The sequence below is a fragment of the Mucilaginibacter dorajii genome, from assembly GCF_024808255.1.
Lineage (GTDB): Bacteria > Bacteroidota > Bacteroidia > Sphingobacteriales > Sphingobacteriaceae > Mucilaginibacter > Mucilaginibacter dorajii.
The window spans coordinates 1-57,671 of the sequence record NZ_JANTYS010000030.1; the positions used below are offsets into that span (position 1 = coordinate 1).

Annotated in this window: 50 protein-coding genes, 3 tRNA genes and 1 riboswitch (1 of these 54 running past the window's edge); of the genes, 24 read left to right on the top strand and 29 right to left on the bottom strand. The window is 43.0% G+C overall.

Translation table 11 applies throughout. From position 1 onward, the window contains the following. Nucleotides 1–823 precede the first annotated feature (823 nt). A complete protein-coding gene (locus FHS10_RS26045) occupies nt 824–1,729 on the bottom strand; it encodes a DNA-3-methyladenine glycosylase family protein (RefSeq protein ID WP_259096825.1) in 906 nt (301 codons plus the stop codon). Nucleotides 1,730–1,950: 221 nt separating this feature from the next. Between FHS10_RS26045 and FHS10_RS26050 the strand changes: the two genes are divergently transcribed. Both FHS10_RS26050 and FHS10_RS26055 read left to right on the top strand, forming a co-directional pair. Then, on the top strand, nt 1,951–2,112 hold the full coding sequence (locus tag FHS10_RS26050) for a hypothetical protein (protein WP_259096827.1): 162 nt from the start codon (nt 1,951–1,953) through the stop codon (nt 2,110–2,112). A gap of 29 nt (nt 2,113–2,141) precedes the next feature. Further along, nucleotides 2,142–3,014, top strand: a complete 873-nt coding sequence (locus FHS10_RS26055; protein ID WP_259096829.1) for a glycosyltransferase family 2 protein — start codon at nt 2,142–2,144, stop codon at nt 3,012–3,014. Here the strand turns inward: FHS10_RS26055 and FHS10_RS26060 are convergent. Together FHS10_RS26060 and FHS10_RS26065 are read right to left on the bottom strand one after the other, a co-directional pair. Further along, entirely contained in the window at nt 3,009–3,761 is a 753-nt protein-coding gene (locus tag FHS10_RS26060; protein WP_259096831.1) for a polysaccharide deacetylase family protein, read from the bottom strand. The genes FHS10_RS26055 and FHS10_RS26060 overlap by 6 nt on opposite strands. Before the next feature lie 131 nt (nt 3,762–3,892). Continuing rightward, nucleotides 3,893–3,964 (bottom strand) — tRNA-Glu (locus tag FHS10_RS26065). 197 nt (nt 3,965–4,161) lie between these two features. Between FHS10_RS26065 and FHS10_RS26070 the strand changes: the two genes are divergently transcribed. The 6 genes from FHS10_RS26070 to FHS10_RS26095 are packed head-to-tail and all read left to right on the top strand — an operon-like array spanning nt 4,162 to nt 10,531. Further along, entirely contained in the window at nt 4,162–4,443 is a 282-nt protein-coding gene (locus FHS10_RS26070; protein WP_259096833.1) for a DUF427 domain-containing protein, read from the top strand. A 2-nt stretch (nt 4,444–4,445) separates the two neighbouring features. After that, complete coding sequence (locus tag FHS10_RS26075; protein ID WP_259096835.1) at nt 4,446–5,831, top strand: mercuric reductase; 1,386 nt, start codon at nt 4,446–4,448, stop codon at nt 5,829–5,831. Nucleotides 5,832–5,840: 9 nt separating this feature from the next. Then, nucleotides 5,841–6,800, top strand: coding sequence for an ABC transporter ATP-binding protein (locus FHS10_RS26080; protein WP_259096837.1), 960 nt, complete (start codon nt 5,841–5,843; stop codon nt 6,798–6,800). Continuing rightward, nucleotides 6,793–8,364 (top strand): ABC transporter permease/substrate-binding protein, encoded by a 1,572-nt coding sequence (locus FHS10_RS26085; RefSeq protein WP_259096839.1) that lies wholly within the window; start codon nt 6,793–6,795, stop codon nt 8,362–8,364. Before FHS10_RS26080 ends, FHS10_RS26085 begins: the two co-directional genes overlap by 8 nt. A 4-nt stretch (nt 8,365–8,368) precedes the next feature. Beyond that, entirely contained in the window at nt 8,369–9,517 is a 1,149-nt protein-coding gene (gene egtB / locus FHS10_RS26090) for an ergothioneine biosynthesis protein EgtB (RefSeq protein ID WP_259096840.1), read from the top strand. Nucleotides 9,518–9,538: 21 nt separating this feature from the next. Beyond that, nucleotides 9,539–10,531, top strand: a complete 993-nt coding sequence (locus FHS10_RS26095) for an L-histidine N(alpha)-methyltransferase (RefSeq protein ID WP_259096842.1) — start codon at nt 9,539–9,541, stop codon at nt 10,529–10,531. A gap of 161 nt (nt 10,532–10,692) precedes the next feature. On the opposite strand, the gene FHS10_RS26100 is transcribed toward FHS10_RS26095, so the two are convergent. After that, nucleotides 10,693–11,514: a phytanoyl-CoA dioxygenase family protein gene (locus tag FHS10_RS26100; protein ID WP_259096844.1), complete on the bottom strand. Its 822-nt coding sequence runs from the start codon at nt 11,512–11,514 to the stop codon at nt 10,693–10,695. A 124-nt stretch (nt 11,515–11,638) separates the two neighbouring features. Between FHS10_RS26100 and FHS10_RS26105 the strand changes: the two genes are divergently transcribed. Continuing rightward, the gene (locus tag FHS10_RS26105; protein WP_259096846.1) at nt 11,639–12,535 is read left to right on the top strand and encodes an AraC family transcriptional regulator; all 897 of its coding nucleotides are present in this window, start codon (nt 11,639–11,641) and stop codon (nt 12,533–12,535) included. 8 nt (nt 12,536–12,543) lie between these two features. Here the strand turns inward: FHS10_RS26105 and FHS10_RS26110 are convergent, their stop codons facing one another. The 4 genes from FHS10_RS26110 to FHS10_RS26125 are packed head-to-tail and all read right to left on the bottom strand — an operon-like array spanning nt 12,544 to nt 15,139. Continuing rightward, nucleotides 12,544–13,200, bottom strand: a complete 657-nt coding sequence (locus FHS10_RS26110; protein WP_259096847.1) for a response regulator transcription factor — start codon at nt 13,198–13,200, stop codon at nt 12,544–12,546. 45 nt (nt 13,201–13,245) lie between these two features. After that, the gene (locus FHS10_RS26115) at nt 13,246–14,028 is read right to left on the bottom strand and encodes a sensor histidine kinase (RefSeq protein WP_259096849.1); all 783 of its coding nucleotides are present in this window, start codon (nt 14,026–14,028) and stop codon (nt 13,246–13,248) included. Next, on the bottom strand, nt 14,004–14,636 hold the full coding sequence (locus FHS10_RS26120) for a hypothetical protein (protein ID WP_259096851.1): 633 nt from the start codon (nt 14,634–14,636) through the stop codon (nt 14,004–14,006). Before FHS10_RS26120 ends, FHS10_RS26115 begins: the two co-directional genes overlap by 25 nt. A 17-nt stretch (nt 14,637–14,653) precedes the next feature. After that, the gene (locus tag FHS10_RS26125; RefSeq protein WP_259096853.1) at nt 14,654–15,139 is read right to left on the bottom strand and encodes a hypothetical protein; all 486 of its coding nucleotides are present in this window, start codon (nt 15,137–15,139) and stop codon (nt 14,654–14,656) included. A 388-nt stretch (nt 15,140–15,527) separates the two neighbouring features. Between FHS10_RS26125 and FHS10_RS26130 the strand changes: the two genes are divergently transcribed. Beyond that, a complete protein-coding gene (locus FHS10_RS26130; protein WP_259096855.1) occupies nt 15,528–17,393 on the top strand; it encodes a transthyretin-like family protein in 1,866 nt (621 codons plus the stop codon). A gap of 57 nt (nt 17,394–17,450) precedes the next feature. On the opposite strand, the gene FHS10_RS26135 is transcribed toward FHS10_RS26130, so the two are convergent. The 8 genes from FHS10_RS26135 to tsaE all read right to left on the bottom strand — a co-directional run bounded on the left by FHS10_RS26135 (nt 17,451) and on the right by tsaE (nt 27,843). Further along, nucleotides 17,451–18,008, bottom strand: coding sequence for a hypothetical protein (locus FHS10_RS26135; RefSeq protein WP_259096857.1), 558 nt, complete (start codon nt 18,006–18,008; stop codon nt 17,451–17,453). A gap of 300 nt (nt 18,009–18,308) precedes the next feature. After that, entirely contained in the window at nt 18,309–19,265 is a 957-nt protein-coding gene (gene metF / locus FHS10_RS26140) for a methylenetetrahydrofolate reductase [NAD(P)H] (protein WP_259096859.1), read from the bottom strand. Nucleotides 19,266–19,398: 133 nt separating this feature from the next. Beyond that, the gene (metH, locus tag FHS10_RS26145; RefSeq protein WP_259096861.1) at nt 19,399–23,088 is read right to left on the bottom strand and encodes a methionine synthase; all 3,690 of its coding nucleotides are present in this window, start codon (nt 23,086–23,088) and stop codon (nt 19,399–19,401) included. A gap of 156 nt (nt 23,089–23,244) precedes the next feature. Beyond that, nucleotides 23,245–23,355: riboswitch (SAM riboswitch) on the bottom strand. A 134-nt stretch (nt 23,356–23,489) separates the two neighbouring features. Continuing rightward, nucleotides 23,490–24,221 carry a Bax inhibitor-1/YccA family protein gene (locus tag FHS10_RS26150; protein ID WP_259096863.1) on the bottom strand — a complete coding sequence of 244 codons (732 nt, stop codon included), beginning with the start codon at nt 24,219–24,221 and terminating at the stop codon, nt 23,490–23,492. Between the two features lie 164 nt (nt 24,222–24,385). Next, entirely contained in the window at nt 24,386–25,378 is a 993-nt protein-coding gene (locus tag FHS10_RS26155) for a YihY/virulence factor BrkB family protein (protein ID WP_259096865.1), read from the bottom strand. Between the two features lie 78 nt (nt 25,379–25,456). After that, the gene (locus FHS10_RS26160; protein ID WP_259096867.1) at nt 25,457–26,140 is read right to left on the bottom strand and encodes a M15 family metallopeptidase; all 684 of its coding nucleotides are present in this window, start codon (nt 26,138–26,140) and stop codon (nt 25,457–25,459) included. Nucleotides 26,141–26,146: 6 nt separating this feature from the next. Continuing rightward, nucleotides 26,147–27,373 carry an alanine dehydrogenase gene (locus tag FHS10_RS26165; protein WP_259096869.1) on the bottom strand — a complete coding sequence of 409 codons (1,227 nt, stop codon included), beginning with the start codon at nt 27,371–27,373 and terminating at the stop codon, nt 26,147–26,149. 53 nt (nt 27,374–27,426) lie between these two features. After that, nucleotides 27,427–27,843 carry a tRNA (adenosine(37)-N6)-threonylcarbamoyltransferase complex ATPase subunit type 1 TsaE gene (gene tsaE / locus FHS10_RS26170; RefSeq protein ID WP_259096871.1) on the bottom strand — a complete coding sequence of 139 codons (417 nt, stop codon included), beginning with the start codon at nt 27,841–27,843 and terminating at the stop codon, nt 27,427–27,429. Between the two features lie 534 nt (nt 27,844–28,377). On the opposite strand from tsaE, the gene FHS10_RS26175 reads away from it, so the two are divergent. Genes FHS10_RS26175 through FHS10_RS26185 form a run of 3 tightly spaced genes read left to right on the top strand, consistent with a single transcriptional unit; the run spans nt 28,378 to nt 31,247 of the window. Beyond that, entirely contained in the window at nt 28,378–29,535 is a 1,158-nt protein-coding gene (locus tag FHS10_RS26175; protein WP_259096873.1) for a M12 family metallopeptidase, read from the top strand. A gap of 37 nt (nt 29,536–29,572) precedes the next feature. Continuing rightward, nucleotides 29,573–30,394, top strand: a complete 822-nt coding sequence (locus FHS10_RS26180) for a hypothetical protein (RefSeq protein WP_259096875.1) — start codon at nt 29,573–29,575, stop codon at nt 30,392–30,394. Further along, nucleotides 30,342–31,247: an ATP-grasp domain-containing protein gene (locus FHS10_RS26185; RefSeq protein ID WP_259096877.1), complete on the top strand. Its 906-nt coding sequence runs from the start codon at nt 30,342–30,344 to the stop codon at nt 31,245–31,247. The genes FHS10_RS26180 and FHS10_RS26185 overlap by 53 nt, the downstream gene beginning before the upstream one ends. 32 nt (nt 31,248–31,279) lie before the next feature. Here the strand turns inward: FHS10_RS26185 and FHS10_RS26190 are convergent, their stop codons facing one another. The 4 genes from FHS10_RS26190 to FHS10_RS26205 are packed head-to-tail and all read right to left on the bottom strand — an operon-like array spanning nt 31,280 to nt 34,312. Beyond that, on the bottom strand, nt 31,280–31,924 hold the full coding sequence (locus FHS10_RS26190) for a response regulator transcription factor (protein WP_259096879.1): 645 nt from the start codon (nt 31,922–31,924) through the stop codon (nt 31,280–31,282). Beyond that, on the bottom strand, nt 31,921–32,709 hold the full coding sequence (locus tag FHS10_RS26195) for a sensor histidine kinase (protein ID WP_259096881.1): 789 nt from the start codon (nt 32,707–32,709) through the stop codon (nt 31,921–31,923). Before FHS10_RS26195 ends, FHS10_RS26190 begins: the two co-directional genes overlap by 4 nt. After that, the gene (locus tag FHS10_RS26200) at nt 32,673–33,362 is read right to left on the bottom strand and encodes a hypothetical protein (RefSeq protein ID WP_259096883.1); all 690 of its coding nucleotides are present in this window, start codon (nt 33,360–33,362) and stop codon (nt 32,673–32,675) included. The genes FHS10_RS26195 and FHS10_RS26200 overlap by 37 nt, the downstream gene beginning before the upstream one ends. 20 nt (nt 33,363–33,382) lie before the next feature. Further along, entirely contained in the window at nt 33,383–34,312 is a 930-nt protein-coding gene (locus tag FHS10_RS26205; protein WP_259096885.1) for a hypothetical protein, read from the bottom strand. A gap of 213 nt (nt 34,313–34,525) precedes the next feature. On the opposite strand from FHS10_RS26205, the gene FHS10_RS26210 reads away from it, so the two are divergent. Further along, nucleotides 34,526–34,759: a hypothetical protein gene (locus FHS10_RS26210; RefSeq protein ID WP_259096887.1), complete on the top strand. Its 234-nt coding sequence runs from the start codon at nt 34,526–34,528 to the stop codon at nt 34,757–34,759. Between the two features lie 327 nt (nt 34,760–35,086). Beyond that, nucleotides 35,087–35,533: a DUF1569 domain-containing protein gene (locus FHS10_RS26215; protein WP_259096889.1), complete on the top strand. Its 447-nt coding sequence runs from the start codon at nt 35,087–35,089 to the stop codon at nt 35,531–35,533. A gap of 69 nt (nt 35,534–35,602) precedes the next feature. Here the strand turns inward: FHS10_RS26215 and FHS10_RS26220 are convergent, their stop codons facing one another. The 5 genes from FHS10_RS26220 to FHS10_RS26240 all read right to left on the bottom strand — a co-directional run bounded on the left by FHS10_RS26220 (nt 35,603) and on the right by FHS10_RS26240 (nt 40,056). Then, complete coding sequence (locus FHS10_RS26220) at nt 35,603–36,064, bottom strand: hypothetical protein (RefSeq protein WP_259096890.1); 462 nt, start codon at nt 36,062–36,064, stop codon at nt 35,603–35,605. A 156-nt stretch (nt 36,065–36,220) separates the two neighbouring features. After that, nucleotides 36,221–36,418 (bottom strand): hypothetical protein, encoded by a 198-nt coding sequence (locus FHS10_RS26225; protein WP_259096892.1) that lies wholly within the window; start codon nt 36,416–36,418, stop codon nt 36,221–36,223. Nucleotides 36,419–36,469: 51 nt separating this feature from the next. Beyond that, the gene (locus tag FHS10_RS26230; protein ID WP_259096894.1) at nt 36,470–39,070 is read right to left on the bottom strand and encodes an Ig-like domain-containing protein; all 2,601 of its coding nucleotides are present in this window, start codon (nt 39,068–39,070) and stop codon (nt 36,470–36,472) included. Between the two features lie 696 nt (nt 39,071–39,766). Next, nucleotides 39,767–39,839 (bottom strand) — tRNA-Met (locus FHS10_RS26235). Between the two features lie 140 nt (nt 39,840–39,979). Continuing rightward, nucleotides 39,980–40,056: transfer RNA gene (locus FHS10_RS26240), tRNA-Met, on the bottom strand. A 146-nt stretch (nt 40,057–40,202) separates the two neighbouring features. Between FHS10_RS26240 and era the strand changes: the two genes are divergently transcribed. After that, complete coding sequence (era, locus tag FHS10_RS26245; RefSeq protein WP_259096896.1) at nt 40,203–41,078, top strand: GTPase Era; 876 nt, start codon at nt 40,203–40,205, stop codon at nt 41,076–41,078. Nucleotides 41,079–41,225: 147 nt separating this feature from the next. Further along, nucleotides 41,226–42,527 (top strand): ribosome biogenesis GTPase Der, encoded by a 1,302-nt coding sequence (gene der, locus FHS10_RS26250; protein ID WP_259096898.1) that lies wholly within the window; start codon nt 41,226–41,228, stop codon nt 42,525–42,527. Between the two features lie 225 nt (nt 42,528–42,752). On the opposite strand, the gene FHS10_RS26255 is transcribed toward der, so the two are convergent. Then, a complete protein-coding gene (locus FHS10_RS26255) occupies nt 42,753–44,336 on the bottom strand; it encodes a S41 family peptidase (RefSeq protein ID WP_259096899.1) in 1,584 nt (527 codons plus the stop codon). A gap of 102 nt (nt 44,337–44,438) precedes the next feature. On the opposite strand from FHS10_RS26255, the gene murQ reads away from it, so the two are divergent. Together murQ and FHS10_RS26265 are read left to right on the top strand one after the other, a co-directional pair. Then, the gene (gene murQ, locus FHS10_RS26260) at nt 44,439–45,245 is read left to right on the top strand and encodes an N-acetylmuramic acid 6-phosphate etherase (RefSeq protein ID WP_259096900.1); all 807 of its coding nucleotides are present in this window, start codon (nt 44,439–44,441) and stop codon (nt 45,243–45,245) included. A gap of 88 nt (nt 45,246–45,333) precedes the next feature. Next, nucleotides 45,334–45,900: a hypothetical protein gene (locus FHS10_RS26265; protein WP_259096902.1), complete on the top strand. Its 567-nt coding sequence runs from the start codon at nt 45,334–45,336 to the stop codon at nt 45,898–45,900. A gap of 180 nt (nt 45,901–46,080) precedes the next feature. Here FHS10_RS26265 and FHS10_RS26270 read toward each other — a convergent pair whose 3' ends face one another. Further along, the gene (locus tag FHS10_RS26270) at nt 46,081–47,406 is read right to left on the bottom strand and encodes a D-alanyl-D-alanine carboxypeptidase/D-alanyl-D-alanine-endopeptidase (RefSeq protein WP_259096903.1); all 1,326 of its coding nucleotides are present in this window, start codon (nt 47,404–47,406) and stop codon (nt 46,081–46,083) included. 215 nt (nt 47,407–47,621) lie between these two features. On the opposite strand from FHS10_RS26270, the gene FHS10_RS26275 reads away from it, so the two are divergent. Together FHS10_RS26275 and FHS10_RS26280 are read left to right on the top strand one after the other, a co-directional pair. Then, entirely contained in the window at nt 47,622–48,713 is a 1,092-nt protein-coding gene (locus FHS10_RS26275; RefSeq protein WP_259096905.1) for an aspartyl protease family protein, read from the top strand. A gap of 85 nt (nt 48,714–48,798) precedes the next feature. Further along, nucleotides 48,799–51,444, top strand: coding sequence for a zinc-dependent metalloprotease (locus FHS10_RS26280; RefSeq protein WP_259096907.1), 2,646 nt, complete (start codon nt 48,799–48,801; stop codon nt 51,442–51,444). Nucleotides 51,445–51,579: 135 nt separating this feature from the next. Here FHS10_RS26280 and FHS10_RS26285 read toward each other — a convergent pair whose 3' ends face one another. Further along, on the bottom strand, nt 51,580–51,852 hold the full coding sequence (locus tag FHS10_RS26285) for a hypothetical protein (RefSeq protein ID WP_259096909.1): 273 nt from the start codon (nt 51,850–51,852) through the stop codon (nt 51,580–51,582). A gap of 203 nt (nt 51,853–52,055) precedes the next feature. Here FHS10_RS26285 and FHS10_RS29255 point away from each other — a divergent pair, with 203 nt between their 5' ends. Together FHS10_RS29255 and FHS10_RS26295 are read left to right on the top strand one after the other, a co-directional pair. Further along, nucleotides 52,056–52,874, top strand: a complete 819-nt coding sequence (locus tag FHS10_RS29255) for a collagen-like domain-containing protein (RefSeq protein WP_310504204.1) — start codon at nt 52,056–52,058, stop codon at nt 52,872–52,874. Nucleotides 52,875–53,085: 211 nt separating this feature from the next. Beyond that, nucleotides 53,086–55,995, top strand: a complete 2,910-nt coding sequence (locus FHS10_RS26295; RefSeq protein WP_259096911.1) for an outer membrane beta-barrel protein — start codon at nt 53,086–53,088, stop codon at nt 55,993–55,995. A 108-nt stretch (nt 55,996–56,103) separates the two neighbouring features. Here the strand turns inward: FHS10_RS26295 and FHS10_RS26300 are convergent, their stop codons facing one another. Next, a complete protein-coding gene (locus FHS10_RS26300; RefSeq protein WP_259096913.1) occupies nt 56,104–56,478 on the bottom strand; it encodes a response regulator in 375 nt (124 codons plus the stop codon). Between the two features lie 274 nt (nt 56,479–56,752). Here FHS10_RS26300 and FHS10_RS26305 point away from each other — a divergent pair, with 274 nt between their 5' ends. Further along, nucleotides 56,753–57,671 carry the 5' portion of a glycoside hydrolase family 30 protein gene (locus tag FHS10_RS26305; protein ID WP_259096915.1) on the top strand. It continues 521 nt past the right edge of the window, so the window shows 919 of its 1,440 coding nt (coding positions 1–919); the start codon lies at nt 56,753–56,755; its stop codon lies beyond the right edge, outside the window.

Consider the following 57,671-nt stretch of genomic DNA (forward strand, 5'->3'; position numbering starts at 1 on the left):
ATGGCTTACTATAATGCATTAAGCAAAGGAATTGCTTACGTTGAACAGGGGATAAAACAATATGAGGAACAAATTAAACGTAAGGAACTGGCTTCATTAAAAAGGTTAGCTAAAAAACACAATATGCAATTAGTTTAAAATCAATACATTAAGATATGTGTCATTGGCAGGAACGAAAGATCTATTCGCAAACTTTACAGGGCGAATAGATATGGCGTAGAATAGATCCTTCGTTCCTCAGGATGACAGGTGGTTTTTAACATGTCATGGGTAGGCACGAAGGATCTCATAAACCTATATCCAAAAATTTCGGCTTCGCAGGGGCCTCCTATCTGCGTGTATAAACATTATAAGCCCACCACTATTTTTCATCGTTTCCTGCAACTATAAAAGTCCCCTAAAACAAAAAAAGAGAGAGCCTACGGCTTCCTCTTTTTTTTTAAGTTGACTGACCTCATTATTTACCATAAAGAACTAATTGGTTAGATCGATAATAACAATTGCTCAAAGATAAGCACTATAGATTTAGTAGACTAATTTTTTGGCAAAAAAAGCACGCTTTTTGTGAAAAAACACCACTTTTTCATCAAAAAGGGGTCTTTTTTGAAAAAAACGTATCGTTTTGCCATTTTTTAGCCCTAAAAAAGTACAAATGATACCTCTTTTAACCTGATTTTGGCAGTATCCTCCCCTGCCAAGCCGGCCTCTATATGGTGTTTTAGTACTAATTCGCTTATTCTGCCGCGGATGTATATATCCTTGTCTCATTCATTACCACTGCGGTAAGGATTATGATCGGTGTTTGAAACCCGCTTTTCCTTCGTTAGTTTCCTGGTTTAACAGCTAAACTTCGCCATAAATAAAAAGTGAGGTATGACTCCCAGCCGGGAAATTCGCTGTAAAAAGCATCTATGGCTTTCACATCCTTTTTATCGCTAATAATGCTGTGCGCTATTAAAGCGTTTATAATACCCACATCGCCATAAGGGATGCTGGAGTTTTCTTTTAAACTTTTCATTAACACGTAGTTTGCCGTCCACACACCTATGCCCCTGATATCAGTGAGCAATTTTTGGCGGGATAAAAAATCGGGCAAAGCAAAGAGAATGGGTTTACTGATGGCATTATCGGCAAATAATTTGGCTATAGTTATTAAGTACTCGGCTTTTTTTTGTGAAAACTGTAAATCGCGAAGCACCGCTGGTTCAAGTGAAGCTAAGTTTGCCGGCGAGGGGAAGATCCAATATTGCTCATTATCATATCGCAAGCTTGTACCATAAGTTTCTACAAGGCGCCGTTTAAGTTTGTAGGCAAAACTTAAATTAATTTGCTGCCCGATAATGCCCCAGGCCAGGGATTCAAAAAGATCGGGCATGCCAATAAACCGCAAGCCCTTAAAATTATCGGCCATGTAGGCTAATGATTTATTAGCCTGCAGATGTGTGTAAAACGACGTAAGGTCACGCTCAAGGTCAAACCAATCGGCAACAAATTGATGTACATGGTTTATTGTTGAGGTGGATTGCAATCCCGCAAGCCATTGTAACTTAAGGGAGCCATCTGCGTATGAAATATCAACCAGCATTTGCTGCCCTTCAAGCTCAAACGCCCGCCGCACACTCCCGGCGCGTACCTGGTAAATACAGTCGTCAAATCCTCTGTTTAAATACCACAAACACTCCTGCCAGTTAAAATGCTGTGTTTGTGAAATAGGGATGCTGGTGGTCATTAGGCAAAGCTAATGCCGCGCAAGGAATAAACATACCCGATTGTTGCGGATTTGGGGACTATTTAGCAATTTAAAGAAAATTGCTTTTGACGAAAGCAGCCGATACACTGCTTACAAATTTGCCGGCCAGCAATAGCTATCTGTTAAAAGTATTTATTTAGTAATATTACAATGTTAAATGGGTTTATATTATAACATATATTTGTGATTTATTTAAAAGGATGTTTGCAGATAGTGATTCAGAAAGCCGTAAAACAAAGATAATGATCATTATTGTTGTTTTAGTAATACTTACTTTGTTGATAATCTGTAGCTTATCTTATGAATTTGAAAAGATCATCAGCCCGTCTTCAACCGGCGACAGAAACTGGGACGGGAATTGATCATTATAACATCTACCGATGGTTAGTTTATGATAAGAGAAACATTTGCAGAGTATTCTCAAAAAAAAAGTAATTGGCTTGAGCTTAAACTCATTGGTCAGTACAAAAAACTGCAGGTTTTAAAGCGGGCAATCAGGTGGCGGTTTTACTTAATATTTAACACCGTAACTATTAATAGGGATAAATTAATAAAAAACTCTGTTCCTGTTTTAATTAACAACTATGATAGGCTGGCGTCATTGCAGGCACAAATCAATTGGCTTTTATCGTTAAATGAAAACATCTCCATTATTGTAGTGGATAATAAATCAAACTACCCGCCCCTCTTGGAATATTATCAAAGCCTGGCGCCAGTTAAAAACTGCCAGGTAGTTTATCTGAACCATAATTCCTGGCTTAAAGGAGTAAACTATTTGGCTAAACAGCTAAAAGAATTTTCAAAGCTGATTATAACAGATGCGGATTTGCTGCCTTATGAGGATACCCCTGATGACGTTATTGAACATTTATCAAACCTGCTTGATAGATATCCGGACTATAATCATATCGGGCTTTCATTAGAGATCAACGATATTCCGGATCACTATCCGTTAAAAGCCAACGTAGTTAAACACGAATCGCAATTTTGGCCGCCGGCAGCCCGTCAACTTAATAATGAGGTGATAGTGGCAGCTGTACATTCAACTTTTGCCATGTATCGTAACCGCTCTGTTTTTAATTCAAAAGATCCGGCGCTACGAACAACAAGACCGTATACTTTGAAACATATAGATTGGTATACAGACCCGGAAAGTATTTCAGAAGAATATCAGCATTATATGAGGTATTGCCAACCCGTGGCCTCGTGGTCGCAGGAATTGATGGCCACCGGGAAAATCAAACCCATAAAAGCCGGGTTATAGCGATTCGAATTTAATATTTAAACTAACAAGGTTATCTATTATGGTTTTAAAATTGGCCCCCGTTTCGGCATGGTCATGTAGTAATATGATTTCATTTGAATCCGGGTTACCAAGCCATCTTTTTTCTTTTGCGTAAATTCTTCTATAATCTTTGGGGGTTTGACTTTTTACTCTTTTTAAAACCGCTTCAATTGTTTCAAGCCCCCGCATGTTTTGCTTAATTAAAGCCCACTCCATAATATCAAATGTCCATAACATGTCAATATCATTTTTAAGCCTTTTAGTATTTAAATAAGCATAATTGACATTTTTAAACTGGGGTTTAACATATCCCAGTCTTTTTAAGTAATCCTGTATATATTTCGCTTTTTTTAAATCTGGAGGAGAAAGGATCCCGAAGTTTTTTCCAAACCTGCCATCTCCCTTATCCCCATACGGAAATCTAAACCATTTTTCGTTGTAATTTAATCCCGCGCTTTGATATAATGAGGTTATAATTTCATCGGCCTTAGCTATTTCATAACAGGCTTCTTTTAAAGAGAGCGAAGAAAAATGAGGGTGACTGTACGAGTGGTTTTGAATTTTAAAGCCCATTTTTAAAGCCTGAATAGCGGCGTCACATTCCTTTTCTAAATTTTTGCCTATACAAAAAAACACAGCCGGAATCTGGCAGTCTTTTAAATAGTTGCAATGCCTCAAAAACTCAGGCGATGGCGAGTCGTCAATGGTAAGATAAGATATTTTCAAAAAAGGCAGATGATTTAAATAAAACTAAAGGTAATCATATTTATTTGCTCGTGCCGCTGGGGCCACAGGCTACACACGCGAGTTTTGCCATTCCAACAAAAAAGCCGCTTTACTTTCGTAAAGCGGCTTAGTAGCCCGTAGGGGAATCGAACCCCTGTTTCTAGAATGAAAATCTAACGTCCTAACCCCTAGACGAACGGGCCTTTTTTTAAAGGCGCTTCCCTTATTTTGGGAGTGCAAATATATCGCTTATTTGCTAAAACAAAAATAAATTTTAACATTTTTTTATTTATGTCTGATTATGAATGTGTTTTTTTTATCTGGTAAACAAAATAGCGCTTTTCTCATTGTATTTCTGTGCGCGTTAAAGCTATCTTTATCGTAAAATCATTTATTCCTTATGAAAGCAATCTGGAACAACCAGGTTATTGCCGAAAGCAATGACACCGTTGTAGTTGAAAACAATCACTATTTCCCTAAAGAAAGTGTAAAAGCCGAATACCTGGAGGAGACTGACACCCATACTACCTGCCCATGGAAAGGCCTGGCATCTTACTATACCCTTAATGTTGATGGCAAAATCAATCCCGACGCAGCATGGTATTACCCGCAGCCCAAAGATGCGGCGGTAAACATTACCAATTATGTTGCCTTTTGGAAAGGTGTTAAAATAACCGATTAAGCATGAAAAAATACGATGCCATCATTATTGGCTCCGGGCAGGCAGGCGCGCCGCTGGCCAAAAAACTGGCTTTAGCCGGTTTAAAAACGTTGATCATCGAAAAACGTTTTTATGGAGGCACCTGCGTAAATGATGGCTGCACCCCAACCAAAACCTGGGTGGCATCGGCCAAAGCGGCTTATATGGCGGGCAACGGTGCTGATCTGGGCGTACCGGTTAAGCGCTTTAGCATCAACATGCCCAAAATAAAAAAACGGAAGGATGATATCGTGATGCAATCGCGCATTGGCGGCCAGCATGCTGCCGAAAAAACCAAAGGATTAGACGTTGTTTTTGGTGAGGCTACTTTTGTGGACGATAAAACGGTTTCGGTAAAACTTAAAAACGGCAAAAAATCCAATGTGCAAGCCGACCTCATCTTTTTAAACACGGGTGCAAAACCATTTATCCCCGAAATTGAAGGGTTAAACGAAATCAAATACCTCGACTCGACCAGCATTTTAGAGCTGGACTACGTGCCGGAGCATTTGTTGGTGATCGGTGGGAATTATATTGGGTTGGAATTTGGGCAGATGTTCCGCAGGTTTGGCAGCAAGGTAACCATAGTCGAAAAATCGGCCCATATTGTATCCAAAGAAGATGAGGATGTTTCTGTGGAGATGCAAAACATTTTAGAAGCCGAGCAGATTAAAATACTCACCAACGCGCAGGCTATTAAATTTAAGCAAAAAGCGGGTGGTAAAATAACGGCTACTGTATCGGTTGATGGCGAAGAGCAGAAAATAAAATGCACGCATGTGTTGGTGGCCGTTGGTCGCACCCCGCAAACAAAGGATCTGGGGCTTGAAAAAGCCGGCGTTGCAACCAATGATAAGGGGTATATTGTAGTTAACGATAAATTAGAAACCAACGTAAAGGGCATTTATGCCCTGGGTGATGTAAAAGGCGGACCGGCATTTACACACATCTCCTATAACGATTACACCATTGTTTATCGTAACCTTATCGAAAAACAAAACCTGGGTATTAAAAACCGCCCTGTTCCGTATTGTATGTTTACCGATCCGCAATTGGGCCGGGTAGGCATTGATGAAAATGAGGCAAAGAAGCTTGGGATTGAATACAAAGTAGCTAAATTGCCCATGGCCCATGTGGCACGCGCCATTGAAACCGGCGATACCCGCGGCTTTATGAAAGCTATTGTTGACCCTAAATCAAAAAAGCTATTGGGTGCTACTGTACTTGGCCCCGAAGGCGGCGAGATCATGACGGTATTGCAAATGGCTATGGAGGGTGGTATTACTTATGAGCAGATCCGATATTTTATTTTCGCGCACCCGCTATATGCAGAATCATTAAATAATCTTTTCCTGGCCCTGGAAGACTAATTTTACCGCATGATAAAGGTTGATGGTATAAGCAAACAGTTTGGCAAGGTTAAAGCCGTCGACGCTATCTCATTTGAGGTGCAGGAACAGGAAAACATGATCTTGCTGGGCACCAGCGGTTGCGGTAAAACCACTACGCTAAAAATGATCAACCGCCTTATTGAGCCATCGGGAGGAAAGATCTTTATCAATAAAAAAAACATACTGGATCAACCGCCGGAAATTTTGAGACGCGGCATTGGCTACGTATTGCAAAACAACGGGTTGTTCCCGCATTATACCGTGGCCGAAAACATTGCCCTTGTGCCGCAATTATTGAAATGGGATAAAAAGAAAACCGAAGGCCGCACTGCCGAGCTGATGGAAAAACTGCACCTTGATAAAAGCTATCTACATGTTTACCCCAATGAACTAAGTGGTGGCCAACAGCAGCGGATAGGGCTGGCCAGGGCGTTGGTATCCGATCCGCCGGTTTTGCTTATGGATGAGCCCTTTGGTGCGTTGGATAATGTAACACGGTCAAATATCCACAAAGAGTTTAAAGCGCTGGATGAATTAAAGCGAAAAACCATCATTATGGTTACCCACGATGTGCAGGAGGCTTTTGAACTGGGCGACAGGATCTGCCTGATGGATAAGGGCAGGATCATTCAATCGGGTACACCTGCCGAACTGCTGTTCAGTCCGGCAAATAAGTTTGTGGAAGATTTTTTAAAGGATCAGCGCCTGCAACTGGAATTCAAGGCCGTTAAACTGGTGGATGTTTGGGAGTTGTTACCCAACCCGCCTAAAAAAGCTAAAACACCGGCCCTTCCTGCCGGCACCGATCTGTGGACGGCGCTGGAGAGTTTCAAATTCGGCAAAGCCGAAACCGTCAATATTCAAAAAGATGACGAGGTAAAAGCTGCAACCTTTGAGGAATTGATGGCTGCATTTTATCAATATAAAAACAAACAGGGCCATGAATGAGCATCAGCAAACGCTATTTGAGTTTATGGGCCAGCAAGCCGATAAACTGGCTGTGCAAACCCTGCAGCACATCGGACTTACTTTTATATCGCTTTTTATTGCCGCGCTTATCGGACTGCCTTTGGGGATTTTTATTACCCGTAAGGTAAAACTATCGGGCCCGGTATTGGGAGTTGCAGGCATATTGCAAACCATTCCCAGCATCGCGTTATTGGGTTTCATGATCCCTGTACTTGGCATAGGTGCCAAACCGGCTATTGTGGCTTTATTGCTTTACGCTTTGCTCCCAATAATACGTAATACTTATACCGGCATCACCGGGGTTGATGCAGCCGTAAAAGAAGCCGCCGTTGCCATGGGGATGAACAAGTGGCAGGTATTATTCAAGGTTGAGCTACCACTGGCTATGCCTGTTATTTTGGCCGGTATCCGCACCGCTACAGTGATAAATGTTGGCGTGGCAACATTGGCGTCCTATATTGCCGCAGGTGGCTTGGGCGAGTTTATATTCGGTGGCATCTCTTTAAATAATACCAACATGATCCTGGCGGGGGCAATCCCGGCTGCACTGCTGGCTATTATCTTTGATTTCCTGCTGTCGAGGGTGCAAAAGCTCAATTTTAAAAAGATCAAAAAAACAACTTATGCCATGCCGGTTTTACTGGTGCTGCTATCATCGTTCTACTTTATCCCATCGGCCTACGGAGGCAGGCTTACAGCGGGTTTTACGCCCGAGTTTATGGGCCGGCAGGATGGCAACCTGGGCCTGGAAAGTAAATATGGCTTAAAGATCCATACCATTGTGATCAGCGACGCCGTGATGTACAAGGCCGCGTTTGAAAAACAGCTGGATGTAATCAGCGGCTACTCAACCGATGGGCGCTTAAAGGCGTACGACCTGGTGGTTTTAGATGATGATAAACGGATCTTCCCTCCTTATTATGCCGCACCCATCATCCGGGAAGAATCACTCAAAAAATACCCTGGGCTTGAAAAAACGCTAAACCTGTTATCGGGCAAAATAAATGATTCGGTGATGACAGATTTAAATTACCGGACTGACTACCTTCACCAAACACCAGAACGTGTAGCGAAGGATTTCCTGGTGGCAAATAAATTATTTAAACCATCCCGCGAGGGGAGCACCGGCATCATCCGCATTGGCTCAAAAATATTTGGCGAGCAATACATCCTGGCTAACATGTACAGTATGCTCATTAAAGGGAATACAAACTATGATGTATCAACAAAAACAGGCCTTGGCGGTACAAAAATTTGCTTTGATGCCTTAACTAATGATCAGATAGATTTTTACCCCGAATACACGGGTACAGGCTTGCTGGCCATATTACAGGCATCGCCAAAAACGGTAAATGAAGTAACCAAAAGCAAGGATAGCACTTATAACTACGTGCAGCAGGAGTTTGAAAAGCGCTACCAGGTAAAATGGCTAAAACCCATTGGCTTTAATAACGCCTACGCGCTGATGATGAGAAAAGAACAGGCTAAACGTTTAAATATTAAAACAATTTCTAACCTCAAACGATATTTGAATAGTAAATAATTCAATGGATTTAGTCGATTGTTATAAAAAAGTTCGCCGGCGAACGGAGCAGATCTGCAGCCCACTGCAAACTGAAGATTACGTGGTACAACCTGTGGTTGATGTTAGTCCGCCCAAATGGCATATAGGGCACGTTACGTGGTTTTTTGAAACTTTTATTTTAAAGCCCTATTTTATGGGTTACCAGGAGTTTAACCCCAATTACAATTACGTTTTTAACAGCTATTATGAAACGGTGGGCAACCGGGTTATCCGTACCGACAGGGGCAATTTGAGCCGCCCAACTGTTGCCGATATTTATCAATACCGGGCCTATGTTGATGAGGCTATGGCCAAATTCCTGTGCGAAGAACCATCTTCCGATGTTAAAGAATTACTGATCCTTGGTTTTAACCACGAAGAACAGCACCAGGAGCTTTTATTAACCGATATCAAATACATATTAGGCCATAATCCTTTGTTTCCGGCTTATTCTGCAGATTACGTTTCGCCCAAAGTAAAGGAGACTGATACCGCTTTTATTAAGATGGGTGAAGGTATTTATGAGATAGGTTTTGAAGGAGAAGGCTTTTGCTTTGACAACGAGCTTAACCAGCATAAAGTATATTTAAATGCCTACGGGATAAGCCCCAACCTGGTAACCAATGCCGAATACCTGGAGTTTATTAACAGTGGTGGCTATCATGATTTTCGCCATTGGCACGCCGAGGGATGGGACTGGGTAAACACCAACAAAGTTGAAGCTCCGCTTTACTGGCATTTGATAGATGGTGCATGGCATAATTATACTTACCATGGCTTACAGCAGGTTAATTTAAATGAGCCGGTTTGCCATATCAGCTATTTTGAGGCCTACGCCTACGCCTCATGGAAAGGGCTTAGGTTGCCTACCGAATTTGAGTGGGAGGCAGCCGCAACAAAGTTTGACTGGGGCAAAAACTGGGAGTGGACCGAAAGCGCTTACCTCCCCTACCCTGGTTTTGCAAAAGCGCCCGGCGCTATAGGTGAGTATAACGGTAAATTTATGGTGAACCAAAAAGTATTACGGGGCGCATCGGAAGTTACATCGCCAGGGCATAGCCGGGTTACTTACCGCAACTTTTTTCAAACACATTTACGCTGGCAATTTACGGGCATAAGATTGGCCCGTTAACCATGCAAAACAGGAAGACAGATGGACTCAACCTTAGCACAAACAAATTTGAACACAGCATCAACAACTAAAACCGAAGCGTTTTTGAGTGATGTTATCACGGGTTTACGGGGCAATCCTAAAAGATTAAATTCAAAATACTTTTATGATGCCAATGGCGATAAGCTTTTCCAGGATTTAATGAATTGCGAAGAGTATTACCCAACCAATTGCGAGCTGGAAATATTTTCTGAGCGTACCGACGAGATCACCGACGCCCTGATTGCCGGTGGAGACGCGTTCGACCTGATAGAATTGGGAGCTGGCGATGCCACTAAATCTGCCTATCTGCTAAAAGACCTGTTAGATAAAAAGGCCGATTTTACCTATCTGCCGATAGATATATCCGAAAATGTAATATCATACCTCAATATCACACTGCCGGTTACGCTACCGGGCTTAAAGATCACCGGCTTAAATGGCGAGTATTTTGATATGCTAAAAAAAGCGGCTTCAATTTCATCCAGGCGTAAAGTGGTTTTATTTTTGGGGTCGAATATTGGCAATATGCCGGTACCGGAAGCCATTGAATTTTGTCGCGAATTACGCAATCACCTTTCCGAAGGCGATATGTTGTTGATTGGTATGGATTTAAAAAAAGACCCAAAGGTTGTTCTTGCTGCCTACAATGATAAAGAGGGAATAACCAAAAAATTCAACCTTAACCTGCTCGAAAGGATAAACAGGGAGCTCGGGGCCGATTTTGACCTCGCAAAATTTGATCATTATCCCACTTACGACCCGGAAAGCGGAGCCTGCAAAAGCTACCTCATCAGTCTTGAGGATCAGATGGTAAAAATTGGAGGTAAGGAGAACATCCATTTCCAGAAAGATGAATACATCTACATGGAAATTTCTCAAAAATTTACCCTGATGCAAACCGACCAGATAGCCATTAATACCGGTTTTGCACCATTAACCCAATTTTTTGACGGAAAGAAGTGGTTTGTGGATGCCATTTGGGTAGCAGCATAACACGATTTGTAAGATTTACAGGATTTTTGATTCCTTTCGCCCTATAAGGAAACTCGTTGGTTAATCAAATTACCAACGAGTTTTTTTATTCATCTGCATATTTGAAATCTGAAATTTGCACATCAAAAATCCTGTAAATCCTACAAAATCCCGCAATTGTGTTACAGCAATCTCGGGTTCAGCTCAGAGTCTATCAACCCTCCAATTGGCTTGTTCATCAGCCATTTATGATGATCGTTTTTTTGCCACTCGTTTTTATAGGGAGTAATCCGCGCGCCATCAGCAATGTAAATAACAGTCATTACCTCGCGCATCTTATCGGAGTTATTTGCTGGTGCATTGTGAATAGTAAAGCCACGGTGAAAGGTTGCGTCGCCGGCATTCATCGTTTGGGCCCTGCTTATCACAAAACCTTTTTCTTTCACATAATCATCAAACAACGATTCTGATTCATCAGAGATCTCGTGGTTAAATACGGCTCCTTTGTTGTATGATTTTGAGGCAAACGTTAACATCCCCATATCAACATCAATATCAACCAAAGGCATCCACATGGTTACGGTGTTGTAGGTATCAATAGGCCAGTAATATTGATCCTGGTGCCAGGGTGTGGGGCCGCCGCCGGCCTCTTTAAACAAAGCCTGGTCATGATACAACCTTACGTTTTCAACACCCATCAGGTCGGCGGCAATTTTTGCCATGCGTTTGGCAAACACAAACTTTTTTACGTCGGCATCAACCTGCCAAAGGTTCATGATCTGTAAAAAAGCCTTCCCGTAAGTATCCCTGTCCTCCAGTTTACGCTTCTCTGTATTATACCTGTCTGCAGCGCCAACAATTATTGGCCGGTAAGCTTCAATCTCGTCTTTTGAAAGTATATTTTTAACTAAAGCGTGTCCTTTTTCACTAAATTCATGAATGGTTTGGGGGGATAACGTTACAAGATCATCAAGCGGTAGCAGCTCAGAAATCTTAGTATTCATAATTTTTTTAGTTTATATTCAAAGTAAGTTTAACTTTATCTGATAAAAAATGAAATGAATGGTATATTTATGGGTTATTTTATCCGTAATTTGACATAAAATAATATTTACGCTAAAATATGCAATGATAAAGGCCTCGTACGAAATTCTTCAACCGTCAAACAGTCAATCATTCCTTGTCAGGAAATTTGATAAACTGGCATTTGATGCCCCTTATCATTTTCATGAAGAGTATGAGTTGACATGTATTATAAAAGGCACCGGCAAACGCTATGTTGGCAGCCATATGGAGGATTTTGCTTGTGGCGATGTGGTATTACTTGGTCCCAACCTGCCGCATTGCTGGAAATTGGAGCCCGGCAATATACCCGCCGAAAAGGCAAGTGCTATTGTAATTCAGTTCAATGATGCTTTTTTAGGCAGCGATTTTTTCAATAGATCTGAACTGCTGCATATCAAGGACCTTTTTCAAAAAAGCGGCTGCGGCGTATCCTTTCACTCAGATACCCAGGCCGAAGTAAAGCAGCTTTTGCTTAACCTGGTTGAGGAGAAAAATAATTTCAGGATACTGATAGGTTTGTTGGAGATATTACAGCGAATGGCTTCGTCTGATGAGTACATGCTGCTTGATCAGCACCGTGTAGTTGCCGAACGGACACTGGCCGAAAACGAACGAATTAACCCGGTATTTGCCTACCTGGTAGAGAACTTCAGGAAACAGGTATCGTTAGATACGGCGGCAGGTATCGCCAACATGACCACCAATGCTTTTTGCAAATACTTTAAAAAGGTAACCCGCAAAACATTCATGGAAACCATTATTGAGTACCGGCTTAATTACGCCATACAACAATTAGTGCAAACCGATAAACCAATTTCTGAAATATCATATGAAAGCGGTTTTGGTGATGTATCGCATTTTTACAAAATGTTTAAGGCAAAAATGCAATTAAGCCCGCTTAATTACCGCAAACGGTTTATGCGCAACATTACAAGTACCCCCAAAAAGTTATCGGCTTAAAAGGGAGATCAGGTTACGTTGATAATGCCGCGTTTAATGGCGTAAATAACCAGGCCCACCAGGTTTTTTGACCCCGTTTTTTCAAACAGGCGGGCGCGGTATCCCTCAACTGTGCGTACACTTAAAAAAATTTTATCGGCAATTTCCTGGTTTGAGCATTCCTGGCAAACTAATTTTAGCACCTCGATTTCGCGTTCATTTAAATCGGCCTTGTTGGATGTTATGGTTTCAGAATGGTCATTACCTACCAGTTGTTTGATAAGGGTAATAGAAAGGTGCTCATTAAAATAAAACCCCTTGCAGTGTACCGTTGAAACGGCCTCGATGATCTCTTCGGGCTCGGCGTTTTTAAGCAGGTAGCCAGATGCGCCGGCCTTCATCATATCAACAATATACTTATCCTCGTTAAACATGGATAGCGCCAGGATCTTGATCTTTTTATAATTCTGATGTACAAAGGTAGCGGTTTGTATGCCATCCATTTCGGGCATTTTTATGTCCATCAGCAAAACATCGGGGGTTTTGGTAGTTAGCAACCCCATCAATTCTTTGCCGTTTGAGGCCTCCAATATCAGGTCGAAGTCCTCGCAATCTTCAAGGGTTGCTTTTAAGCCATTCCTGAAAATTTTATGATCATCTACGATGCCTAATGTAATTTTACCCATTGACTAACAAATAGTTGAATAAAGATAGTTTTTAATGCTACAAAACTATACTATTTTTAATTTTATCGTTGTAAGCGTACCATTTGACGGTTTGCTGTAAATATCAATTTGCCCGTTAATGAGTTGTACCCGGCTTTCCAGGTTTTTAATGCCAAAACCCCGTTTTACATCGCCAAGGTTAAAGCCAATACCGTTATCTTTAAATTCAAGTACCATAAAATCACCTTCTTTTTTTATGGCAAAATGTATTACGGTGGCGTCGGCGTGTTTAATGGCATTGCCGAAAAGCTCCTGGGCTATGCGGTAAAGGGTTACTTCAACGTCGGGCGCGAAGCGCTGATCGGGCATATTTTTGCTGCATTTAACCTTGATATGGGTAGATTGCTCTACCTTATTACATAAGGCTTCAATAGCCACCAGTAAACCATAATCGGTTAATACCGGTGGCAATACATTGTGAATAATGTTACGGATTTCCTGTATACACTCATCCGTAAGTTTGCGGGTATCGGCCAGTAAGGGCTGATTGGTATCGGCCCCAAAGTTTTTATCCAACCGGTGCAGGTTAAGTTTTATGGCCGATAACACCTGGCCTACGCTATCATGTAAGTCTTCGGCCAGGCGTTTACGTTCGCTTTCCTGGGTTTCAAAAACGGCGGCCATCAGGTCGCTTTGCCGGGCATCATGTAAAGCCCGCAGTTCAACCTGGTTCCTGATCATTTTACGCTGATAAATGATCACAAAGAAAAACAGGCAGGTGATTAATACCACTACCACCAAGGTACCTATAATAAGTACGGGGATCAGGTTGTTTTCTGGGGCTTGCAAAGTAATCCTACTGAAAATAATGTATTGGCAATAATATTCGTTATGCTGTTAATAATATAGTAATTGGGCCTGTCATTGACCGGTATCTGTGTTAACAGCATAACCAGGAATATATTAACTGACGTATAAAGCAAAACTCCGGCATTTATCCAAAAGGGCCCTTGCTTCTCAATATCGACATATTTAAGCGGATTTAAAAGCTCATAGAAATAAATAAGGGACAATATAATCATTGATATACTTAGTGCCGTGTTTGAAACAGTAGGATAGTCATATATATCCGTATTAAAGAACAACATCAGCCCCAAAGTCACAGCCGCAATTGTCACCGTGACTTTTTTCAATACGGGTCTACTAAAAAGATTGTAATATATAAGCGTATAAAATACTAAGGATACCAGCACATTTAAATGAAATAATGGCATATTATTTTTGCTCCCACTTTTCGCCAGCAACCAGGCAATAGGATCAAACGTGCAAGATATCAGAAAGTAGAGTGCAGATATCTTTAAAACCTTATCAAGCCGTTTATAGTTATACAATGCAGCTGCTACCGGTAAAAAACCCGAAGACGTTGATAAAATGTCTAATGTTACGCTTAATGACATTGGATTAAAGAAGGCTTTTAGCTTGATAAAACATTTTGAGGGCAGCCTTCTGAACCAGGACAGGGGTGCGACATATTACCTACTATATTATCTGTAGTAGGTGCCACCAAAGCAAAGGTCTTTATTTCTGTAGAAACCGCTGCTACTTCTTTTTTTGCCTCACCAGGTAGTTGGTCATGCCCGCTGGCCACCACACCTGTAATTACAAAGCGCTTTTCGCCATCGGAATTGGCTACTACCCGGATAAAGAAGTTGCCTACAGATACCCAGAATTTTTGCCAGCCGCTAAGATGTTGCTTATTAGCATAGTAAATACGGATACCCAGGCAGCCATCCTGGGCCAATATGGTTTTTAAAATTTTTTGTCCGAAGAACTGCGATACTACGCCATCCGGATGGCGGTGACGGTGGTTTTTTGTCCAGGCTGCGGCAAGTTCAAGATCGATGGCGGCACCTTCATCGCCGGTAATCGGATCGGTGCCTCTTGTTGGTTTAGTTTCCATGATTGAGTTTAATGTAGAGGGTTAGGAATTAGTTTGGCTAAAACTAAGACTAATAAGTTATTATTTCAACAGGGCGAAAAGTTTTACAAAAAATGCAAGCGGTGTTATTAATTCGTAACAGGTTCATTTACAGTTAATAGTGATTAGTCTCGTTTTTTCACCGGGTGCATTTTACGTATTTCTACGCAAACGAATCTGTAGTTGTACGTTTTCGATAGCGTACAACTACAAGCTATAAAACAGTAGTAGCCACGTTGCTTTCACCTTTTTTTAAGCAAACCTTTGACATGACAAAACGCTGCAAAAATAGCTGTGCAACAAAATGTTATGGAGGATGCCCAAAATCCATTTTCAAAGAGTAGGCACCAAAAATCTAAAGCAAAAACCTATGAGCTACATTATTAAAGGAAACCTGCGTGGTTTACTATGTTCTGATTGTGAGATCCCTGTTTCGGGAACCTCTGTAAAAGTTTACAAAACGTTTGACAGGGTTAACGAAACCCGCCTGGCCGTTGCCGATGCCAAACAAACCTTTCACCAGGTAAGCGACGTTGAATTGAGGGAGAAAGAAAAATCGCTGCTTGCCGAGGCCCAGCTACAGGATAACGGCGACTTTGTAATCAGCATTGGCGAAAAATCCGGCTATGAAGGCGGTGCTGTGGATGTGGATTGGTATTGCGGTAACAACCCCATCAAAATTGGCCCGGGGCCAAAGAAAGACCTTTCGCTGCAATTTCATATCACCACCCTGCAGCCTATGTACAAACAAAACGAAAACGGCGAACATCTTGCCTTTTTTGAGTATAGAATAGATCCTAAATGGTTTTGCCGGATCCTTACACTTTTGGATATATGGGTAGTTTGTGGCATCGTGGCCGATTGTGAAACTAAAAAGCCAATAGCCGGCGTAAAAGTTTTCGCTTACGATGTGGATCTGATCCAGGACGATTCGCTTGGTAATGCCTATACCGATAGCAACGGCAAATTCACCATTGTTTACCCTGGTGCCAACTTCAGGCAAACATTGCTTTCGCCGTTTTTAAATGTAGAATGGCCGGCCGGTCCCGATTATTATTTCAGGGTTGAATCCTCATCGGGCACTGTCCTGTTACAGGAAGACCGTACCCGCGGTCGCCAAACCGACCGCCACAATGCCCATAACTGCCTTTGTGTAAAGCTTTGTATTAAAGATGGCGGCATTTATACCCATGATGTACCCTGGTTTACTTCGGTGGGTAATTTTAGTATTACATCTGATATTGATGCCGGTGGCAAAACACTGGGTACTAAATTTGGCGCCGGTGGTACAGGCTTCGGCTTTTTCAGTTCGGTAAAATTGGGCGGCTATGCAACCAAAAAAGTACCGACCGCGCCTGCAAGCGCTTTGTATTACCGCTTTTTGTATTCATTGGATAATGTAACCTTTAACCCGGTTACGGCAACCCAGATGGAGGGCACCGCCCTTAAGGTTGCTACCCGGCAAATCACCTGGAATGGTACAACGGCTTTCCAGGATGTAGTGATAGATATTAACCAGCCGGCATCAATAGCCGATAGCGTACCTGCAGATAATTTTCCTAATCCCATCCCCGACCACGTGCTACACCCTGATGCCAATGGCTGGGTAAGGGTTGATCAGCCTGCTTTGGATAATGGCTTTTATGGCTCCTTGTTTTATTTAAATACCAATACCATTATTGGTGGCGGCGACGCAAGTACCGGTTTAACCGCTGGCGTTGAAGTATCAGTACCCGAACAAAAAAATGGCAGGATGCTGTTTATACAGTTTCAAACAACAGACGATCCGGCAAACCCTGCATCAATCCACTTAAACACACAATCGCTTATCGGCAAAATATATGTAAACAACTGGAACGAGGTTAACCTGCTTAAGCTGGAAGAGTTGTTTGCTAATGGCGGTACAGGCTGTTCGCCGGTACAATCACAGGCCCATGTAGACTTTACAGTAGATCATGAACTGATTAATGCCTGGAATGTGGGCATCTGGTCAAATTCAATAGGCAGTGTATCCGGCTTGCCTTCAAATACCAACAGTGTTCCGCCAATAAGCTCGGCGAGGGGTGCAAGCCATATTCTTAATCTTGCATCGCCGGCACCATATACGTTAACACCGCCTTATAGCACGCCATGGCCATCATGCGCTTATAGCTTAACGCTAAACACACAGCGTAAATTAACCACCGGCGAGTATAATGATCAGGTTAAAACCAACCAGGTTATTTTTTGTAAGTAAGCTCAATTTTTGAATATCAAGGAAAGCATCGTTTTAACCGGCGATGCTTTTTTGTGTTTAAAATAACCGTAAAATATAGGAGAACTCGTAAACCAAAAACACCAGCACCAATATGGAATGAAACACTTTATTATTTACCCGCATAGCTACCAGGCATAATATAAAGTGGCTGATGTTGCGGATAGGGTACTCTATGGAATAATGACTGTAATAAGCCTGCCCTTTTATAAATGTATCAATCAGATCCATCAGATAGCTGAAACCCAATATACCGAAGATCCATTTTTTACGCGAATAAAAATAGTCTTCATAATCTTTATAGTCTTTTAAGTCTTCAGGGTAAATAAGTGCACAAACGCTGTAGTAGATCACGATGTAAAGGATCACAAAAAAGTATTCTACAAACAGCCACTGCTTAATATCGTGCAGGTTAAACTCCCACCACCAAAAATGCAACAACAGCAGGAACATGTAAAAAGCCCAAAGATTATGAACCCAATACGGTTTGTTGCGACCCGGATGCTGAATTTGCTTGGCTGCCCCTTTGAGCAAATGCGTAATGCTAAGGCCGAGTATTATGCCGATGACAGATTTGATATGACTAAAAAAATCCATAAGTATATCAGTGTGATGCTAATAACTAAATGTAGAGTTTTCCAGCAATAATAAAAATGGACGATTATTTCCCTCGCAAAGGCGCTAAGTTGTAAAGAGTTAAGGCTTTTCTTTGCGACTTAGCGCCTTTGCGAGTTTTAAAATCTGCTGACTTTGAAGGGGAAATGACAAAATAAAGCTATGTCATTGCGAGGTACGAAGCAATCGCGAACTGTGCAGATCCAACCTGTTTAGCGTGCGATTGCTTCGTGCCTCGCAATGACATGGTGGGCTTGTCATGGGTAGAAATCAATTACCTGTCTAAAAAATCGCCTCAGCTATCCTCTTAGTTGGCCCGGCGTTACTCATGGTATAAAAATGTAGTACGGGTACGCCAAATTTGATTAGTTCGCGGCATTGGTTTATCATCCATTCAATACCAATTTCGCGCACGTCTTTTTCAGATTTGCAGGCATTTACGGCATCGCACATATCCTCGGGCATATCAATGTGGAATGTTTTAGCCAGGCCAATCAGTTGTTTTGAATTGGTAATGGGTTTCAAGCCCGGAATGATAGGTACATTGATGCCATTAGCACGACAGTTGTTTACAAAATCGAAATATTTCTGATTGTCAAAAAACATCTGGGTCACAATAAAATTGGCACCCATATCAACCTTTTGTTTCAGGTATTTAAAGTCGGTTTTAAGGTTTGGGGCCTCAAAGTGTTTTTCGGGATAGCCGGCAATACCTATGCAGAAATCGGTCTTCAGGCTATCGTCGTTGTGCTCATGCAGGTATACGCCGTTATTCATGTTCACTACCTGCTGCAACAGATCGGTAGCATAATTATGTCCATTAGGCGTAGGTACAAAGGAAGCATCACCACGGCGGGCATCGCCACGCAATACTAACACATTCTCGATCCCTAAAAACTGCAGATCGACCAGGCCATTCTCCGTCTCATCCTTGGTAAAACCACCACACAACAAATGCGGCACAGTATCTACCTTATATTTATTCATAATAGCCGCACAGATAGCAATAGTACCTGGGCGTTTGCGGTAGCTCAGCTTTTCGAGCAAGCCGTTATCATGTTGTTTATAAATAAAATCCTCGCGCAGGGAGGTAACATCAATAAACGGCGGCTTAAACTCCATTAAAGGGTCAATGGCATCATAGATGCCTTTGATACTTTGACCTTTTAAAGGCGGTATTAATTCGAAGGAGAAAAGTGTTTTTCCGTTAGCGTTTGCTATATGTTCGGTGATCTTCATTTTGGGTTCGGGTTGCGAGGGTATCTCCTCCCGTCATTGCGAGGCACGAAGCAATCCCCGATTTGCAAGTCCGCCCTGTATAGTTGGGGATTGCTTCGTGCCTCGCAATGACGCGGTTTTATGTTGTTTTCATTTAGTAATTTATATTCGGACTTAACCAACGCTCAACCTCTTCTAATGAGAGGGTTTTCCTAACCGCATAATCCTCTACCTGATCCTTGCTAATTTTCCCCAGACCAAAATACCGGGCCTGCGGATGAGCGAAATAAAAGCCACTTACAGATGCCGCCGGGGTCATCGCTAAGCTTTCGGTTAAGTGCATCCGGGCGTTGTCTTCGGCTTGCAATATCTGGAACAGCGTAGTTTTCTCGGTATGGTCCGGACAGGCGGGATAACCTGGCGCCGGGCGGATGCCCTGGTACTCTTCCTTGATCAACTCATCGGCGCTTAATTCTTCGCCTTTGCTGTAGCCCCAGTATTCTTTGCGGACTAATTCGTGCATTTTCTCGGCGAAGGCTTCGGCAAGGCGGTCGGCAAGGGCTTTGGCCATGATGCTGTTATAATCGTCATGGTCGGCTTCAAACTCGGCAACCAACTCATCGCAACCAATACCTGTAGTTACCGCAAAGCCGCCAAAATAATCGGGCACGCCACTTTCTTTGGGGGCGATAAAATCTGACAAGGCATAATATGGATCACCTTTCACCTTCTCTGCCTGTTGCCTAAGGGTATGAATACGGGTTAACAGCGTTGTCCTGCTTGCATCGGTATATAATTCAATATCATCACCCACGCTGTTTGCAGGCCAAAAACCGATAACGCCATTGGCATGTAATAGCTTTTCTTTAACAATTTTCTTTAATAGTACCTGCGCATCATCGAACAGTTTTTTAGCTTCATCACCTACAAACTTATCAGCAAAAATCTTTGGGTAGCTGCCACGTAATTCCCATGTATGGAAAAACGGTGTCCAGTCGATATAAGGAACCAATTCCTCCAATGGGTACGATTCAAATACTTTAGTGCCTGTAAATGTTGGTTTTGGCGCAACGTCGCCATCCAAACTGATCTGGAAACGGGATTGCCTTGCCTGATCAATGGTAACAAAACGTTTGTCAGACTTTTTGTTCAAATGCGCTTCGCGCGATTTGGCGTATTCATCTTTAATGTTCTGAATATAGGTATCACGGGTTTCATGGTTCATCAAGCTGCTGCACACGGTAACACTGCGTGATGCATCTAACACGTGAATAGCCGCGCCCGAATAATTAGGGTCTATTTTTACAGCGGCATGGATTCGTGAAGTGGTTGCACCGCCCACAATCAGCGGAATAGTAAAACCTTCTCGCTCCATCTCTTTGGCAAAATGAACCATTTCATCTAAGGATGGGGTGATCAAGCCACTGAGGCCGATGATATCAACGTTTTGTTTTTTAGCTTCTTCAATAATGCGTTGCGCGGGCACCATCACCCCAAGGTCTATCACCTCGAAGTTGTTACAGGCCAATACCACGCCTACTATATTTTTACCAATGTCGTGCACATCGCCTTTCACGGTGGCCATCAGTATTTTACCGGCGTTGGCGCGGCTGTTGCTTGAATCCTCGCCTGCGTCAATAACCCGCTGTTTTTCAAGTTCGATAAATGGCAACAGGTAAGCCACAGCCTTTTTCATTACACGGGCTGATTTTACTACCTGTGGCAAAAACATTTTACCGGCGCCAAAAAGATCGCCTACTATGTTCATGCCATCCATCAGCGGGCCTTCAATTACTTCTAACGGCTTACTATAGGTTTGACGGGCTTCTTCCACATCGGCATCCAGGTACTCAATAATACCCTTTACCAACGCGTGCGATAACCGTTCCTGCACCGTTCCTTTACGCCACTCCTCATCACGGACCACTTCTTTACCTTTACTTTTAATGGTATCGGCATATTCAACCAGGCGTTCGGTAGCGTCGTCGCGGCGATTAAGCAGTACGTCTTCTACCAGCTCCAGCAGGGTTTTATCTATCTCCTGGTAAACCTCCAGCATACCGGCGTTCACGATGCCCATATCCATACCGGCACCTATGGCGTGGTAAAGGAAGGCGGAATGCATGGCCTCGCGCACCACGTTGTTACCCCTGAAGGAGAACGAAATATTACTTACCCCGCCGCTCACTTTGGCATGGGGCAGATTTTGTTTTATCCAGCGGGTGGCCTCAATAAAATCAACCGCGTAGTTATTATGTTCTTCCAAACCGGTCGCGACGGTAAGGATGTTAGGATCGAAAATAATATCCTGCGGAGGGAAACCCACCTGGTTAACCAATATATCATATGAGCGGCCGCAGATCTCTTTACGGCGCTCCAATGAATCGGCCTGGCCGGTTTCGTCAAAGGCCATGACTACGGCAGCAGCGCCGTAGCTCAGGATTTTACGGGCGTATTCAATAAATTTTTCTTCGCCTTCTTTAAGGGAGATGGAGTTTACAATGCCCTTACCCTGGATGCACTTTAAGCCAGCCTCAATAACCGTCCATTTAGAGGAGTCGATCATGATGGGCAGTTTGGCAATGTCAGGTTCGGAAGCTACGAGGTTCAGGAATTTCACCATCACCGCTTCAGAATCGATCATGCCCTCATCCATGTTGATGTCGATAACCTGGGCACCGCCTTCCACCTGCTGCAAGGCAACAGCGAGGGCGGCTTCGTAATCTTCAGCCAGTATGAGCTTCGAAAACTTTGGCGAGCCGGTAATATTGGTACGCTCACCCACGTTCACAAAAATACTATCGGGTTTTATGGTAACGGCTTCCAAACCACTCAGACGCATATCCGGATCTATTTGAGGGATGAGCCTTGCCGGATATCTTGCAGCCCTATCGGCAATACATTTAATGTGCTCCGGCGTGGTACCGCAACAGCCACCAACAATATTAACCAGCCCGGCTTTCATAAAATCATCAACCTGGTGGGCGGTTTCATGCGCGGTTTCATCATACTGACCAAACTCATTTGGTAAACCGGCGTTTGGATAGGCCGATATAAACACATCAGCTTTTTCAGATAGCTCGGCCAAATGCGGGCGCATTTCTTTTGCACCCAAAGCACAGTTTAAACCCACCGATAACAGGTTGGCGTGCCGGATAGAATTCCAGAATGCTTCAACAGTTTGGCCCGACAAGGTGCGGCCAGATGCATCCGTAATAGTCCCCGAGATCATGATAGGCAGATGCTTGCCCGATTCATTTGCGTATTTGTTGATTGCAAACAAAGCTGCCTTGGCATTCAGAGTGTCAAATATAGTTTCAACCAATAACAAGTCCGATCCGCCATCAACCAGGCCCCTAACCTGGTCATAATAAGCATCGGCCAGGTCGTCAAAAGTAACGGCACGGTAACCAGGGTCATTCACATCCGGTGATAATGACGCGGTACGGTTTGTTGGCCCAACGGCACCTGCAACAAAGCGCGGTTTCCCGGGTGTTTTTATATTGTATTCGTCGGCAACTTCACGGGCCAGGCGTGCGCCTTCGTAGCTTAGCTCATAGGCCAGCTCTTCCAGCTTATAATCGGCCAGGGAAATTACCTGTGTACTAAAAGTATTGGTTTCGATGATATCGGCACCGGCATCCAGGTACTCGGCATGGATGGCTTTAATGATATCCGGGCGCGTGATATTCAAAAGGTCATTATTCCCCTGCAGGTCACTATGGTGATCCTTAAACCGCTCCCCACGAAAATCCTTTTCGGTTAACTGGTACCGCTGTATCATGGTACCCATAGCCCCGTCAATTACAAGGATTCGCTTTTCTAATTCTTTTTTAATGTCCATTGCTTAGTATCAAGTAGTTAGTATCAAGTATCAAGTACAAAAAACTTCGTTACCTGATTTCAATTAGACCAATACAAAAAAAATCTTGCTACTTGATACTAACTACTTGCTACTAAAAAAAGCTTACATCGAAAAGTCGGGTGTTCAATTGACTTTCGCTTATCTTTCCAGGGGCTGTTTAGCCGGCCGGGTAGAATGTAGCACCTTGTGAAGCACAGGTTGCTAAGACATCGCAGGGTCTAATCCCTCCGTCTTTCTCCATAAGCAGTGCAAAGGTGCATAATAAAGCGGTAAAATGCAATAGCAGCCCGCTCCTCAAATCTGTAAGCGGTGTCAATTTATATATACGCAAAAAGCTGCCTTTGCGGGGCAGCTTTTCATAATAATTTGTTGGTTGCTGATTATCTCCTTCTGCCGAATAAACGCAGGATCATCAGGAAAAGGTTGACAAAATCAAGGTATAATGTTAAACCGCCTAAAAGAGCCATTTTACCTGCCGATGCGCTACCATATTCAATACCTGCGCCTATACGTTTCAATTTTTGAACGTCATAAGCAGTTAAACCTACAAACACAGCTATACCAACATAGCTAATGATATATTCTAACTGGGTGCTATGCATAAACATGTTCAATAGCGATGCTACAATGATGCCTACTAAACCCATCATCATCAACGAACCAAATTTGGTTAAGTCGGTATTGGTAGTATAACCCGCAATAGCCATTATGCCGAATACGATAGATGTTGTCGCAAATACTCCAAGTACCGAGCTTGCTGTGTAAACTATAAGTATATAGCTTAAACTAACGCCCATAACCGCCGAAAATGCGATGAATAATAACGCAGCCACACCATACGACAAACGGTTAAAACCGAATGAAATAATTAATACAAATGCAAGGGGGGCAAACATAACTATTGTGCCTAAACCAGTACTACGGCCTGTCTCAGGATCTCTAAGCATTGAATATAAAGCCTCATTGTGGGCAAACATGAAAGCACAAAAGGCAGAAAGACCCAAAGCCACAAACATCCATAAAAATACATTAGCTATAAATTTACGGGATGCGTCTTGGTCTGTCAATTGTATTACGTTTTTATAAACGTATTCAGAATCTTTAGTTTCCATTTTTTTATTAATAAATTAATACACGAATATACGAAGAATTGGTGAATATATTGTGAAGCCTTATAGTAGTAAGTAGTTAGTATCAAGTAGTAAGATATTTGACTTTCGGCTGGAAAGATTTTGCAGTGAACAGCTTGCGCAGCTGTCTTGATACCTGATACTAACTACTTGCTACTATCCTTCGATTCTTCTTTTTTCAGATTACCCGCTAATTGTGGGTTTTGCGGAGGAAGTTTCTTTACATCCCTTTCTACTTCTGTTTGTTGTACAGATACGGCGTAATCTGCAGGTTCAATGTGGCTGCCGGATGCTTCGGCGTAAACCTGGGTAAACTCGGCACCAATGTACAGGATTGCCGATGTATAATAGATCCACACCAAAATAACAATGATGGACCCCGCCGCGCCATAGGCCGAGCCCTGCGCTGTATATTGGATATATAAGCTGATAACGTATTGGCCAAGCATAAACAATAGCGCGGTAAAAAAAGCACCGGAACGAACATCCCGCCATTTGATTTTCACATCGGGTAAAAACTTAAATATGATACCGAAAAGTGTGGTTATTACCACCAGGGTAACACCAATGTTAATTCCTTTTAAAACCAACCGGGTTACAGCAGGTAAAAAATGCGCAAGCCAGGTGTTTAGGGCATCCATAACCAAATTGATGGCCAGTGTTGCCAATAACAAGAAGCCCAGGCTGATGATGAGCGAGAATGACACAAAACGATTTTTGAGTAGCTGAACCCACCCGCGTTTAGGTTTAGCTTTTACGCGCCATATAATATTTAATGAATCTTGTATCTCGATAAAAATACTACTTGCACCCAACAGCAGCGTAATTATGCCAATTACTACAGCGATGCCCGATTTGCCGGAAAGCGCCAGGTGTTTTAATATGTCCTGAATTTGCTGTGCCGGGCCAGATCCAACATAATGAGCTATCTGAGGGTAAAGCCTGTCTGTAGCCGCATCGTGGCCAAAAACAAGTCCTGCTACTGAAATTACGATGATCAATAAAGGAGCTATTGAAAAAACAGTATAATAAGCCAGCGAAGCACTTAACTTTAAGCCGTTATCGCTTATAAAACCACTAAAAGTAGCTACCAATACTTTCCAAAGTTGTTTTAAATATTCTTTACTGAAAACGCTCATGTGTTGTAAGTTAATTGCCATTGCCAGGTGTTTAGCAATTTTGATGCCTTTATAGCATTGGGTTGTAAAATTACCTTTTTATAACGCTGTAAAAGGAATGTCTAATAACTGATAATCACGCCAGCCATCAAAGTCATAATGCCACCACTCGGTAGGTAATACCGTAAAGCCGTGGGCATGCATAATTGTTTTAAGCAATTCGCGGTTGGCAATTTGTAACGGACTTGCACCAGGGTAGTTTGCCGATGCTTTCTTGCTGAAGCTATCGAAGCCCGTGGGCATATCCAGTTCTTTACCGCTTTTCAGGTCGATCAATGTTAAATCGATAGCGCATCCGCGGTTATGCTTGGAGCCGAACCAGGGCTTGGCCACAAAATTGGTGTCGGCCGTGGTTTCATAAAATTTTACGGTGATGGCGTAGGGGCGGTAAGCATCAAAGATCTTTAATCCCAGTCCGCGTGTTTTTAAATCGGCCTCTACCTGCTGTAACGCTAAAACTACCGGTAAACGCGCATAGGCTTTGGCTTGCGGGTACATGCGCCGGTGCATAAAGTTATTGGCGGTAGCATAGCGGATATCCAGCACAACCGATGGGATGTATTTTACAATTTCAACCAACTGCTTGTTGGCGTTGGCCTTAACTTGTTTTTTATAATTATCGATGCCGCAAATCCGGGTGCTATCAATGTACTTATAATGCTGTGCCTGCACGGTTACCCCGATGACGGTCAATAACAACACCATGATAAGCCGGCGTATCATTAATGTTTATCGGTTAGATACAATAAGCAGGTCGAGATCTTTACAAGGGATAGAAAAACGCTCGCCAATATATTTATTGGTGAGTTGTCCCTGGTAAATGTAAACAGCCGCACGCACGCCCGACTTTTGCCAGATCACGTTTTTAATGCCGCCCTGTTCGCCAATGTCCAGCAAAATAGGGGCAAAAATATTGGTAAGGGCGTAGGTAGCGGTACGGGCCACCCTTGAGGCAATGTTAGGGACACAATAATGGATCACATCATATTTACGGAACACCGGGTGGGTATGGTTAGTAACTTCCGAGGTTTCAAAACAACCACCCTGGTCAATACTTACGTCTATCACCACCGAATCGCGTTTCATGCGGCTTACCGTGGCTTCTGAAATAAGCATCGGACTACGGCCATCTTCGGCACGGATAGCGCCAATGGCCACATCACAGGTGGTAATTGCTTTTTCAAGTACAATAGGCTGTACAACCGATGTAAAAACCCGGGCACCTATATTGTTTTGTAAGCGGCGAAGCTTATATATCGATGGATCAAAAACTTTTACTTCGGCGCCTAAGGATATGGCAGTACGCGCAGCGTATTCGCCAACTGTGCCGGCACCTAATATTACAATTTCTGTTGGTGGCACGCCGGTAATGCCGCCCAGCATCAGACCTTTGCCTTCAAAAACGTTGCTTAAATATTCGGCAGCTATGAGTATGGATGTGGCACCCACAATTTCGCTCATGGCCCGTACTACGGTTAATGAGCCACCTTCGTCAAGTAAATGCTCAAAGCAAAGCGCGGTAACATTTTTTTTCATGAGGGCATGCAGGCAATCGGCCTTTAACGTGGCCAGCTGCAGTGCCGAGATCAGGATTTGCCCATGCTTCATCATTTCAATTTCCTGCGGCATAGGCGGGGCAATTTTAATAATGATATCGGCTTCGTAAACAGTTTTGGTATCGTAAACTATAAGGGCTCCCTGCTCGCTGTAATCTTTATCACTAAAATTGGCGGCCTGCCCGGCATTGCTTTCCAGCATTACCCTATGGCCATTGTTTACCAATAAGGCTACCGAAAGCGGTGTAAGCGGAATCCGGTTTTCCTGGAAAGAGATTTCCTTGGGAATGCCAATAAATAGTTGATTTTTTTTGCTTTTAACCTCCAGCATCGACTCCTGGGGTTGCATCATTGCCTGCTTGGCAATATCCGAAAACCCGCTGATTATCCCTGAACTCATGTATATGTTTTTTTCTGGCTGATGAAGATAAGAAAAAAGGAATTATCCTGAAACTAAATATTTTCGACCGTAATCTGCCTTGCGCCATCGTCCAAAACCCGGATGCTGATGTTACTATAACGTTCGGGCAGCAGATCTGGAATTTTCCCGGGCCACTCAATAAAGCACCAGGCCCCGGCATAAAAATATTCTTCATAACCCATATCCAGGGCTTCTGTTTGGTCTTTAAGTCGATAAAAGTCGAAATGGTAAATTTTATCTTTAGCGGTGTGGTATTCGTTCACTATCGAAAATGTAGGGCTGCTGATGTTATCCGTTGTACCCAGGGCCTTGCACAACTCTTTAATTAGGGTAGTTTTCCCCGCCCCCATATCACCATAAAATAAAAAGATCTTATTACCGGCTGCATGCTCAATAATAGCCTTAGCGGCCTCGGGTAGCTTTGTTATGGATTGGATAGTTAATTGCATGGCAGCCCCCTCTAAATCTCCCCCGGTAGGGGAGACTTTTTATTAGTTCTTTTTAGTTTATTGAAGCCCTCCCTTCCGGGGAGGGTTGGGTGGGGCTAAAATAATCAAATATTTTCAACCTGTGCTTTCAGGAATTTATCGGCTACTTCAATATGCCAAATATGCCCGCAGTTATCAAACTCAATTCATTTACAGGCCGGAATCTTTTTAATGATTTCGGTGCTCATATCCCGTTCTGCCATCCATTATCTCAAAGCGGCATCAACTCGCGTAATTTTACGTTTATATGGGCAACATATTGAGTAAAAGCACGCTATGCATTTCAGGCAAAACACCCCAACTTTGAAATAAATACCTGATCAAACCTACTTTTCTACATTAAACTATTGCTATCTACAAATCATTGCACCATGCTGTCGGCATTTTTGCGTGTTTTGGTTTCATGCAATAAAAGGAATACAAACAAATAAATAACCAGATACAGGGAAGCCGAAAACTGATTCAGAGTAGGCAACAAACAAACATCAACAACAAATGAAAACTACCCCAAAAACCGCAGAAGGCGCTGCTCCAGAAGTAATTGCCTGTTCGCTAAAAATGCTGCCACAAGATCAATGGATCCCGGCTTCAGAAACGGCTATCAGGATTAATCCGGCCAACAAGGCACACCTTCACCAGTTTAGGCAGGCATTTGGCGATACCGTAATTGAGCCAGCTCACCTTGCCCTGCTTACCGCTAAAAGATGGCCATCAACCGGCGTGAGTTTAACGGTTAGCTTTTTAGAGGCTATTGACCCTGCATTGGCCACCCGCATATTATCGCACATGAACTCCTGGAGCCAATATTGTAATGCCAAATTTACCCAGGTACCTTCAAACGGGCAGGTACGTATTAGTCTTGTTGGCAGCGGTTACTGGTCTTATTTGGGAACCGACATTTTACATATTGCTGCCGGCCAGGCTACCATGAACCTGCAGGGTTTTAGCATGGCTACAGCCGAATCTGAATACCACCGCGTGGTGCGCCACGAAACAGGGCACACTTTAGGTTTCCCGCATGAGCATACCCGCAGCGAAATTGTAAACAGGATTGATCCGGTTAAAGCTAAAGCCTACTTCCTGGCAAATGATGGCTGGGATGCCAATATGGTAACCGCCCAGGTGTTAACTCCCTTAAATGACTCGGCCCTTATTGAAACCGCTCATGCCGATCCAAATTCCATCATGTGTTACTGGCTGCCGGCATCTATTATGAAAGATAATATTGCTGTGGCCGGCGGTACTGATATTGACGCGCAAGACCAGCAGTTTGCAAACCAGGTGTACCCATTAACTCACAAAATACTTATTAAGGAGCACAAAGATGTGAAGCTTGAAAAGGTTGAGCACAAAGAAAAAAATGAGAAGATAGAGCATAAAGAGAAATTAGAAAAAATTGAGCACAAGGAAAAAATAGAGAAGATAGAGCATGTTGAGAAAAACCTGATCATAGACCACAAGGTTATTGATCATAAGGTTAGCGATATACTTCACCCTAACCCACCTATCGTTGTAGGCCCTACCCCAGGTCAGGCCCCATCCGGTCTTGAACAAAGGGTGCAGGAATTAGAGGCCGTGGTTACTTCGCTCACCTCATTTATTGATAGCAGCTTACGCCCTAACCTAAGCAAGGGAGCCCTTTCAAACGAATAATTTTTACCCGGCAGGTGTAACAAGGGATTGCCTTTTTATGCCTGCCATTTTACAACCAACCATGCTTTTAATTATTGCCCACCACCATGATGCCGAAGCGCGATGGCTTTGTAAAATCCTAAAGGAAAGTTACAACCAGCCGCTTCACCTGTTAATGCCCGAAGCTTTGGGGATTGATTACAGCATATCCCTTCAGCTTAAAAACGACGGCCTCCACCATGCATCCGTTTTTTTTCATGAGGGCAAAGTGCTTCTTGATTGTAACGATGTAACCTATGCCATTAACCGCCTGAGTTATATTGATCCAATTGTTTGGAAACATACCAATGCTGATGAACGGGCCTACGCCACTAACGAGCTGAATGCCTTTTTTCCGGCGTTAATCCACTCGTTAAAATGCCCTGTAAGCAACCGCATTTATAATGGCGCGCTTTATGGCGATAATAGCTTTGCTGCCAAATGGGGCATGCACCTTTATGCGCATGGCATCCCGGTTGATGCCTTGTTAACCGATGCTACCGGCAAACTTTACGAAAAACTACGCACCATTCCAGCCGAAAAAATAAACAGGTTAATGTATACCAACAACCAGGTTATTTTACCCCCCGGCCAGGAGCCTATCATTAATTTTGAAGCCATTAAGCAATGTATTTTAAAAAAAGATGAGCCGGAAACCCTGGAGTTTATTTTCATAAAGAAGCAAAACAACAGCCCTCAGCTGGTGCAGATAACCAAAACGCCTTCGTTATCCTGTTACGGCAATATGTTTGCACAAACTATTTATAACCACATTAACAACCTACGCTATGATCATATTAATGGGGATACCCAGCGAAACACCCTTGCGGCTGCTTGCTGAAGCTTGTAATGCCAAAAGGATACCTTATGAATTATTTAACCAGCGGCAACAGGAAAGCTGGACAGTAACTTACGATTTCAGGCTGCCGGGCGATGGCATGTTAAGCAATGGAACCAGGCAGCTTAAACTTAATGACTGCACCGGGCTTTACCTGCGTACCATGGACCATACCCAGGTGCCCGAGTATGCCCAAACAAAAAAACAGGTTGGGATCAATGGCATGTACGAGAAACTTTTTCAGCTTATTGATTCAGAGAGTGATTGCAAAATAACCAACCCGCCATCGGTGCAAATGTCAAATAATTCAAAACCCTATCAGTCGCAGATCATTAAACAATACGGGCTTGATATCCCTGATATGTGCATTACCAGCAATGAGGATGAGGCCCGGGAATTTATGGCAAAGTACAAAGCGGCCATTTATAAATCAATAAGCGGCACCCGCAGCATTGTAAAACAGGTTGATGAGGCGGCACTACAAAATCTGCATAAAATAAAATACTGCCCCGTACAATTCCAGGAGTGTGTTACCGGCTTTAACGTGCGGGTGCACGTGGTTGGGCAAAGAGCCATAGCCACCAAAATTTGCAGTAATGCCATAGATTACCGCTATGCCCGCGCCGAAGGTAAGCAGACCACGCTTGAAGCCTATGACTTACCGGCCCACCTTGCAGAAAAATGCATTGCCCTGGCCCATGGTTTACACCTGCCCTTTGCTGGTATCGACCTCATGATCACCAACGATGGCCGCACCATATGTTTTGAAGTAAATCCATCGCCGGGCTACAGTTATTATGAACTAAACACCGGGCAGCTCATTAGTCATGCACTGGCAGATTATTTGGCAAACTGATAAACCGCAGGCGTATAAGCTATACACAACGGTTATAACGTTATTACCTGGTTTTGGATAGCATACAGCACCAATCCCGTACGCGATTTAAGGTTAAGTTTTAAAAACAACGATTCGCGGTAGTTGTCAACCGTGCGGGGGCTTACGCATAGTTTATCGGCAATCTCTTTATAGGTTAGCTCCGAACAGCTGAGCTTTAAAAACTCGATTTCATTTTTGGAGAATGATGGCTCGGTTTGCTGATTGGCTACCGAGCGGATGAGCTTGCCCGAAACCAATTCATTGATAAAAACACCTTTTTCATATACGGTTTTAATGGCGTTAAATACCTCGCGCGGATCGGCTCCTTTCAGCACATAGCCGGCGGCCCCGCATTTAATCATCTTTATAACAGCCTTATCGTCCTCGTACATGCTTAGGGCCAGTACTTTTATTTGAGGATGGTGCTTTTTTAACCATGTTGTTGCCGCGTAGCCATCCATAACGGGCATGTTCAGGTCCATCAAAACTACATCGGGAAGGGTGTTTTTAGGTAAAAGCTGTTGCATATGCTCGCCGTTGTTGGCTTCAAAAACAACCGTAAGACCTTTAAACTCTTTCATTAAAGCGGCTACGCCATTCCTGAACAGCGTATGGTCATCTACAATAGCGATATGGATAAGGTTAGTTGCTGTCATTGTGGATAAGGTATAAATACATGAATAGTTGTACCGCTGCCCGGCAGCGAGTTAATGGTTGTTTCGCCGCCAATCATTGATGCCCGTTTTTGGATGTTTTGCAGCCCCATCCCAATTTGCTCTGCCGGTAATTCATTGATGCCGAAACCAACACCGTTATCTTCAATGCTTAGTTTTAAACAGGCATCGGCATAATTTAAATCGATATGGATGCAGGTAGCCTGGGCGTGTTTGATGGTGTTGTTGATGATCTCCTGCAAAATGCGGAACAAGATGAGGTCCTTTTCGGGATTGCCGGCCGTGCTATCAAGTCCTTTACAGGTATAATTAACCTCATATACCCCTGTTTTTTGTAGCCAGTTAACCTCTTGCTTAATAGCCTCATGCAGCCCCAGACCAACCAATTGCTCACCCTGTAATAATTTGCCCAGCAGGCGCATTTCCTGTATGGAACGGGCTGTAAGATCAATAGCATCGTTTACCTTTTTCAGCATTGCATCCGGCTCGCTGTGGGCAATTGATTTTAAGGTAAAGGAGGTAAGGCTAAGTAACTGCCCTATATTATCATGCAAATCGGCACCAATGGTTTGCATGGTTTGCTCGCGTATTTCGTGCTGGGTTTTTACAAGTTCGCTGTTAAAATCCTGTTCCATCTGCATCTTTTCCTCCGCGTGTTTTTTTTTGCGTCCATTATAAATAACCAGGTATGACACCAGGGCTGCCGGTGCTAAAAAGAATATAGCCGACGCTATGATGATTGGCCAGGTAATATCTTCATTTCCCATCGTTTACAAATAAATGAATAACTCCAGCATCCGTATAATACAATGTTAAAAGCGTTATAAATATAATAAGTTAAATGCTTTATGGATTTCATTTTTTCGGGCGATAGGTGTTCGAAAAATATATTACATGCCGTGGTCCCAAAATAAAAAAACAACACACCGGCTACCCACCAAAAATCGCCAGAATATAGTAGATTGGTATAAGCTTCGTCTTTAAGAAGATAATAGTAATATAAGAAACTCAATAGTATAAATATAACGAGCATTACCGTGTTAGTTAACTCGTTATAAACGTAAATGCCGTGGCTAAATAACTCATATAAATAAATTATCATGAGCAAGCTAAAGCTGCTCATGATAATTATAAAACTGTTAGTGTATTTTTTTAACAGATGCATAAACATCATGCCGATAAAAAACGCCTGGGCGATGAGTAGTATGTTATAAAGCCAAACATTTGGATGAACATGAACTCTATCTGCCAGGTATAAATCCTTCAAATACTTACCGGTAAACTCAGTTACACAAGTAATAAACAGGAAAACTATCCAGCTTTTCCAGAATATGTCATTAACCTTTCTTAGCTTAACTACTGCAATAATGAAACAGCAAACCTCGGCAATTGTATTTATGGTTAGATATTTTAGTAACATAGGTATCTGTTATTTTTTAATCAAGGCTGAGGTAGCGTTGCTCCTTTGCAATTGTTTGGGCATTGTTCGCCGTTATCGGTTAGACCCTTGGTTAAAAAGCATTCATAGTAATCAGTATTAATATTTTTGTTTTGCGGGTCCTTCGTGGTGGTGATTATGAAATTATGCGTATCATCTTTATGCTTACTATCGGCAGGCTGAAACCCAAGATATATTCGGATTCCGGTTACGTTATAATCTTTAGGGGCGGCATTTAGTTCACGGTCCAGGTAATCAATAAAACCTTTGCTAAACCATTCACTTTTTGTTTCAATATCAATTGTATTATAATCTGGTTTAGTATAAGCAGTTGCCCATTCTTTCGCCACCGCGCAATCAACCTGGTGTTCTGCTTGCAAAGTACAATTTGCCTTGATGCACGGATTAGCATAAAATAACAATGCACCACCTTTATCGCTTCCATTTTCGTCCTTTGCATTAACTATAGCAGTTTTCAGGAAAGATGAAGAATGTTTAAAGTAATCTAAATGTATTTCTTTGGTCGTGTCCTCCGGATTTGGCCCATCATCAACAGTCGTTACCCAAATAAATGTATTCACTCCATCTGCCTTTCTTGCCAAATAGATACGAACGCCATCGGCAGGTTCATTATGTAATAATACATTGAGACTATCGATAAATGCTTTAGTAAACCACGAAGATGTCTTTGTATCCAAAACTCCGGGATCATCTTTAAAATCCTGAACCATTTGATTGGTTTTTTCATAGCTATATCCACTTAATGAATACCTAAATGGAGTTAAATCTTGTAGAAGTGTTTCTTTGTTACCCGTATCTGATTTAACGGAATCTGATTTTTTCATCTCTGATTTACCGCGATTTGATTTACATCCGCAGATACTTGCTGCTACTAATGAGATAATAAAAAATTTAAACAGGGACTTTTTCATGATGTTTAGGATTAGGGTTTGTGCTTAAATATAGTTAATAGTTGTTAAAAATTGTATCTCAAAGTTCCATAAGTGGATTGTTACCGGGCAGGTAGCTTACACGGTATTTATTACCGTAAAAATACCCTGCTGTTTAAGGCGCTTTCACGCTGAAACATGCACACATGCCTTGCGAAATTTGGATCACACAATAACCTCTAAACTTTAAAGATCATGTCAAAAAATGAAGGATTAACTTTTGAAGAAGTTAACAACCATGTTGAAAAACATTTCACAACAGAAACTCACGCAGCATTATCAGCTGGTGGTACCGATATCTGTAGTATTTACACTATAGTTAGGCCTATTTTGGTTTTGGTATCGCAGGCCATTTTTATTCCGCAAAAATGGAGAGAGGCAGTGAAAATTTTAATTGGCGCAATAGATGCCATCTGCCCAGGCCATTGAGCGCTAAATGATATCGCCGGGATTTATTATACCGGGGATATCATTTAACAGTTAACTAAGCCAGGTATATCTGGTAACGGCACCCGCGTTCCGTTAGCCGAAAACACGGCTTTACCAACAGAATTGGATTACGTGTTGAATAAACTTAAAGAAAATCTTCGCTCACACCTTGATCCTGTAAAAAAAGTAAGATCTGTTATTATCTATACTTCGTTTCGCTCATTCCTGCTCCAACTTTTTTGTCGCAAACTCCCCCTCACAATGTCATAAACCGACCCTTTTATTTGCAGGTTAAATGATAGTTTTGTTTAACCAATAATGCCAAACATGAAAACTGTATTTGACAAAGCAACACGCCATCAATTAATTACCCGCATTAACACCCTTGACGAGAATAGTAAAGCCGAATGGGGTAAAATGAATATTTACCAGATGCTTAAACACTGCACCCTGGCCGAAGAACTATACCTGGGCTATAGTACCCATAAACGCGTGTTCCTGGGCCGGCTGATTGGCAAAATGGCTTTGAAAGGTATGCTTAAAGATGAAACGCCGATGGCCCGCAACGCGCCAACCAGTCCGCAATTTATAGTAGCTGAAACAAGCGGCGATATTGAGGTACAGAAAAAGCGCTGGATTGCGCTTACAGAGGAGTACGCCAGCTTTGATAAACCGGAGTTTGTACACTGGTTCTTCGGTAAAATGACCAGGGAGCAGTTAGGCCGGTTTGTTTATAAACATACTGATCATCATTTGAGGCAGTTTAATGCGTAGAGGGAGAATCAAGGATTAAGAGTCAGGAACCAAGACAAAAGGCCGCGTTTTATTGGGGAACATTAGCCTTCAATTTGTGACCGATACTTGCTCTTCAGCATCTGACAGTTCCTTTTTTATCCGGCCCATAGCTTTTATAAACCGGATAAAGAACCAGGTGTGGATACAAAAGAAGGGCAAAGCTGCGGCTGCAAACAAGGGCCACATATCTGGTTCATCCGTCGAGTCGCTTGTGGTAACAAAAATAATGATAAGTAAAACCGGGATAAGATACCAGGAAAAGAAAATATAGCTTTTTTCATTCCTTACATCGGGATATAGGTTAAGGAACAATGTGGCAGCACCGACAACAAGCACTATTGCCAAAATAGCACCCAGTATACTCAACACCAAAGCGGCCTGCTTTCCCTCAAAACCTTCCGACGGTTTTAACAATACCAACTGTATGGCTAAACAAGCCGCAAGCGGACTAAGAACCAACGTGGTCAGCCAGCCCTTACGAAGTTGTTTTAAAATTATATCCCTGGTCATCTGAATTAATTTGTTACAATATACAAAATCAAATAGTTAACCTCCAAACTCAACAATCCCGGTTAATTGCTCAACCGGGATCAATTGCTTAAATAATAATCTAACTAAAACACAATTGAGGCTTAGGTTGATGAAAACACCAACCCAAACGCAATTTTAATTGGCAGGGTTCAACGTTCGTTTGGCCGTTATGGCTTTTTGATAATCATAAGCAGCGTTGTTAACCGATGGTGTTGCCTTCACCGTTTCTTTAACCTGCTCCTTGGGGGCAGCAGGTTTAGGGGTGACTTCCTTTTTGCAGGATACCGTTGTTGCTATTGCAGCAAGGGCCAGTAGTGACAAATGCTTTTTCATCATTTTGATTTTTTGATTTAAAATTTCCCGTTTATATATTGTTTTGGCCTGTTATTGTGTAACCGGGTTTACAAATTGCCACATGGCACTGTACCACCCTGTTTGTGGCCCGGCGTACTGGGCCAGCCCTGTTTGATTTTCAATGTGGATCCACTCGCTGGTTTGCCACCTGTTTTGGATATAGCTCCAGCCATCCGTAGCCGTTGCAGACAACCACATGGCACTATACCAGGTGGTATTAGCTGTTGTGCATTCTACATTGCCGTTCTGATCTTCCACGTGCATCAGGTTACCGGTAGCTCGGTTTTTAAGCAGGTAATAGCCGCCGCCCGCATCAACCTTCGTCCACTGGTAAGCGTTGCCCGATGCGGTTGTACCATAGGCCACTTTACCATTGCCGGCATCGTACAAATAAGCGTTGGCAACAAAGCGGTTTACTATCTGGTAATAGGTGGTGGTACCGCCGGCGTTTACAGTAATGGTGGCAACGGCTGTTTTGGCGCTGTCCTGTGTAGTTGCGGTAATAGTGGCCGTACCTGCTGCTTTACCAGTCACCAAACCGGTAGCACTTACGGTAGCTACGGTGGTATTACTTGAGGTGTAGGTTACCGTTTTATTGGTAGCATTTGCGGGCGCTACTGTTGCGGTAATTTGCTGGGTTGCATTTATGGCGATGGTGGCTGTAGTTGGGCTTACTGTTACGCCGGTAACTGCTACCGTAGTGCCTGGGTTGGTATCATACCAGGTGCCATTTATGTACCAGCCGTTTTTGGTGCGGTTAAGGTCGGCGGTTTGGTTGGTGCCATCGTTAAAGATGAGGTTGGTTGAAGTTACATTGGTAAATGTGTAGCTAAACCAGCCATTGCCTTCGTTGGTCATGTTAACGCCCGGCCAGCTACCATCGGCTAACACGCCGGCCGGCATGGCGCTCCACCAGTAAATTTTAATCCCTGTTCCCCAACCTGATGGCGGCGAAAAGTGTACCGTAAAGCTGGTACCCGCGGTTACGGTAATAGTTGACGCAGCTGTTTTAGCGCCATCGGCAGTTTTTACGGTGATAGTGGCCGTACCTGCTGCTACGGCGGTTACCAAACCGGTAGCGCTTACGGTAGCTACGGCTGCGTTGCTGCTTGTCCAGGTAACAGTGGTGTTGGTTGCATTAGCCGGGGCGATGGTGGCAGTTAATTGTTGGGTAAGCCCGGCAGCAACTGATGCCGTTGTTGGCGATACGCTTACCCCGGTTACTGCAACCGGTGCCACATTGGCATTGGTCAAAACAATGTATTGAAAAGGGTTTAAGGTTTGGGTTGCACCCGATGTTAGGGTTTTGGCAGTGCCCGAGTAAGCATCATTATAAGTACCCGCAATCCCGGCCGGGATGGTATAACTTGATGTAGCGTTACGCAGGTTAACCATTACCACAACCTTTTCCGTACCCGAAATTTTGGTAAATGCGCAAACATTGGCATCGGCATAGCTTGTCATGGTGCCACGGCGAATGGCGGTGCTGCTGGTGCGGTAATTAAGCACCTTGGCAAACTCGGCAGTAACGCTGGCATTTTGTGTCCAATCTATCTTTACATTGGTATATGGCCAAAAAATCTGTTGGTTAAAGGCTACTTCCTGGCTGCCGAACAGAAACGGCACACCACGCATGTAAGCACACACCACAAAGTTGGCCATTACGCCCGATGTGCCTTTAAAAATAGTAAGCGGACCGCCATCACTTGAGCCATCCACGTCGTGGTTATCGGTATAACGGATCATTTGCTGGCTGCCGGTAGCATCAGTGTACTCGTAATTGGTGGAGTTAGTGATATCATTGGCAACGTTTTCGCCATTAAGGGCTATCTTTTTAAGGGCGTTGTAATAAAACTGATCACCAAAATTGAAATCGAAACCGGTCTGGAAGTTTTCGCGGCGATCGCCTTCGGCAAACATTAGCAGGGTGTGGCTGCTAATGCCGCGCAGGTTGCTGATAGCTTGTGTCCAGAAATCGAGCGGCGGGTTATTGGCAAAATCGCAGCGGAAACCATCCACATTGGCGGCAAATACCCAGTAGCGCATGGCATTGATGATAGCGGTGCGCAGTGAAGTATTGGTAAGGTTAAAGCCAGCGATATCCGGAAAGGAGGCCAACTGCGTGATATTGCCGCTGCCGTCGTGGTTATACCAATCAGGGTGCTGGGTTGTCCAGGGGTGGTCCCATGAGGATCCGTTCACCACAAAATCCAATATCACGGCCATGCCGCGGCTGTGGGCACCATCAACCAGGGTGCGCAGATCGGTAAGGCTGCCGTATTCGGTGGCAACCCCATTAAAATCCTTGATACAATAAGGCGAATTGGAGCTTTTGGCATCGGTACCATGCGGGTAAATCGGCATCAGGTAAATTACATTGGTGCCTACGGCTTTAATGTTATCCAGCCGGGCAGCTACACCGGCCAGGTTGCCTGCAGCACTAAAAGGGCGAATGTTTACCTGGTACAGGTTAACATCCATGGGGTTGGGCACATTGGCAAAGGGTGTTCCGTACTGTGCCGGGTCCTGCGCATGTGCCGCCATGGTAAAGAGGGTAAGTAAAAAGAGCATTAGTTTTTGCAGCCCGTTCCTTTTCAGGTGGCACCACACATCACATAGAGTTGTTTTCATAATTTATTTCGGTTAAGTAATTGCTTATCAACCGTTCCCGTAAACTGATGGATCAACACGCCTGTGCATACGCAAAGCACCGTTTGTTATCCATTCAAGAAAAAAATAGCACTGGTTTATAATACCACTGATTGGTCAGATCGGGTAAATCAAAAATAGGCGAAGAATTAGTTGAAAATTATGACATTGATGCTCAATATAAATTATAATAATTTTAATTATTTAATAAACAGCTGATAATCAAAATATTAAATAGGAATAAATTAGTGCGCAATATAAATTATAAGAGATTGGCAGTACACTTGTTTTTAGGTTTTTAATACGCTTGGGTAGCAAGAAGGCCGGTTGCGATGGGGATTAATCGAGGCGAATATATGGGCGTATCCCGCTGATATAGGCGGGCTAGGCTTTCCGTTCATACGCCTTCAGGCATTACGCGGGGGCCTGTATCCACGCCAATCCCTTATGTGGGAATCCGTAGCCGGAATGGGTGATTGGTACCAGTAGCGTTCCATCGGAACTATTATATATAATTATAAGCATATAAATTTTCAGGATGTGTCAGAATATTAAGGGGCTGACTGCGGATCAGTCCGTGCGAGTATATAGCTTAGCCGCTATATCGGCGGGAATGCAGAGAGTTGAGAATAAAACAAAAAAGCCTCTCAGATTTCTCTAAAAGGCTTTTTACTGGGGTAGCGGGAGCAAGACTCGAACTTACGACCTTCGGGTTATGAGCCCGACGAGCTACCAACTGCTCCATCCCGCACTATTTTAATTTGGTCATTGCAGTCATAAACTCTGCAGTGTTTTTCCTGCTTGCCAGGAGGTTTGTTTTAACAATGGCTGATATCGCTATGCCACCATTTAGAAATTAAAAGCCTTAAATCTTTCGACTCAAGGCCTTCGTGGGTAGCGGGAGCAGGACTCGAACCTACGACCTTCGGGTTATGAGCCCGACGAGCTACCAACTGCTCCATCCCGCACTATTTTTGTTGGTATTTACATAACGGACATAACCCCGAAATGTTTGTTCCAATTGTCAAAAATGCAATTTGCACTCCGTTTTAATTGGACTGCAAAGATATAATTCGTTTCTTTGCAGTCCAAATATATTTTTAATTATTTTTATATGAGTCACAAGGCAGGTTTTGTAAGTATAATTGGTAAGCCCAATGCCGGTAAATCAACCCTTATGAACGCCTTAGTAGGCGAAAAAATGTCCATCATTACCCCCAAAGCGCAAACTACACGTCACCGTATTTTGGGAATTGTGAATACCGATGAGTACCAGATTGTTTTTTCGGATACGCCCGGCGTTATTAAACCGCACTATGCCCTGCACGAGAGCATGATGCACCAGGTTGATGGATCTATTGTGGATGCCGACCTGATTTTGCTGGTTACCGATATTTACGAGGAGTACGATGAAACCGACGTTTTAAAAAAGCTGGAAGGCTCATTGGCACCTTTAGCGGTACTAATTAATAAGATTGACCAAAGCGATGAGGAAACCGTAAAAAAGAAGATTGAGTTTTGGCAGGAAAAGCTAAACCCTAAAGCCATCTTCGCGATATCGGCCCTCCACGAGCACAACATCAAAGCGGTGATGGATTTTGTAATAAGTGACCTGCCCGAGCATCCGGCCTATTATGAAAAGGATCAGCTGACTGACAGGAACGACCGCTTTTTCGCGTCGGAAATGATCCGTGCGCAATTGCTTAAACAATACAAAAAAGAAATTCCCTACAGTGCCGAAGTGATTGTAACCGCCTTTGTGGAAGGCGAAAAGCTACACCGCATTAGCGCCGAGATCATTGTAGAGCGCGATTCGCAAAAAAATATAATTATTGGCCAGGGTGGCAGCATGCTTAAAATTGTTGGCACCTATGCCCGCAGGGATATGGAAGAGTTTTTCCAAAAGAAAATATTCCTGGAAATGTTTGTGAAAGTTATACCCGACTGGCGCAGCAAAAAAAATTACCTGAAAAAATTCGGGTACGAATAACAGACCTTTAGAATCAAGAGTCAAGAATCAAGATATTGCTTGGCTCAGTAATAAAATTTCATTTATATAAGAATGAGAATTTTAAGATGGATAGATTTGTATAAATCTTGAATCTTGATTCTTACTTCTTGACTCTAATTTAAAAGCATGAGTAACATAGTAGCCATTGTTGGCCGCCCTAACGTAGGCAAATCAACCTTATATAACCGCTTAACCGAAACCCGTAAAGCCATTGTCGACGATTTTAGCGGTGTAACCCGCGACAGGCACTACGGTGTATCTGAGTGGCTAAACAACAAGTTTACCATTATTGATACCGGTGGCTATGTAGCCAACTCTGCTGATATTTTTGAGGCAGCCATTCGCGAACAGGTTGAGATCGCCATTGAAGAGGCATCGGTTATCCTGTTTATGGTAGATGTTACCACTGGCATTACCGATCTGGACGATGAAATTGCCACCATGCTGCGCCGCAGTAAAAAGCCCGTTTTTGTGGTGGTTAATAAATTAGATAATAACGCTTTATTATCTGATGCTACAGAGTTTTATAGCTTAGGTCTTGGCGAGATCTACAGTATCTCATCAATGACCGGATCTGGTACCGGCGACTTGTTGGACGAAGTTGTAAAAACCTTTGACGACGATATCCTGGAAGAAAACACACGTCCTAAATATGCCATTGTAGGCAGGCCGAACGTGGGTAAATCATCTATCATTAACTCGCTTATAGGTAAAGATCGTAACATTGTTACCCCTATTGCCGGCACCACCCGCGATTCTATTCACATCCATTATAACCAGTACGGTCATGATTTTATGCTGATTGATACTGCCGGGATGCGTAAAAAAACCAAAGTAAAAGAGAATATCGAATTTTACTCGGTAATGCGTACCATTAAAGCTTTAGAAGAAGCCGATGTGATCATCCTGATGATTGACGCGGTTGAAGGTATCGAATCGCAGGATATCAACATTTTCCACCTGGCCGAAAAGAATAAAAAAGGCATCATGGTGGTGGTTAACAAGTGGGATTTAATTGAAAAGAATAACAAAACTGTTAAGGTTTTTGAAGAGATGATCCGCGAGAAGATAGCACCCTTTACCGATGTGCCTATCGTATTTACCTCCGTTACCGAAAAACAACGTGTGTTAAAGGTAATTGATGTAGCCAACCAGGTTTACCAGAATCGTGCCCGCAAAATAGCTACTTCAAAATTGAACGAGGTAATGCTGCCTATCATCGAAAACTATCCGCCGCCATCTATCAAAGGCAAGTACGTAAAAATTAAATATATCACTCAAATTGCAGGCACATCGCCCATGTTCGCTTTCTTCTGTAACCTGCCGCAGTATGTAAAAGAGCCATACTATCGCTTTATTGAAAATAAGCTAAGGGAAAACTTTGATTTCAGCGGTGCACCAATACAGGTGTGGTTTAGGCAAAAATAAACACGATTTATAGGATTAGGCAGGATTTATAGGATTTCAATCCTGCTGCATACATATATAGCCTAATAAATAAGGGATTTATCAGATGGTAAATCCCTTGTTTATTAGATGCCGGGTCAAAACAGATAAGAAATCCTGTAAATTTTAAAATCAAGCGCATCAGAGTTCTGACAAAGCAAACAATCAAAAAATCCTGTAAATCCTGCCTAATCCTATAAATCGTGTTTATTGTTCCAGCGCTTTCTTATACGCCACATCATTAGTGTTCATCACTTCGTAAAAGGCGTTATCACCCCATTTAAGGCGGGCCGCGCTGGCTTTAAGGATGCTTTTGATATACTCTTTTGATTGCAGCAGCTCGCGCGAATCCATTTCCTTTATGGTTTGGGATGCGTAAAGAATGAAATTGTGAAAATCATCATCGCTCACCGAGTAGTGTTTTATAAAATCGTCATTGCCGGTATACTTGCTGATTAGCGGCTGCATTTTATCAATAACATAGGCCGAAAATAGTTGCTGTTCGCTTAGGTTTTGTAATACCTGGCTGTTTTGGTTAGTATCCACAGGTACAAAAATATCGGGCATAATGCCCCCGCCGCTGTAAACCTTGCGGCCGCCGCTGGTATGGTATGATGATCCTTTAAAAATGGTATCGCTGCGGTTGCTTTGCTCAGAAAAAAGTTCACCTTTTTGCATGCGTTGCGCTAATTCATTACGGTAACTCTCCACCCCTCCCTTATACGATTTTTGGATAGATCTGCCCGATGGAGTATAATAACGTGCAACCGTTAAGTTAACGGCCGAGCCATCGCCAAAAGGAAACTGCTGCTGAACCAGGCCCTTACCAAACGAACGCCTGCCAACAATGGTAGCCCTGTCCAGATCCTGCAACGCTCCTGCTAATATTTCGCTGGCCGATGCGGAGTATTCGTCAATCAGCACCGTTACTTTACCTTGCTGAAAAGCGCCGGAGTCTGTAGCAAAATAGTCTGTACGTGCTTCGTGGATTCCTTTGGTGTAAACTATCAGCTGGCCTTTGCCTAAAAACTCATCGGCCATGGAGGTAGCCGCGCTCAGGTAGCCGCCGCCATTGCCCCTAAGGTCAAGCACCAGCTTGTTCATGCCATCGGCTTTGAGCTTTTTAAGCGCGCTCCTAAAATCGGTATCAGTAGTTGCGGCAAATTTGTTGATCTTGATATAGCCTGTATTGGCATTGGCCATATAGGCCGCGTTTACGCTGCTAAGGTCAACCCGGCCACGTTTCATGGTAAGTGCCACAGTCGTTTTAGTATTGGGGTTAATCACATCCATTGCAATAGCCGCGTCCTTATCGCCCCTAAAAATGCTGTTAACCTTATCTGCCGTAAGCTTCGTTCCCGAAAACGGTTTATGATCCACCTTAATTACTTTGGCCCCTACCTGTAAACCAGCTTTTGCTGCGGGGCCACCGGCGTTAACCTGGGTAATGATCAGCGTATCGCGAAGCAACAGGTATTCAATGCCAATGCCGTTAAAGCCGCCTTCTAAACGTTCATTGATATTCTGGGCTTGTTGTGGCGGCAGGTAAAGTGAATGCGGATCGAGGTTTTGGAGTAATTGGTTAATGGATGCGCCTTCAATGCTATCCACATTTACGCTATCAACATAGCTATGATCAACCAGGTTTAAAACCTGCGAGATCTTGTCGTTGCCAGAAAATGAAAAGCCAAGGGTTCTATCGGCGCTATTTCTACTGATATACAATCCAATAGTAACACCAACCAACAACAATATCAGGGTCCTGAAAATTACGCCCGCAGTCTTTTTCATATTCAGCAAACAAAGTTAATGAATGCTTAACCAATAATTTTTATCGGCAGCCTTGCATTTGATGTTTTTTACCGAATTTTGTTATAAATTATTTGATATTTAATGGAAACCACCACCGAAAGGGAATCGAATTATAAAGATCTGGAGCTGCAATCGGTAAAAGAGATCCTCGAAAACATAAACCGGGAAGATCAGTCTGTTGCAATTTCGGTAGCTAAGGCGTTACCACAAATTGAAGCCCTGGCGAGTGTTACGGCCGAACGGATGAGGGCTGGTGGTCGTTTATTTTATATAGGGGCAGGTACCAGTGGCCGCTTAGGTGTGGTTGATGCATCGGAGTGCCCGCCAACGTTTGGGGTTCCGTTTGATATGGTTGTTGGTATTATAGCCGGAGGCGATGGAGCCATCCGTAAAGCCGTTGAATTTGCCGAAGACGATATCAATCAGGCCTGGATAGATTTGCTAAGGTTTAACGTTACCTCAAAAGATGTGGTTGTTGGTATTGCTGCATCGGGCACTACACCTTACGTTATTGGCGGTCTGAAAGCGGCTAATATAAAAAAAATGGTTACCGGCTGTATAGTTTGTAATAGCGGCAGCCCGGTGGCGGCTGTAGCCCAATACCCGGTTGAAGTAGTTACCGGTCCGGAGTTTTTGACGGGTTCAACCCGCATGAAAGCAGGCACCGCCCAAAAGATGGTTTTAAATATGCTGAGCACCAGCGTAATGATCCAGTTGGGCCGGGTTAAGGGGAATAAAATGGTGGATATGCAGTTAAGTAACGATAAGCTGATCATTCGCGGTACCCGCATGGTGATGCAGGAAACCGGCTTGAATGAGGCTGAAGCAGCCGCGTTATTAAAGCAATATGGCAGCGTACGCAACGCTGTTGATAATTATAAGAACTGATGTGCAAATGTGCAGATTTCAGGTGTGCAAATGAGTTGCCTCCGTTTCAATCTGCACATCTGCATATCTGAAATTTGCACATTTGAATATGCACGAGATAGAACCATATTACCGCTGGAGAGACGACTACATTGCCGCCGAGGATGAGTTTTCGCCTTTTTATGCTACTGAATATAGTGAGTTTGAGTTTGATAAGCAGGTATATAATTACCTTTTGCATCCGCAATGGGATTCGTTTGGATCCAACACCCTGTACATGAAAGTGCTTTATGCCGATTATGAAAAGGGTTATACTATTATAGAGTTTATTGGCGAGTGGAATGACGCCATCAATAACGATATCATGATGCTGAAGCGCGAGATATTGGAACTGATGATCGATAACGGGATTAATTATTTTATTCTCATTGGCGAAAACGTCCTCAATTATCACTCATCAGATGATTGTTATTACGAAGAGTGGTTCCAGGATATTGAAGATGGCTGGATAGCGGGGATCAATTTTCGCGAGCACGTAATAGACGAGTTTAAGCGCAATAACATTGATTACTACATCAACTTTGGTGGCCAGCTTGATGATTTGGCCTGGCGCAGCCTTAAACCCATTCAGGTTTTCAAAAAGGTTGAAGAGCAAATGGTGAGAAGGTTGAATTAGGATTTTGGGACTATAAGACTTTTGGACTCTTAGACTTTTGGACAAAGGAGCAAGGACTTTGGGAGCAAAGATTTGAGCCCCTCGTTTAAATTTCATCATAAAGCACCTCAAAGAAAAAGTCCTTCGTCTATAAGTCTTTTTTCCTTTGGCCAAAAGTCTAAGAGTCCAAAAGTCCCAAAACTAATAGGTTTCATGTATCCATGTCACTATCCGTACCATTTCATTGCGGATATCTTTGGCTGGACGGATAAAATTATTGTTCATGAACGAAAAAGCCAGGCGCTTGCCTTTGCGGGTTACCAGGTAGCCACTTTGGTTGTGGTTGTTTGATAGCGAACCTGTTTTTGCCCAAACAAAAGCTTTGCCGTTATCGGTTTTATAAGCGTTTTTGATGGTGCCGGTAAGGCCGCCGGCAGACATCATGCTGTATAACAGCGAATCGTTTTTTACCTCGTCGCTAATTTTGCAAAGCAGTTTTACAATACTGCGCGGGGTAAACAAGTTATAGCGTGAAAGGCCCGATCCGTCAATCCATTGCGGTTCATCGGGTAAATCATTCAAAAAGTGCTTTTTTGAATAATTGATCACCGAATCGGTACTTAACACATTAAATTTTGTTGATGAACATACCAGCAACAACTGCTCGGCAATAAAATTATCACTCGGTTGCAGCATCCGGCGGTAAACCGAGTCGGCGTTGCTGTTATATATTACCCTGGCTTTACTGCTTACCGGTAGGCTTACTAAATAAACCGGTTGTTTAAGCGTATCCTCAAGCAAAGCCCGGGTAAGCATATCACTGGTTTTCCAGGGCACTTGCTGCTTAAACTTTGCCGGGATGCTGGTTTGCGGGTAAACAAAATTGTTGGTTAAAAAGTCGCGTTTCACTTTAAAGCTTTCAGGACTATAACTGGCGTCTGGGGTAAGATCACGCTTAAAATATTGTGGCTTTACCTGCATATTGCCATCCGTGTCGGCGTATAATAATGCTTCGTTATCTTCCAGGGGGAGGGCATTAATTTCAACCTGGTAATCGTCATTATAATCATCCCAGCCCCAACCCGGGCCAAAAAAGTTGCCGGTGTAACCCGTTGTTGAATAATAGAGCTGTTTATTGCTGGCCTGCAAAAACCTTACACCATTGGTGCCTTTAAGGTCACTATGTAAAAAAGAAGGGTCACCAGTACCCCAAAATATCAACGAGTCGGCATGGGTTTCGTATTTGAGGGCCGGGATAGAATCGCCCAGCATTTTAAGGCAGGTATAAAAGGTAAATAACTTGGTGTTTGATGCCGGAGTAAAATATTTATCGGCATTTAATTCAAATACCATCTTTTTTTCGTCAAGATCGTATAAGGCAAAGCCGGTAAAATGATCATTACTTATCTGCGAATTTGTAAACTGCTTTTTTATCTTGCTTTTACTAACCGAAAGCCTGTTTACATTGCAACTTCCTAATAATAAACCGCAAAACATCAGTATAAACGTAAATGTTGTTCTCGGCATAAATATTTATTTAATTAACCAATTAATGTTGTAAATTTAATATTACCAACTATACCAAATTGTTATCTAAACTATTTCATAAAATAAAGTATTTGAGGGCCGTTGTGCTATTATGCTTGCTGGCATTTTGTTCCCCCACGGCTCATGCACAGTATTTTGACCTGGCTGCAAATAAAAAAAAGATAACAATTCCTTTTCGCCTGATACGTAACCTTATGGTGATAAAGTTAAGCATCAATGGCAAGGGCCCTTATAATTTTATTTTAGATACCGGTGTAGGCTTAATGATCATAACCGATCCTAAATTAGCCGATTCAATCAGCATTCCAAGTAAACGTACCTTAAAAATTCCCGGGCTTGGCGAAGGCACAGATGCTGAAGCATATGTAACCTCGGCCCTCACTATTGATATCCCCGGCCTGGTTAGCTATGATGTGGCTGCGGCTATTTTAAAAAAGGATCTCTTCAGCCTGTCGGGCTATGCAGGCATGCCAATACACGGCTTGCTGGGTTACGAGTTTTTTACTAACCTGGCCGTTAAGATTAGCTTTCAGGATAGTACCATAACGGCTACACGGCCAAAAGACCTGAAGGTTTTCAGAAAAGGCACCCAAATTCCTATAACTATTGAAGACAGGAAACCTTATGTACAAAGTAAAGCCGTATTGCAGGGTGGTAAAATAGTTAACAGCAAGCTGATTATCGATCTTGGTGCCGGTCACCCGGTATCGCTTGAAAAGATCATCCCTATTTATGGCCTGCCTCAAAAGTTCATTGCCTCGGCAAATCTCGGCATTGGCTTAAACGGCCCCATTAACGGCTACATTGCCCGTTTAGATGAACTTGATATAGGCAAGTTTAAGATAAAAGGCATTATTTCATCGTTCCCTGCAGAAACCGATGGAATGAACCGTTTATCGGTACCCCGTGACGGCAACCTGGGCATTGGTGTGCTTAAGCGCTTCTCGGTTATTTTTGATTATAGCGGGGGCTACATGTATTTAAAGCAATCATCGGCCTTTAAAGAACCCTTTGAGCATGATATGAGCGGGCTTGAGTACTATGCCGCCGGTACTAATTTAGACAGGATTATTATCAACCGTGTTGAACCCGGCTCGGCCGGCGACGAGATAGGCCTTGAAAAAGATGATGAAATAGTTGCCATCAATTTTAAACCAGTATCAAAAATGAGCCTCGAAGAAATTGATGAGTTATTCCGTTCAAAAGACGACAGAAGCTTGTTATTGGATGTTTACCACGAAAAAAAGCTCGATAAAGTTGTTCTTACCTTAAAACGGAGGATCTGATTTTACAATATTTCGGGCAATCAAAGCGCTTTATTGCTAAAACGGCAAATTTTTATATAAGTTTACGTTTAAACTATTGTAATAAATGAAAAAAACCTTTGTAGCAGGCCAGTATATGCGTGGCGCTGCATTTATGTTAGCTGTTTTGGCGGCCTCCTGCGCCACAAAAAAGCAGGCAGCTAATCAAACTTTAACACTTAAAACAACCACAGGACCAGGTGGCACTACCGCAACAGCTACTACCGGTGCCCCTAAAAAAGAAGGTATTAAAAAGTTTAGCGATGTAATAACCGGCAAGGTTAAAGCCGATAGCGGCCTGTTTAACACTTACAAGGTTGACGGAAAATACTACTATGAAATTCCCGATTCGTTATTGAACCGCGAGATGCTGGTAGTAACCCGCTATGTAAAAACACCTACCGGGCTAAAAACTTTCGGACAGCAATACGGCGGCGAAGAACTTAACCAGCAGGTTTGGAAATGGGAACGTCATGACAAACAGGTATTCATAAGAGTGCCAAGCTATTCGGTACGCGCCGATAGTACATCAGATATGTACCAGTCTGTTAAAAATTCAAATCTTGACGCAGTTTTAGCTTCCTTTGATATCAAGGCTTTTAACAAAGATACTACCGGTGTTTTAATTGATGTATCTGATTTTTACAATGGCGATATTGCCGCTATCGGTTTATCTGATGATGTTAAAAAAGCGTATAAAGTTTCGGGGGTTGATGCTTCCCGGTCTTATATCGACACCATAAAGAGCTTTCCTATTAACCTGGAAGCCCGTACCCTAAAAACCTATCGCTCGGGCGAGTCGCCTACCGATAACTCCAACGGCGCGGTAACATTTGAATTAAACACTTCCATGCTGTTGCTGCCCAAAACGCCAATGAAACCCCGCATCAGCGATGCAAGGGTTGGCTTTTTTGGCCAAAGTCAAACCGATTTTGGTACTGATAAGCAAAAATCGGAAGTTACAGCCTATATCCATCGTTGGAAACTGGAGCCCAAAGATCCTGCTGCTTACAGCCGTGGCGAACTGGTTGAACCTAAAAAACAAATTGTATACTACATTGACCCGGCAACGCCAAAAAAATGGGTACCATATCTTATTGCCGGTGTAAACGATTGGAACAAAGCTTTTGAAGCAGCCGGTTTTAAAAATGCCATTGTGGGCAAAGTGGCCCCCACCAAAAAAGAAGACCCCGAGTTTAGTACCGAGGATGCCCGCTACAGCGTTATCCGCTATTTTGCATCAGATGTTGAAAACGCCTATGGCCCGCATGTGTCAGATCCACGTACCGGCGAGATCCTGGAAAGCCATGTTGGCTGGTACCATAATGTAATGAGCCTGCTGCGCGATTGGTACCTGATTCAAACCGCGGCCATAAACCCTGCCGCCCGCAAAGCCCAATTTACCGATGAGCAAATGGGCGAACTGATCCGCTTTGTATCATCACATGAAATTGGCCATACTTTGGGCTTGCCGCATAACTTTGGCTCAAGCTATGCCTACCCTGTTGATTCACTCCGGTCAAAATCATTTACCGATAAACATGGAACAGCTCCGTCTATCATGGATTATGCCCGCTTTAACTACATTGCCCAACCGGGCGACGGTGTTACCCATTTGTACCCGCAAATTGGCGAATATGATCTTTGGTCGGTAAAATGGGGTTATACCTGGTTCCCCGGCAATAAAACAGCCGCGCAGGAAAAGGAGGCCTTAAATGTATGGACCACCAAAAATGCCGGTAATCCGCTTTACTATTACGGCAGACAAGGCACTTCAATTGATCCGCGCCTGCAAAACGAGGATTTGGGTGATAATGCCATGAAAGCCAGCACTTACGGCATTGCCAATCTTAAACGTATTTTGCCAAATCTTGAAAAATGGACCTATCAAAAAGGTGAGGACTATGATGACGTCAGCGAGTTATATAACGAGGTATTAGGTCAGTACTACCGCTATATGGGCCACGTGACCACCAATATCGGCGGCATGAACGAAAACTTTAAAACCTATGATCAAAAAGGCCCGGTTTATGATTTTGTAAACAAAAACCTGCAGCATGATGCTGTCGACTTTTTAAACAAACAATTATTTACCACCCCTTACTGGCTTATCGACAAAAATGAGTTGGGTAAATTTGATAACGGTGTTGTAATAAACCGTATCAAAGCTTTACAGGTATCAATGCTGAGCAATGTATTAACGCCATCAAGACTGGCACGCATGTTTGATAATGAAGCTAAGAACGGCCCGGCGGCCTATACTGTAGCACAGTTATTTACCGATTTAAACAGCGGGATAGTAACCGGTGCTAAGCCAGATGTGTTTAAACGCAACCTGCAACGTGCTTATGTTGAAAACCTGAAAGGTTTGCTTAATACAGATTTCAGCTTTACTTTTCCGGGTGCTACATCGGCGCAGCTGGCATCATATGGGTTAACGCCTATTAACATCCTGCTATCAGACATCAGGCCGATGGTACGTGCCGAATTGAAAAAGATTGACGCCGCCCTGCCAAAAGGAGGTGATGCTTTAACCTCCGCTCACTTTGCCGATTTGCATTTGCGGATCAAAGAGGCTTTAAACCCAACCCGCCCTATTGTTAATATTCCGGGTGGAGGCAGCTTCAGAGGTATAGAAGCCCAGGAAATTTTAAAAGAAAACACTGACAAAGGCTACCTGAACTGCTGGCCTAAAACAAATGTTGATAACTAATTTATAGCAACAATAAAAATTTCTGCGTAAAAAAACCTGCTTAGTGATAAGCAGGTTTTTTATTTATATAAGGTACGGTAACGCGCTCAGGATAGCTATTTAATTATGCCAATTACATCAGCAATTAAAGGGCAATTATTTAAGCTGGCTGATATTTTCAAAAAACGCGACCTGCAGATCAAGTAACGACTTTACATTTATTTTTTCGCCATAGGCATCAAAACAAAGAAAGGTTGACCTCTCCGGATGGTTTCTGCGGGCTTTTTCAAAAAAATTGAAGGTTTCAAAAAAGTAATGGTTAATTGTAACATTACTTTTACCATTTGTTTGCGAGGCATTAAGCCTAAAGCCGATAGCATCTATCCATCGGTGCACTTTGGTGTGTAGATTATTGCTGATGTTGTTCATAGGTTAAAATGTTTTTAAGTATAACGAAAAGGTTGGACATTTTGTTATGCTGTTCTTTTAACATTTGTTTAATAATATATTGACAACACAATAGCTAAAATCGCCTCGATACCTAAAAACTACAATTGTATCAACATTTCGTGAAACTAATTTTCCACATATCCGTATTAAGACGCACTATAATATTACTAAATCATATCTATATGAGAAGACTACGACTTTTAATACCCGTTTTATTGATTTGCATGATAAGCGCTAACTCGTGCAAAAAAGATAAAACACCCGGACCAACCGGTGCTACCGGTGCAGATGGAGCACAGGGGCCAAAAGGAGATACTGGTGCTACAGGAGCACAGGGGCCACAGGGAGCAACAACAGGCATACCGGGCCCAACGGGAGCAACTGGTGCCACCGGCGCTACCGGCCCGCAAGGACCAATTGGCGCTACCGGCCCGCAAGGAGCAAACGGTGCTACGGGGGCAACTGGTGCTACAGGAGCAACCGGTGCTACGGGAGCAACCGGTGCGCAAGGCCCGGCCGGCCCACAAGGCCCTATTGGAGCAACCGGTGCTACAGGAGCAACCGGCGCTACTGGTGCTACAGGGGCAACTGGTGCTACGGGAGCAACTGGTCCGCAAGGCCCTACCGGTGCAGATGGCTCTGTTAATATCAAAAGCTATATCCTTTTAAATAAGACAGTTAATAGTACCGCAACTGGTATTTTACTTAACGTTCCAGCCATTACTCAGCAAATTGTTAATAGTGGGCTTGTTTTAGCATACGTTAGGGTATCTGGTACTTCTACATTTGCTTCATTACCTTATGTTGTTACAACTAACGCTATATATCAATCTGATGTTGGTGTTGGTTATGTGCGTATAACGGCAAACTTCAATTCGCCAAACTATGATTTCAAGGTAATTGTAATACCAGGCGGTTCTGTTACCACGTTGCAGGTTACCCATCCTGGCCTTAATTTAAAGAACTATAATGAAGTAGCTTCGGCATTAAACCTGAATTAACTTAAGTACTGATCTCATAAACAGCAAAAAGCCGGCATTGTCCGGCTTTTGCTATATATAAATGTAACAATACTATGATTGATAGGCCTTTAATAGGCGTATGTGTAACAATTATATGTTTATTATTCAATAAGCCCTTTATATGTTGAACATTTGTACTTTAATTGTGTCTTTAATTAAAAATGAAAACACCGTAAGCTGAACATATATCATGAAATCCTTTTTACTCATAGTAAGTATTACTTTTTTAAGCATCCTTGGCGCACACGCGCAAACAGCCCGCGATATTAGCGGGATTATTGCCGATACTACCAAACTAAGTTTACCCGGCAGCAGCATCAAACTGATAAGTAATACCGGCGATAGTACTTTAACCATTGCCGATGCTAATGGCAAATTCACCTTTAGCGGTGTTAAAGGCAAAACAATAACACTTACCATATCATCTATAGGTTTTATAGGTATCAAAAAACATTTTTCGCTTGAAGATAACAGCAAACCGGTTGACCTGGGGGTGATCATTTTAAAAGCCGAAACTAACATGCTTAACCAGGTTAATATTGTTGGTGCGGCAAACCCTATTACCCTTAAGGAGGATACCGTAGTTTATAATGCGGCGGCTTACAAAGTACGGGAAAATGCCCCTACCGAAGACCTGATCAAAAAATTACCAGGTGTTGATGTTGACGTAAATGGCAACATTACAACCCAGGGCAAGCAGGTTACCAAAGTGCGTATAAACGGTAAAGATTATATGGGTGGCGACGTGCAAAGCGCCACCAAAAACCTGCCCGCCGATATCATTGAAAATATACAGATGATTGATGACTATGGCGACCAGGCAAACCTTACCGGCGTAAAAACCGGCGAGCCCGAAAAGATCATGAACATTACCATCCGCAAGGATAAAAACTATGGCTATACCGCGCAGGCTACCGCCGGCGACGGGCGTGATGCTTTACCCGCAAAAGACGGAGTACCCAACGATAACCGTTACATTGGTTCATTAAACGTTTTTAATTTTCACGGCGATCAGCAAATTGCTTTGCAGGGCAGTATTAACAATACTAACGTAAACACATTTTCATTCGGCAGCACCAGTACTGGCGGTGGTTTTGGTGGCGGCGGCGGTCGTGGCAATGCAGGCCGTGGTGGTAACAATAGCGGTAGCTTAATAACCGCAGCCAATGGTATTACCGATGCAAAATCTATCGGTTTAAACTTCCGCGATCAGTGGGGCAAAGCATTATCGGTATATGGCAGCTATAGCTTTGCAGATAATACCACCAATACTACCAACAACATCTTTCAGCAAAATACATCGTCGCAAAACCCGAGCAACCAGACGCAGTTGAGCCAGGAAAAAGATAACAAGGTAAACCACCGGATTAACTGGAACATGGAATACAAGCCCGATACCGTTAACTACTTAAAAGTAACACCTACTTTTTCTTATGCAGGTACCAGCACAAACGAAGCTGATAATGTAAGTCTTACCCAAAAAGAAACGGTAACATCGGCCTATAATTCTATTACCAACGGTAATTCTCAATCGCCTACTTATGGTATTACAGCTTTGTTTAACCATAGGTTTGGTGGCAGGCGTAACCTGAGTATTTTGGCTACTGCCAGCTCGGCACCAACCTCGGCTTATCAAAACCCTATATATGATTATACCGCAGGCACACCGCCTGCACCAGAGAACCAGGTAATTTATACTTACAGCCGTACCAATAGTTATGGCACAAATGTATCATACCTTAACCCCTTGGGCAAGCGTTCCTATCTGGAGCTTAACTATGCCTTTAATCACTCTATTACTGTAAATAATAAAGAGACTGATACTTTAAGCAATGCCAATACTTATAACAAGTATGATTTGTTAAGCAATCAATACAACTATACATTTACCACCAATAAAATCGGTTTAAACTATCGTTTTATCGAGAAAAAATATAACTACACTTTAGGCTTAGGAGTACAGCCGTCCGTGTTAGACGGAAACTCGCTGGTAACCGGTGTACAAACACATAAAACCACATTTAACTATATTCCTACAGCCCGTTTTATTTATAACTATTCGCGCAGTAAATCATTCAGCATAAACTATAACGGATCAAACGCGGCACCAAGCTTTAGCCAGCTGCAACCTGTTGTCGATCTGTCAAACGCGCTATATCCGGTTCAGGGTAACCCTAACCTGAATCCCGCGTTTACCAACAACGTATCTATCAGGTATAACAACTTTAGTTTTGCTACCGGTAACGTATTTTTTGCCAACTTTACTTATCAAAATGTATCAAACCAGGTAGTAACCAATACCATTACCTCAAATACATCAAACAGGATCCTTACCCAGTATTTAAACGCTAATGGCTTTTACAGCTTTACAGGCAGGGTAACTTATGCGAAGCCTTGGGCCGAAAGGAAATACACCCTTTCATTAAATGGTACAGCGCAGTATAATAACAATGTGGGTTATTTAACCAATATCAACGGCGATCCGCTTGCAGCTACTGCAGATGAAATAACCGCTGCCGAGCAAAAGAACCTTGCTAAAAATCTTGTGCTGACACCAGAAGTTCGTTTCAGAGTTGATTTGCCTAACATTATTGATGCGCAATTGTTAACCAACTACAATATCAACAGAACCAGCAACTCCGTACAAAACGATTTCAACAATTCAATAACTAACATCAGGACATGGAATGTTGGCTTAAATGGTAAAAACTATTTTGGCGATTGGGTATTTAGCTATGACTTTACCAAGGCTACTAACTATGGTTATGCATCAAATATTAAAGTAACCAACCCTAACATTTTAAACCTGTATGTTGAGCGTCGTTTTCTGAAAAACAAGGTGGCAACTATCCGCCTTTCGGGCTTCGATTTGTTTAACCAAAATACAGGCTATTCATCAACTACTACGGCCAGCTCAATTACACAATCAAGTGTGAACAGGCTTGCCCGTTATTACCTGCTGACCTTTACCCTACGCCTGCAAAAATTTGCCGGCAAAGCGCCAACACAGGATATTCGTAATGGCGACAGGCAAAGAGGTGGCCCAGGGGGCGGCGGTCCGGGCGGTGGCGGTCCAGGCGGTCCGGGTGGCATACAATAAGACCCTTATAACAAAAAGACCTCATCTTTACCGGATGAGGTCTTTTTGTTTGAAAAAATATTTTAAAAGTACCTGTAGGCACATAACCACGCTTATAGCTTTCAACTCTTACCCCGTTACCAGCACTTTGTTAATCACGCGTTCCAGCTCTTCCAGGTCAAACGGTTTGGCAAGAAAGGTTTGTGCGCCGGCGTGATTAGCCAAAATCTGGATATCGCTGTTGGCCGAGAAATAAATTACCGGAATATCTTTAAGTGCCTCTGTTTTTTTTAGCGTTTGAGTGGCTATGATGCCGCCTGCATCAGGTATCCAATTATCCATGAGTATAACATCTGGCAAAATGCCGGATACTTTTTCGGTTATATTATTGCAGTCTGTGAAGGTATGCACCTCCCAGCCTTGCTCCTCTAAAATATAACTGCAGATAGAAAGGATGTCTTCGTCATCATCAAATATGATGATCTTTTTGTTGGAATCTTTCATTAAGATAGTGCAAGTGAAAATAAAACAAGTTTTTAATAAAAACAAATAATTTTAGTTCTAATTAAATGATGCTTGTGGTTCACTTATAAAGTAAGCCCTTCAAATCCACTACTCCGCATTTTTTTAAATCATCATCCCGTGCAATAGCATAGCTTTGTGTACTAAATACACGTAAATTATCGGTTACTTAACCATTTACCTGTTTTTAATCCCAAAAACAATAATAAATTTACTCAACCAATTATTCACAATATCTTCAAAAATCTAATCTATAATGCGCAACCATTTTAATATCAATGCGATGAATAAATATGCCGGGTTGTTTTTATCGGCAGCAGCGCTACTGGGTTCAACAACCATAGCATCGGCACAAAAAGCCGAAAGCGCAAACTTGTGGCTTACAAAGGCCGATAGATCGGCTCTGTTTCAGAAGCAGACGGACGTTTTGCCGTTTAAGGCCGATGGTAAAACCGCCGACCTTACCATTGCGGTTAACGATAAAGAAACTTACCAGCCTATTGACGGATTTGGTTTCGCGCTTACAGGTGGCAGTGCCATGCACATCATCCGTATGAGCGCCGATAGCAGGGCGGCATTACTTAAAAATCTTTTCGCCACCAGCGATAATAACATCGGAGTAAGTTATCTGAGGTTGAGTATCGGCTCATCAGATCTTAACGAGAAAGTTTTCTCCTATGATGATATGCCGGCCGGGCAAACCGATCCTACCTTAAAACACTTTGACCTTGGGCCAGATAAGCAGGATGTGATCCCGGTGATGAAGCAGATTTTGGCTATTAACCCGGCTATTAAAATATTAGGATCGCCGTGGTCGCCGCCGGCCTGGATGAAAACTAATGAGGATACCCGCGGTGGCAGATTGAAGCCTGAGTACTGGGGAACTTACGCCGAATACCTGGTAAAATACATACAAGGGATGAAAGCGCATGGCATTAATATAGATGCGATAACTATTCAGAACGAGCCCTTACACCCCGGTAATAACCCCAGCCTATTGTTAGTTGCGCCCGATGAAGGCTCATTTATCAAGAACAACTTAGGCCCGGCGTTTAAAGCTGCTGGCATCAAAACCAAAATAATCTTGTACGATCATAATGCCGACAGGCCCGATTATCCAATCTCGATATTAAACGACCCAGCGGCGCGCAAATACATCGATGGTTCGGGCTTTC

What these genes read in the sequence shown, in the direction of transcription:
- FHS10_RS26110 (WP_259096847.1), bottom strand. Translation starts at nt 13,200, where the DNA reads ATGGGTAAAATTACATTAGGCATCGTAGATGATCATAAAATTTTCAGG.
- FHS10_RS26070 (WP_259096833.1), top strand. Translation starts at nt 4,162, where the DNA reads ATGAAAGCAATCTGGAACAACCAGGTTATTGCCGAAAGCAATGACACC.
- FHS10_RS26080 (WP_259096837.1), top strand. Translation starts at nt 5,841, where the DNA reads ATGATAAAGGTTGATGGTATAAGCAAACAGTTTGGCAAGGTTAAAGCC.
- FHS10_RS26295 (WP_259096911.1), top strand. Translation starts at nt 53,086, where the DNA reads ATGAAATCCTTTTTACTCATAGTAAGTATTACTTTTTTAAGCATCCTT.
- FHS10_RS26190 (WP_259096879.1), bottom strand. Translation starts at nt 31,924, where the DNA reads ATGACAGCAACTAACCTTATCCATATCGCTATTGTAGATGACCATACG.
- FHS10_RS26045 (WP_259096825.1), bottom strand. Translation starts at nt 1,729, where the DNA reads ATGACCACCAGCATCCCTATTTCACAAACACAGCATTTTAACTGGCAG.
- FHS10_RS26100 (WP_259096844.1), bottom strand. Translation starts at nt 11,514, where the DNA reads ATGAATACTAAGATTTCTGAGCTGCTACCGCTTGATGATCTTGTAACG.
- FHS10_RS26075 (WP_259096835.1), top strand. Translation starts at nt 4,446, where the DNA reads ATGAAAAAATACGATGCCATCATTATTGGCTCCGGGCAGGCAGGCGCG.
- tsaE (WP_259096871.1), bottom strand. Translation starts at nt 27,843, where the DNA reads ATGCAATTAACTATCCAATCCATAACAAAGCTACCCGAGGCCGCTAAG.
- FHS10_RS26175 (WP_259096873.1), top strand. Translation starts at nt 28,378, where the DNA reads ATGAAAACTACCCCAAAAACCGCAGAAGGCGCTGCTCCAGAAGTAATT.
- FHS10_RS26230 (WP_259096894.1), bottom strand. Translation starts at nt 39,070, where the DNA reads ATGAAAACAACTCTATGTGATGTGTGGTGCCACCTGAAAAGGAACGGG.
- FHS10_RS26210 (WP_259096887.1), top strand. Translation starts at nt 34,526, where the DNA reads ATGTCAAAAAATGAAGGATTAACTTTTGAAGAAGTTAACAACCATGTT.
- FHS10_RS26275 (WP_259096905.1), top strand. Translation starts at nt 47,622, where the DNA reads ATGGTGATAAAGTTAAGCATCAATGGCAAGGGCCCTTATAATTTTATT.
- FHS10_RS26200 (WP_259096883.1), bottom strand. Translation starts at nt 33,362, where the DNA reads ATGTTACTAAAATATCTAACCATAAATACAATTGCCGAGGTTTGCTGT.
- FHS10_RS26180 (WP_259096875.1), top strand. Translation starts at nt 29,573, where the DNA reads ATGCCTGCCATTTTACAACCAACCATGCTTTTAATTATTGCCCACCAC.
- era (WP_259096896.1), top strand. Translation starts at nt 40,203, where the DNA reads ATGAGTCACAAGGCAGGTTTTGTAAGTATAATTGGTAAGCCCAATGCC.
- FHS10_RS26205 (WP_259096885.1), bottom strand. Translation starts at nt 34,312, where the DNA reads ATGAAAAAGTCCCTGTTTAAATTTTTTATTATCTCATTAGTAGCAGCA.
- FHS10_RS26285 (WP_259096909.1), bottom strand. Translation starts at nt 51,852, where the DNA reads ATGAACAACATCAGCAATAATCTACACACCAAAGTGCACCGATGGATA.
- FHS10_RS26265 (WP_259096902.1), top strand. Translation starts at nt 45,334, where the DNA reads ATGCACGAGATAGAACCATATTACCGCTGGAGAGACGACTACATTGCC.
- FHS10_RS26125 (WP_259096853.1), bottom strand. Translation starts at nt 15,139, where the DNA reads ATGGAAACTAAACCAACAAGAGGCACCGATCCGATTACCGGCGATGAA.
- FHS10_RS26150 (WP_259096863.1), bottom strand. Translation starts at nt 24,221, where the DNA reads ATGGAAACTAAAGATTCTGAATACGTTTATAAAAACGTAATACAATTG.
- metF (WP_259096859.1), bottom strand. Translation starts at nt 19,265, where the DNA reads ATGAAGATCACCGAACATATAGCAAACGCTAACGGAAAAACACTTTTC.
- FHS10_RS26085 (WP_259096839.1), top strand. Translation starts at nt 6,793, where the DNA reads ATGAATGAGCATCAGCAAACGCTATTTGAGTTTATGGGCCAGCAAGCC.
- der (WP_259096898.1), top strand. Translation starts at nt 41,226, where the DNA reads ATGAGTAACATAGTAGCCATTGTTGGCCGCCCTAACGTAGGCAAATCA.
- FHS10_RS26220 (WP_259096890.1), bottom strand. Translation starts at nt 36,064, where the DNA reads ATGACCAGGGATATAATTTTAAAACAACTTCGTAAGGGCTGGCTGACC.
- FHS10_RS26120 (WP_259096851.1), bottom strand. Translation starts at nt 14,636, where the DNA reads ATGTCATTAAGCGTAACATTAGACATTTTATCAACGTCTTCGGGTTTT.
- murQ (WP_259096900.1), top strand. Translation starts at nt 44,439, where the DNA reads ATGGAAACCACCACCGAAAGGGAATCGAATTATAAAGATCTGGAGCTG.
- FHS10_RS26215 (WP_259096889.1), top strand. Translation starts at nt 35,087, where the DNA reads ATGAAAACTGTATTTGACAAAGCAACACGCCATCAATTAATTACCCGC.
- FHS10_RS26255 (WP_259096899.1), bottom strand. Translation starts at nt 44,336, where the DNA reads ATGAAAAAGACTGCGGGCGTAATTTTCAGGACCCTGATATTGTTGTTG.
- FHS10_RS26185 (WP_259096877.1), top strand. Translation starts at nt 30,342, where the DNA reads ATGATCATATTAATGGGGATACCCAGCGAAACACCCTTGCGGCTGCTT.
- FHS10_RS26225 (WP_259096892.1), bottom strand. Translation starts at nt 36,418, where the DNA reads ATGAAAAAGCATTTGTCACTACTGGCCCTTGCTGCAATAGCAACAACG.
- FHS10_RS26050 (WP_259096827.1), top strand. Translation starts at nt 1,951, where the DNA reads ATGTTTGCAGATAGTGATTCAGAAAGCCGTAAAACAAAGATAATGATC.
- FHS10_RS26105 (WP_259096846.1), top strand. Translation starts at nt 11,639, where the DNA reads ATGATAAAGGCCTCGTACGAAATTCTTCAACCGTCAAACAGTCAATCA.
- FHS10_RS26130 (WP_259096855.1), top strand. Translation starts at nt 15,528, where the DNA reads ATGAGCTACATTATTAAAGGAAACCTGCGTGGTTTACTATGTTCTGAT.
- FHS10_RS26270 (WP_259096903.1), bottom strand. Translation starts at nt 47,406, where the DNA reads ATGCCGAGAACAACATTTACGTTTATACTGATGTTTTGCGGTTTATTA.
- FHS10_RS26160 (WP_259096867.1), bottom strand. Translation starts at nt 26,140, where the DNA reads ATGATACGCCGGCTTATCATGGTGTTGTTATTGACCGTCATCGGGGTA.
- FHS10_RS26300 (WP_259096913.1), bottom strand. Translation starts at nt 56,478, where the DNA reads ATGAAAGATTCCAACAAAAAGATCATCATATTTGATGATGACGAAGAC.
- FHS10_RS29255 (WP_310504204.1), top strand. Translation starts at nt 52,056, where the DNA reads ATGAGAAGACTACGACTTTTAATACCCGTTTTATTGATTTGCATGATA.
- FHS10_RS26135 (WP_259096857.1), bottom strand. Translation starts at nt 18,008, where the DNA reads ATGGATTTTTTTAGTCATATCAAATCTGTCATCGGCATAATACTCGGC.
- metH (WP_259096861.1), bottom strand. Translation starts at nt 23,088, where the DNA reads ATGGACATTAAAAAAGAATTAGAAAAGCGAATCCTTGTAATTGACGGG.
- FHS10_RS26280 (WP_259096907.1), top strand. Translation starts at nt 48,799, where the DNA reads ATGAAAAAAACCTTTGTAGCAGGCCAGTATATGCGTGGCGCTGCATTT.
- FHS10_RS26165 (WP_259096869.1), bottom strand. Translation starts at nt 27,373, where the DNA reads ATGAGTTCAGGGATAATCAGCGGGTTTTCGGATATTGCCAAGCAGGCA.
- FHS10_RS26155 (WP_259096865.1), bottom strand. Translation starts at nt 25,378, where the DNA reads ATGAGCGTTTTCAGTAAAGAATATTTAAAACAACTTTGGAAAGTATTG.
- FHS10_RS26195 (WP_259096881.1), bottom strand. Translation starts at nt 32,709, where the DNA reads ATGGGAAATGAAGATATTACCTGGCCAATCATCATAGCGTCGGCTATA.
- FHS10_RS26095 (WP_259096842.1), top strand. Translation starts at nt 9,539, where the DNA reads ATGGACTCAACCTTAGCACAAACAAATTTGAACACAGCATCAACAACT.
- FHS10_RS26055 (WP_259096829.1), top strand. Translation starts at nt 2,142, where the DNA reads ATGATAAGAGAAACATTTGCAGAGTATTCTCAAAAAAAAAGTAATTGG.
- egtB (WP_259096840.1), top strand. Translation starts at nt 8,369, where the DNA reads ATGGATTTAGTCGATTGTTATAAAAAAGTTCGCCGGCGAACGGAGCAG.